Raw genomic sequence first — 54,678 nt, forward strand, 5'->3', positions numbered from 1 at the left:
CCGGCGGCCCCGGCCGTGGATGCGACGAGCAGGATCCCCGCGACGGCGTAGACCAGCGTCGGCACCGCGAAGAAGGCGATCCGCTCCAGCGTGTAGCGCCGGAAACCGGTGCGCACCGCATCCCGCGCGACCGTGATCCCGCAGCGCACGTCGATCACTGCGCACAGCGCCGCCCCGACGAGGACTTGGATGCCGTAGCCCACGGTCTGCTGCCCCGGGATGAGTGCAGCGCACGACAGCGCCACCCCGAGGATGAGGGCGGCGATGGATGCGCCGGCGCGCGCCGCCAGCCCGGCCGACTTCGCGATCGTGGCGATGTTGACGGAGAGCGCCACGATCAGCAGACCGCCCAGCGCCGCTCCGGCGCCCGCGACCGCCACGTTGAACTCGGACCAGGACGCGAACGGCTCCTCCATGCGGCCCAGCGTAGCGGCGCCTCACCGGCAGGGCGTATAACGGGGGCATGGCGGACGCGATCACGAACTGGATCGAGCTCTACCGGCGCGCATGGGAGAGCAACGACCCCGACGACATCCGGGCGCTGTTCACCGAGGATGCGAGCTACCGCACCGAACCGTTCGCCGAGCCGTGGGACGGGCACCTCGAGATCGTGGAGGGGTGGCTCGACGCCCAGGACGACCCCGGTGCCGCGACGTTCGAGTGGCGGCTGCTCGGGCAGGACGGCCCCGTGTACTTCGTCGAGGGCGTGACCGACTACCGCGAGGGCCCGATCTACAGCAACCTGTGGATCGTCCGGCTCGCCCACGACGGGCGCGCCGAGGAGTTCACCGAGTGGTGGATGGAGCAGGAGCCCGACCAGGACTGACCGCCGCACCGGTCACAGCTGGCCCAGCCACAGCCCGAGCCCTGCCGCGGCGAGCGCCAGCACGAGCATCCCGACGCCGTTGAAGGCTGCTGCCCGGTAGCGTCGTTGCTGCGCCAGGCGGACCGTCTCGTAGCTCGCCGTGCTGAACGTGGTGTACCCGCCGAGGAAGCCGGTGCCGAGCACGGCCCGCCACTCGGGCGGCAGGCCGTGGGCGAGCGCGAGTCCGGTCACCAGCCCCAGCAGGAACGAGCCGGTCACGTTGATGATCGTGGTCCCGATCGGGTAACCGGTCCGCAGCCAGGAGCGGAGCGCCCCGTCGAAGAGGAGGCGCGCGACGGCTCCCACGCCGCCCGCGGCAGCGACCGCCAGCACCAGCGGGCTCATCCGTGTCCCCCTCTAGTGCGGCGGCGCGCGATCGCCGACGCGAGGGCGATGCCCGCCACGGAGGCCAGCGCGCCCACGGCGATGGTCGCCACGGCGTACAGGATGCTCAGGCCGACGCTCTGCGCGGCGATCAGTCCGTCGGTGTCCACCGCGAGCGAGCTGTACGTCGTGTACCCGCCCAGGATGCCCGTGCCGGCGAACAGCCGCACGTCACGACGGCCGCCCTCGTCCGGCCCGCGCAGTGCGAGCGACTGCAGCAGCCAGCCGAGCACGAATGCACCGGTGACGTTGATGAGGAAGGTGATCAGCGGCACGCCCGCGACGGGCGGCACCGACAGCGTCAGCAGGTAGCGTGCGGCCGTGCCCAGCGCGCCTCCCACGAACACGAGCAGGACCGAGCGCGGCCGCAGGTGCAGGGGCGCTCGACGGCGGTCGGCCGGCACTAGACCGGCGGGTCTTCCCACGGGAACGACTGCGTGCCCGGGATCGGGTTCAGCGGCACCACGATCACGGGACGGTGCTGCCGGTGGGCCAGATGCACCGCGATGGAGCCGTTGAAGAACTCGCGCACGCTGCCCCGCAGGCCCGCCTCGCGCGTCCCGACCACGATGTAGCGCGCGTTCATGTCGTCGGCGAGCCGCGCCAGGCACCACGCCGGGTCGCCCGCCAGCTGCTGCAACGAGTACGGGATGCCGCGGCCGTCCAGCACGCGCCGGATGTGCGCCTCCAGGTCGGGGTCGAAGCGCTTCTCCTCCGTCTCCGGTAGATCCGGATCGTAGGGAAGGGCCACCACTGTTCCGTCCACGTAGCTCGAGACGACGTAGCGGTCCGGATCGACGTTGGCGCAGACCAGCGGCACATCGAGGTCGTCCGCGAGCCGCGCCGCCTCCTCCAGCACCGCGACCGGCTGCCCGGGGACCACGGCCGCGAGGATGCCACCCCGGCCGGCGATCTCGTTGCCGCTCATGCCCCTAGTGTGCACCATCACGGGTTCACTCGCGTCTGGGCGTGGGGTACGGTCGGCCTACCAGTGTCCGAGAGGAGCCCGAACCGATGGCCGACAAGCCACCGCTGCCGCGGGAGCGCCGACGTACCACCCGTGGACTCCGTCCGCTCCCCGAGCTCACCAAGGACCTCGTCGCCCAGCTGCGCCGGCTGGTCGCGACCGAACTCGCCCTGTTCAAAGCCGAGATGGCCGCCAAGGCGAAGGCGGCGGGGATCGGCGCAGGGCTCCTCGTGGGCGCTCTGCTCTTCCTGTTCTTCGCGTTCGCGGTGCTCATCACTGCGGCCGTGCTGGGCTTCGCGCTCATCCTCCCGGCGTGGCTGGCGGCGATCATCGTCGGCGTCATCCTCATCGTCATCGCCGTCGTGGTCGGCCTCATCGGGCTGCGCAGCCTCAAGAAGGGCGTGCCGCCGGTGCCCGACGACCTGGGCAGCGAGCTGAGCGCCGACGCGAAGGCCCTGAAGGGAGAGCAGCCGTGACCTCCGACACCACTCCGTCGATCGGACGCCAGGGGCAGCGTCCCGCCGGCCGCCCGCCGCTACCCCCGGGTGCCGGCATCAACCAGATGAAGCTCGACCTCGAGGTGACCCGCGACGAGCTCGCGAGCACCCTGGACGACCTGTTCGCGACCTTCAACATCCGGGTGCAGATCCGCTCCCACCCCGTGGTGTTCGTCAGCGTGTTCCTGACCATGGTGGGCGCGGCCGCCGGCATCGCGACCCTGCTCCTCCGGAGGCGCGGGCGTGCCCGTTGACGACGGGGGCGTCGGCAGCGCCCGCGCGAAGGCAGTCCGCCGCATCGAGGACCGCCGCAGTGAGCCCTGGTACCGCCTGCCGTGGGGGTTCATCCTCAAGCGCACGATGCGCAGCTTCTCCACGGACCAGTGCACCGACCTCGCCGCCGGCCTGACCTACTTCGCCGTCCTGTCGCTGTTCCCCGCACTGCTCGCGCTGGTCAGCCTCCTGGGCATCGTCGGCCAGAGCAAGGCCGGGATCGACGCGCTCTTCGGGATGGTGAACGACCTCGCGCCAGGCATGACCGACGTGCTGAAGGGACCGATCGAGACGCTCGCCGCCTCCCCCGCGACCGGATGGGCGCTCGCGATCGGCATCATCGGCGCCGTCTGGTCGGCGTCGGGCTACGTCGGCGCGTTCGGTCGGTCCCTGAACCGCGTGTACGGGGTGCAGGAGGGGCGGACCTTCTTCACGCTCCGCCCGGTGCAGCTCGGCGTGACACTGCTCGCGCTGGTGCTCATGGCGCTCCTCGCGCTGCTGCTGGTCGTCTCCGGTCCGGTCCTCGAGTTCCTGGGCGCGTTCCTCGGGCTGAGTGACGCCTTCCAGGCGATCTGGTCCGTCGTGCGGTGGCCGGTCGTCGTCGTTGTCATCGTGCTGCTGGTCGCGGTGCTTTACGCCGCTACCCCGAACATCAAGCACCCGCGCATCCGCTGGCTCACGCCCGGGTCGATCGTCGCGATCGTCGTGCTCGGCGTGGCCTCCGCCCTGTTCGCGTTCTACGTCGGCAACTTCGGCAACTACGACCGGACGTACGGCGCACTGGCCGGCATCATCGTCTTCCTGCTGTGGATCTGGATCGCGAACAACGCGCTGCTGCTCGGCGCGGAGCTCGACTCCGAGGTGGAACGGGCGCGCGAGCTGGTCGCGGGCATCGAGGCGGACGACGTGCTCCGCCTCCCGCTGAAGTCCGACAAGGCGCTCGCGAAGATGCGGGAGGCGCACGCGGGCGACGTGCTCGCCGCGCGCGAGATCCGTCGCCGCTACCGCTGACCTCCTCCGCCCGGCTCCGGCCCGCTCGCTAGGCTCGGAGCATGAGCGACCCGCGCCCCGGCCACGACGTCCCCGACTCCCGCGGCCGCACCGGCCTGCACCGCACCGGTATGGACCTAGCAGGCAACCCGGACGTCCGGATGCGCGAGGTCGAGGTCACCTCGGACGGTTGGCACGTGCTGCGGCGCACCACCTTCGACTACCGCGGACGCTCCGGCGAGTGGACGACCCAGTCGCGCGAGACGTACGACCGGGGCAACGGCGCGACGGTGCTGCTGTACGACCCGGTCGGGCGCACGCTGCTGCTCTCACGGCAGTTCCGTTTCCCCGTGTACGTGAACGGCCATCCCGACGGCATGCTCATCGAGTCGGCCGCCGGGCTCCTCGACGGCGACGGCCCCGAGGAGGCGATCCGCCGGGAGGCGGCGGAAGAGCTCGGCGTGACGATCGGCGGGCTCACGCACCTCTTCGACCTGTACATGAGTCCGGGCTCGGTCACCGAGCGCGTGCACTTCTACGCGGCGCCCTACACCCCCGCGGACATCACGGGAGGCGGCGGCCTGGAGGACGAGGGCGAGGAGATCGAGCCGGTCGTCGTGCCCTACGACGAGGCGCTCACCATGGTCGCCGACGGCCGTATCGCCGACGGCAAGACCGTCATCCTCGTGCAGTGGGCGGCGCTCAACCTCTTCGGTTGAGGGCCGCGATGCGGCGACGGGTCAGCCGTAGCGGAGGGCGGGGCCGTCCGACTTGAGGAAGTCGATGTGCAGGTGGTTGCACGTGTCGTCGAACGGCTTGAAGTTGCTGAGGTCCATGGAGGCGCGGCAGCCGATCTGGCCGAGGCCCGTGCCGTCCGGGACCAGCGGGTCGAGGATCTTGATCAGCTGAACCGACTTCGCGTCTCCACCCGTCAGCGGCGAGCCGTTGAGGAGGTAGAAGTCGACCGCGTGACCGCCGCCGTCGGCGTAGTGGGCCGAGTCGGTGCCCGCGCCCTCGATCTGGCCGGTGCAGCGACGGTTGATGTCGCTGACGCCGACCTGGTTGAAGTTGTCGAGCGCCACCGAGATGGCCTGCAGCACGCGGTAGTCGATGCCGCAGCCGGGGACCGCATGGCCCTCGGCCAGGTCCGCGATCTCCGGGATGTGGTTGGGGACCGAGCCGACGAGGCGGCCGGATGCGACCGCGCCCATGAGCTGCACGGCGAGCGCCTGCACGGTGGGCGAGACCGTCGTGTTCATGGTCGAGTCGAGAGCCTGCGGGCTCTCCTGGATGTCGAGGCCGTCACGGGCCACCACCTGGGTGACGCCGCCGCCGGTGAGGGTCTGCACGGCGAGCGCGGTGCGCGCGGCTCCGACGGTCGATCCCTCGCCCGTGGTCGCGTAGGCCGGGAGGGCTGCGGTGCCGAAGAAGGCGGCGAGGGCCACCATCACGACAGCGTGGACGCCCCAGCGACGGCGCTCCGGACGCGCGGTGCGCACCCGCGGCGCACGGACAGCCGCGGCGGTGCGTGCGGGACGCTCGGGCTTGGGCCGGCGCTCGGCGCGGGCGGGCTTCACGACGACGCGCTCCCGCGTGCGGGGCCGGCTGCGCTCGGCCTCGAGCCGTGCGCGACGGCTCGGGAACGTCTGGGTCGCGGTCAGCTCCTCCGCGGTGGTGAACGCGCTCACGGGATCGTCGGAGAGCTGCGACTGCTGGTCCACATCCACCACGACGGGTGCCTTGACACTGCGGCGAGGCCGCACGGAAGGAGTGGACTGGGGCAAGCTGCTGGTACTTCCTGGACGAGTCGGTCGGGGCGACGCACCGGGGGAGGCGCGAAAGGCGTACTCCCTTTTCTATCGGATTTCGGCTGGATGTTCCATCAATGCAGATGAATAGATCCCGGCGGGGGGCGCATCCTGCGCGTTCGGGTCATGCAGGGGCCCCCGATCCGGGACCGGACGGCAGCGTCGCCGTCACCCACGAAAGTACGGTCCTCACCTGTGCCCGGCAGGCCGCGGTACGGCTGATACGACGGGGATCGGCGCGGATGCCCGGCGGGGTCTCAGGGGATGGCGACGGCCAGCTCCACTCGGCCGGACGCTTCGCGGAGCGCGACCGTCCCGCGTTCTGCGAGCTGTCTCAGACCGATGCCCGAATCCGCCGCCCCGAGAGTGCCGCCCGACTCGATGACGACCTTCACGCCATCGCAGTCCGCGGCGCGCAGGGCGATCGCGACCGGCGAGCCGTCGCCGTGCCGCACGGCGTTGGCGAGTCCTTCCGAGACCGCATCCACGACGGCGGAGGCGCGTGTCGGATCCACCAGGCGCCCCCAGACGGCCTCGTCGACGGCCACCCGCAACTCGATCGCGGACGACCAGCTGTCGAGCAGGGCGCTGACCTCGTCGGCCGCGTGCCGTTCGTCGTGGGCGCCCCGCAGCGCGTCCCGCGCGCGGCCGAGCACGTCGATGACACGGCGGGCGGCCGCCGCCCGGTCGGCGGGCGGAGCCGCGGTGAGCGCCAGCGCGCCGGCGATCAGCTCGGACTGGACGCCCGCGTGGAGCAGGCGGGCGAGGGTCGCGCGCTCCCGGTCGTAGTCGGCGCGGACCCGGGCGGCCGCCGCGACGTTGGCCTGCAGCGCCGCCTCCAGCTCCGCCTGGTCCTGCCGCACCCGCACCGACAGCGAGGAGACGAGGGCGACCGTCAACGCGATCAGCGGGTAGGTCGCCGTCTCGAACCACGCGGGGGCGGGGTCGCTGCCGGCGAGCGCGAGCCCGACGGCTCCCGTCGCCGACACGAGGAGGCCGACGCCGATGTAGAGGAGCAGGAGCACCGTCAGGCGCGCGGCCGAGTGCGCGGGCAGCGTCACCGATGCCACGAGGGAGCCGCCGATCAGGAGGACGACCAGGCCGGCCGCCACCGGTGCGACGATCACCGGACCGGAGAGGATGGACACGAACGGCAGCACCATCGCGGTGAACAGCAGGGCGGTGGCGAGCGGAGGCGCCGCGCGCATCCCGCCGACGACCGACGTGAACCATTCGCGGGGCGCGACCTGCTCGCCGTCCGGTCCGGGCGCGGCGCCGTCGTCCTGGTAGACCCGGTGGCTGGCGGGACGGACGACGTCCTCGGCGAGCCGCCGCAGCAGGCGCGCCGCCTCGGCCGGTTCGGGCAGGTCCGCCGCCGCGGTGGCTGCCGTCCGTTCGAGAGCCTCCACGACGTCGTCCAGCGCCTCGCTCCGCAGCCGGGCGAGCCGCTCCGTGGCGCAGCCGATGTCGTCACCGGACGCGCGCTGGGCCGCCCGCAGGCGACGGAAGACGCCGAGGTGCTCGCGCACGAGGTCGACGGCAACGGCGATGAGCGCGAACACCGCGACGACGACCACGACGTTGACGGCGATGCGACCCGCCAGGTCGCCCGGCGCGACCGGGATGCCGAGCAGACCGCCGGCCTCGAGGAAGAGCAGGGGGCGGACCGCGCCGATCGCCGCGTAGATCGCGAAGACGGCAACGGGACGCGCGCCACGCGGGACGACCCGGAGCACAGCCGCCCCGAGCAGGAGGAGCCCGCCCAGGATGCCGTGCTGCAGGCCGGCGACGGCCAGCACGGCTCCCGGTCCTCCGGAGACGTACTGGAGGCCGGACATCACGGTGAGCGCGAACGGCAGCGTGAGCAGCCAGGTCCACACGGTGATCGCCGCCGGCCCGTGGACGCGCGCGAGGGAGCGGCGGAGCGCGGTCATCGGATCAGAGTCCCGAAGCGGGGTCGCCGAAGGTCGACGTGTACAGGGTGGCCGCCGCGACGCGCGGTGCGGTGCGCTCCCCGCCCGCGAACCCGAGCGCCTGGAAGACGCGCTCTACGCTCTTCTCGACGGCTCGCACGGTGACGTTGCGCCTGCGGGCGATCTCCGCGTTCGACAGGCCTGCCGCGAGCAGCCGCGTCGTCTCGAGCTGGGCGGCGGTCAGGCGCAGCAGACGCGAGCGCGCATCCGTGCCCGGCTGCTCCCGCCGGACGGGACGGTCGGCCAGGACCGCCTCCGCCGCATCCACCAGCTCCTCCACCGACTCCACCGCAGCCTTGTTGACGAAGGAGGCGTCCGCGACCGTGCTGCGCTCCTGGGCGGCGGCGGCCTCGCGCGACAGGTTGCTGAGGAACATCACAGCGACGTGCGGCGACCGCGCCCGCAGGATGGTGGCGAGCTCCACGCCGTTCGGCCGGCTGCCGAGGTCGATGTCCGTCACCAGGAGGTCCGGGTCGAACGTGCCGGCGAGCGCGAGCGCGTCGGGGGCGGTCGCTGCGCCTGCCGCCTCGAAGCCGCGCTGGCCGAACGCGTCGACGACGAGGGAGCGCATGAGGGCGTGGTCCTCCACCACGAGCACCCGCCGCCGCCATGTGTCCACCGTCACCCGCACAGGATAACGCGGGTGAGGCTCCCGTCCGGACCGTTCGCCGACCCCCGTTGTGGTCGGCCGGGAGCCGCGGAATCCGTTCCGTAGACTGGCTCCGAAGACCCGACGACACGGAGGATGCGCATGGGATCGAGGTGGGCACGCGTCGGACGCGGGATGCTCGCCTCCGGTGCCGCGATCTTCGTCGCCGCGCTGTTCCACGTCGCAGGAGGCGGAGCGGCGCCCGGTCTCGTGCCCGTCGCTCTCAGCCTGGCCTTCGCGACCCTCGCCTCCGTGGCGCTCACCACACGCCGCCTCTCCCTGTGGCGGCTGACCGTCGCCGTCGGGCTCAGCCAGTTCCTGTTCCACGCACTCTTCTCGCTCGGCGGCGGAGGCGTGCGGTTCACCGCGCCGGACGGGATGGCGCACCTCCACCTGGGCGCGCACCTCACGATGTCCGCCGGGACGATGAGTGGCGGTGCCATGCCCGCGGCGCACGGGTCCGAACTCACCCCGTCGATGTGGCTCACGCACGCGAGCGCCGTGCTGGTGACGGTGGTCGCCCTCCGCTTCGGCGAGCAGGCGTTCTGGGGCCTCTTCCGGACGGCGCGCGTGCGCATCGCCCGGACGGCCGAACGACTCGTCGTGGTGCCGGTCCCCGTCTCCGCGGCCGTCGTCGCGCCGACGGTCGTCGCGCCCGCCCGGCTGCGCGATCTCGGCCTCCCGCTCGCCCGGCTGCGCCACCGCGGTCCTCCCGCGATCGCCGGCGCGTTCTGACGGCAGCCCGGGGTCCCCGGCTCGCCGCGTGACGCGCGCACGCGTTCATCGACGATCCGATCGCAAGGAAGACCCCATGAAGAAGTCCACGTTCGCCGCGTCCGCCGCGGCGGCATCCACCGCCCTCCTGCTGCTGGCCTCACCGCTCGCGGCGAGCGCCCACGTCCACGTCGACCCTGACCAGGCGTCGCCCGGCAGCTACACGAACCTGACCTTCAAAGTTCCGACCGAGTCCGCGACAGCGGGGACGGTCAAGCTCGTCGTCGACCTGCCGACGAAGACGCCGTTCACCTCGGTCAGCTACCTGCCGCTCGCCGGCTGGACCACCACGGTCGACACCGAGAAGCTGGCGAAGCCCGTGAAGACGGACGACGGCACGATCACCGAGGCGCCCATCCGGATCACCTGGACGGCCGACAGCGGCGTGCAGATCGCGCCGGGGCAGTTCCAGCAGTTCACCGTGTCGGCGGGCGCCATCCCGAAGACCGGCTCCATCGAGCTGCCGACCCACCAGTACTACTCCGACGGGACGGTCGTGGACTGGGACCAGCCGACGCCCGCGTCGGGTGACGAGCCCGAGCATCCCGCCCCCACCCTCTACATCGAGGACGCGGCGCCGGCCGAGGACGGATCGCCGACGCTGGTCGCGACCCCGGCGCCGGTCCCCGCCGCGGCGACCAGCACCACCGCGACCGTCGTGTCCATCGCGGTGGGAGTGGGCGGCCTGGCGCTCGGCGCGATCGCCCTGGTCGTGGCCGTGTTCGCCCTCACCCGGGTGGGACGCCGGGGCGAGCGTAAGGTGCAGGGATGACGAACAGGCTGCTCGCCGCGACGGCCGGCCTCGTCGCCGCCGTCGCCCTGGCCCTCGCCCCGGTGGCCGCCGCGGACGCGCACGACTACCTCGTGAGCAGCGACCCCGCGGCGGATGCGACGGTCACCGCTCCGCTCTCCGCGGTGACGCTCACGTTCAACGACCGCGTGCTCGACCTCTCGGGGAAGGGCTCGACGAACCTGCTCACCGTGACGGGTCCGGACTCCGGAAACCGGCACTTCGAGACCGGATGCGCGACCGTGGCCGACACGGCCCTGACCGCCCCCGTCGCCCTCGGCGGCGCCGGGCGGTACACGGTCACCTACCAGATCGTGTCTGCGGATGGTCACACGGTCTCGTCGTCGTACGCCTTCACGTACCAGCCGCCGGCGGGGGCCACCGCAGCGGCGGGCTCGGAAGGCAGCCCGTGCGGCGCGACCGGCTCGACGGAGGCGCCGTCGTCGCCGGGTGCAGGCGGCAGCAGCGCCGGCGCCACCCCGCCCGCCACGGCAGCCGCATCCACGGCCCAGCCGACGACCCCGGCCTCCACCGGGACCGACCTGGGCCTCGTCATCGGGATCGCCATCGGCATCGTCGTGCTCGCCGTGATCGGCATGGCGATCGTGCTGCTGACGTCGCGACGCAAGCCGCCGGTGGCGCCGGGCGCGCCGGACGATCCTGCGGGCACCGACTGAGCAGTGCGAGGAGGGGGCTTTCCGGCCCGGGATCGCAGGCGTAGCGTTCGCGCATGGCCAGACAGACCAGCGACCAGCAGACCGACGACTTCCCGGACATCGTGCCCGAGGAGCAGATGGATCCGGACATCGTCCCCTCCCCGCAGCCGACACCCGACTCGGTGGACGACGGCGACGAGGAGGACGGCCGCCTCTAAGCGGTCGGGTCCTCCCCTTCGCCGTGTTCCGGGAGCTGTCCCTCCTCGGCGTCATGCGCCGTGAGATCGGCACTCGTGTACTGACGCTCGCCCGGCGCGAGGTCCTCGCGCTCGTCGTCGCCGTTCGCCCGGGGGTCCGACATGGTGGCTCCTTCCATCGGAATGCTGTGCGGCTTCGGACGATAGTCGCGCCTCTCGCGGTGCGATAGGGGCGGACGGATAGCGGATGCCCACCGCGGGTTGAGGTCCCGTCCAGTCTTCTGGGGCAGGGTGGGGCCGTGGAGATCGTGGTGGACGTCGTGCTCGTGGTGCTCGCCGTCCTCGCGATCGCGGCGGGCTGGACGAAGGGCGCCATCCGCGCCGCCGGGACGCTCGTCGGCCTGGGCCTCGGGCTCTGGCTGGGGCTCACGATCGCGCCGATCGTGGTCGACTGGTTCGCGTCCGCCGGTTTCGGCGGGGTGACCCAGCGCTCGGTTGTCGCCGCCGTGGTCATCCTGGTCTGCGCCGGGGTCGTCTACGCCATCGCCGGTGCGCTCGCCTCCCTCATCGGCAAGTTGCTGCGCCACGGGCCGATCCGCTGGCTCGACTCTCTGGTCGGGGCGGTCCTCGGGCTCGCGACCTGGGCGGTCGTGGTCTGGCTCCTGGCCGGATTCGCGATGGCCACGAGCCTCGCCACCGTGGTCCAGGCGGCCAACTCCTCGAGCGTGGTGGCGACCCTCAACCGGATGGCGCCACTCCCCTCGTCCACCGTGCTGGGAGCCGTGGACGACGCCCTCGCCGGAGCGGGCCTGCCGAAGGTCTTCGAGGGCGGGGAGACGATCCGCGCGGTCCCCGAGCCGGACGGATCCGTCCCCGCCGCCGTGTCGGGCGCCGAGCAGTCGGTCGTCACGGTGCTCGCCTCGAAGCCCGCGTGCGGGCTCGACTCCGAGGGCAGCGGCTGGGTGGTGCAGCGGGGCCGGGTGGTCACCAACGCGCACGTCGTCGCGGGAGCCTCGTCCGTGGTGGTCCGGCAGTCCGGCAGCACCGCCGTCGAGCGGGCGACGCTCGTCGCCTTCGACCCGTCGCGTGACCTCGCGGTGCTCGACGTCACCGACCTCGGCGCGCCCGCGCTCGACATCGGCCCCGACCTGGCCGCGGGGGCGCCGGCGTACGCCCTCGGCTACCCGGGCGACGGTCCGTTCACCGTGTCGCCGCAGCGCGTGCGCGACCGGGTCACCGCCCGGGGAACGGACATCTACCAGAGCGGAAGCGTCGACCGCGACATCTACTCGCTCCGCGGCTCCGTGCGGCCGGGGAACTCGGGCGGACCGCTGCTCGACGCCAACGGCGACGTCGCCGGCGTGGTCTTCGCGCGGAGCGCGACGGACCCCGACACCGGGTACGCGCTCACCCTCGCCGAACTGCGGCCCGTGCTGTCGTCGGTCGGCAGCGCTCCGATCAGCTCCGGCGCCTGCTCCGCCGGCTGAGCGCCTCGCGAGACGCCTCCGGTCATGGTTTGCTGGAGGCCATGAAGGCAGTGACCTACTCCGCCACCGGCGACTCCGACGTCCTCACCCTCGGCGAGCGCGAGGAGCCGCATCCCGGTCCCGGCGAGGTGCGCGTGCGCATCCACGTCTCGGGGGTCAACCCCACCGACTGGAAGGCCCGGCGCGGCAGCGGCCCGGCGGAACTCCCCCGCCCCCAGGTGCCGAACCAGGACGGCGCCGGCGTCGTCGACGCGGTCGGTGAGGGCGTGACCGGGTTCGCGCCCGGCGACCGCGTCTGGGTGTGGGATGCGGCGTACCAGCGCCCCGACGGCACGGCCCAGGAGCTCACGGTCGTGCCGGAGCGGCAGACGGTCGCGCTGCCGGACGACGTGAGCTTCGACGAGGGTGCGTCCTTCGGCATCCCCGCGCTGACGGCGCATCGCGCTCTGACCTCGTACGAGCAGGCGCCGACGGAGCTGGCCCCCGGATCGCTGGAGGGGCGCACGGTCCTCGTCGCGGGCGGCGCCGGCGCTGTGGGGCACGCCGCCATCCAGCTCGCCGTCTGGGCGGGCGCGACCGTGATCGCGACGGTCAGCAGCCACGAGAAGGCCGAGCTCGCGCGGGCCGCGGGAGCCCACCACGTCGTCAACTACACCGACCCGGACACCGCGAAGGCGATCGGCGCGCTGGCGCCGCGCGGCGTCGACATCATCGTCGACGTGAACGTGATCGCCAACGCCGAGCTCGACGTGAAGGTCGCCGGCGCCAACGCCACGATCGCGAGCTACGCGGACGCACCCGGCGCCGACTCCGTCACGATCCCCGTGCGCCCGAGCATGTCGAAGAACCTGCGCTGGCAGTTCGTCCTCACGTACACGGTCGCTCCGGAGGCCAAGGAGGCCGCCGTGCGCGCGGTGGCCGCTGCAGCCGCCGACGGCGCCCTCCGCGTGGGAGAAGAGCACGGCCTCCCGATCACCCGCTACCCGCTCGCCGAGACGGCGGCCGCCCACGACGCGGTCGAGGACGGCGTCGTGGGCAAGGTGCTCATCGACGTGATCTGAGCGCCTGCACCACCAGCGCGACGACCGCGGCGACCGCGATCGCGGCGGAGTACCCGAGCGCCGTCGGCAGCAGCCCGATCGCGACGATGAGCTCCCCGGCGACGAGCGCGGGCACGCCGTAGGCGAGGTAGCTGACCAGGAAGATCCCGGCGAAGAGCTCCGCGCGCTGATCGTTCGGGGCGAGCGGCGCCAGGATGCGCAGCATGGCCGAGAAGCCGGCGCCGAAGCCGCCTCCCGCCACGGTCGCCCCCACGAACAGCAGCGGCAGGATGGCCGCCGCGATCCCTACCGCGGCGATCAGCACGCCGACCAGGATCGCCGCCATCGCCCACACCACCGTCCGCCGCGCCGGCGCACGGGTCAGCAGCAGGCCGGCGGTCGCGCCGACAGCCGGCGGCACCGCGACGATGGCTCCGTTGAGCAGTCCGCTGTCGAGGTGGAACACCCCGTGCAGGATGGACGGCGACAGTCCGATGAAGAGGCCCGCGAGCATCCACGTCGCCAGGAACAGCGGGATGGCTCCCGCGAACTCCGAGCGGGCGGCGCGCGGGATCAGCAGCCGCGGGATCAGCGACCGGACGGCGCCGGGGCGGCGCTGCACCGTCTCGGGCGACGCCGCGATCACCAGGATGCCGGCGGCGAACAGCAGCGCGAGCACGACGAACACGAGGGTCGTCGGCTGCGGGACGAACTGCACTGCGAGGCCGGTCAGGAAGGCGCCGATGGCGATCCCTCCGACGGGCGCGGTGCTGCCGATCGTGGCGCCGAGCTTCTTCTGCCGCTCCGGCGCGAGCTCCACCAGCGCGGCCGTGAACGTGCTCATGGCCGCGCCCGTCGCGACGACCTGCACCGCGCGGGCTCCGATGATCCAGCCGATGTCAGGTGCGAAGAGGAAGACCAGCATCGCGACGACCTGCAGCGCGAGCGCCCCGATCAGCACGGGTCGCCGGCCGATGTGGTCGGAGAGCGACCCGGCGATCAGCAGGGTGATGAGCAGGGTGACCGCGTAGATGGCGAACGCGACCGTGAGGAGCCACGGCTGGAAGCCCCACTCCTGCTGGTAGAGCACGAACAGCGGGCTGGGCGCACCCACCGCGAGAGCCACGGCCACGAAGGCCAGGGCCGCTCCGGCGAACGCGGCGGCCGGGCGGAGCCGGAAGGAGGAGACGCGGCGGGACGGGCGCAGGGGACGCGCGGCCAGGATCCCTCCGGTCGGGCAAGGCTCTTCGGCTGTGGTCATGGTCGGCTCCTTAAAGCAAAATCGATTGCTTTTAGCGACTATAGGGAGGGTTCTGGTAAAAAGCAACAGGGTTTGCTTTAAGCTATTCCCATGGAAAACACGACCACACCGTCGAAGCGGACGGGCGGACGCAGTGCCGCGGTCATCCACAACGTGCGGACCGCTGTCGAAGAGCTCGTCGAAGAGAAGGGCCAGGACAGGGTCACCGTCCCGATGATCGCCGAGCGCGCCGGCGTCAACCCGACCAGCATCTACCGCCGCTGGGGCGACCTCCCGACCCTGATCAACGACATCGCCACCTACCAGCTCGACCCCTCGCGCCCGCTGCCCGAGCGCGGCGACCTGCGCGCCGACCTCACCGAGTGGGCCCGGGAGCTGGTGGAGCACTACCGCAACCCGGTCAACGCGGCCCTGCTGCGGGGCGGAGCCTCCGCGGCCGGCGAGCGCCAGTCCAACTGCCTCCGCAACCGCCGCATCGAGGCCAACCTCCTCCTCGAGCGGTACCCGGATGCCTCGATCACGGACGACGACATCCTCGACACCGTCGTCGCCCCGATCGTCTACCGCGTGATCTTCTTGCCCTGGACGCTGGAGGACACCACCGCCGAACACTTGGTGGCCCGCCTCTTCCACTGACGCGTCTTTCACCGACGCGGCCGGAAGGCGCTAGGGTCGGGAGGCGATGCGCCAGGAACGGACCAGCGAGGAACGCGCCGCGGCCCGCTCCGGCTGGGCCGTCGGAATCGCGACGGCTCTGTACGGGATCTCGTTCGGAGCCCTCGCGACAGCCTCCGGCCTGGACGTTTGGCAGGCCTGCGTTCTGAGCCTGGTCATGTTCAGCGGCGGCTCGCAGTTCGCGCTGATCGGCATCCTCGCCTCCGGCGGCGCTGCGGCCGGCGGGACCGCCATCGCCAGCGCCGCACTGCTGGGCGTGCGCAACTCCTTCTACGCGCTGCGGCTCTCGCGGATCATCGGCCCCGGCTTCTGGCGCCGCACCGCCGCCACCCAGCTGACGATCGACGAGTCCACCGCCGTCGCCACCGCGCAGACGCAGCCGCGCGCCCAGCGGATCGGCTTCTGGGTCACCGGCCTGGTCGTCTACGTCGGCTGGAACATCATGACCCTCGCCGGCGCACTCCTCGGCGACCTCATCGGCGACGTCAAGGCCTACGGGTTGGATGCGGCCGCCGCGGCCGCCTTCCTCGGGCTGCTGTGGCCGCGGCTCAAGGCGCGCCAGACACAGGCGGTCGCGGTGGCGGGCGGTTTCGTCGCCACCCTGCTGACCCCGTTCCTCACGCCCGGGCTTCCGGTGCTCGCGGCCGCCGTGGTGGCGATCGTGCTCGGCGTGCTGAACCTGTTCGGCACCCGAGACGATCCGCCGCATCCCGAGGCCATCCCGATGGAGCGGGAGGTGGAGCCGTGACCACGTGGCACGTCATCCTGCTCGGGTCGATCGCCGTGCTGGCCCTCAAGGCCGTCGGCTGGCTGGTACCCCCCAAGGCCCTGGACCACCCGACGGTCGCGCGCGTCAGCGACCTGCTGACCGCGGCCCTGCTCGCCGCGCTGATCTGCGTGCAGACGCTCGGCGCGGGCCAGTCCCTGCAACTGGATGCGCGCCTCCCCGCCGTCGCGATCGCCGCCGGCCTCTACGCCCTCCGCGTCCCGTTCATCGTGGTGGTCCCCGCGGCCGCCGTCGTCGCCGCGCTCATCCGCCTCTTCACCTGAACGGCGCCTCAGTCGTAGCCCAGGATGATGACGTCGTCGTCCAGGCGATGGTCGGCGTCGGCGGCAGTGCACGGGGTCATGCTCGGGATGCTAGGCGAGCGGCGGTGCCCGGCGGATGTACATGACGTCGATCGGACGGAGCGCTTCCGACGGCCTGTACATCGCCGGGCCGTCCGCGGCGCGGCCGTGTCGGCGGCTCCGCATACCGTGACGCCGTGAGCGCATCCTGGCACCCGGTGGCGAATGCGCAGCCCACCGAGTGGCTGATGCGCCAGAGCTCGACGGGCACGCCGTACGGGGTGATCCGGCGATTCGCCTTCGGCGACCCGAACCGGCCGGACATCTGGTTCCGGGTGGTCACCTGGGCGCCGACCTCCGAGGGCAGGGAGCTGATCGGCTGGTGCCGCACGCTGGAGGCCGCGGCCGCCGCGGCCTGGGATCACCGCTGCGCGGCCGAGTCGTGGCGCCACCACCTCGCCGCACGCCGCACCGATGCCGGGACGATGGCGGCCCGTCGCCCGCCCGCCGCCGAGCTGGTGCGGTTCTACCGGGCGTCGCTGCGAGCGAAGAGAGGAGCGGGCACGGACCGCGAATCCGTGCTGGCCCGGATGCCGCAGCCCGCCGGCCGCCCCTAGCCTGGTGCTGTCTCGGCCAGGGGGAACCGATCCTGTCGGGGGACGGATCGGGAAAGGGCCCGGAGCGCTCAGCGCTCCGGGCCCTTTCATGTGCACAGGATGTGCGGGACCGACTTACTTGGTCAGCGGCTCCAGGGTCGGGTCGTTGGCGTACGCCTCGGCCGCGTTCTCCTTGGTGACGATGACCGGCTTCAGCAGGAAGGCCGGGACGACCTTCTTGCCGTTGTCGTACGACTTGTCGTCGTTGATTTCCGGCTTCTTGCCCTGCTGCAGGTCCTTCACCATGGTGATGGCCTGCTTGACCAGGTTGCGGGTGTCCTTGTTGATGGTCGAGTACTGCTCGCCCGCCATGATGGACTTGACCGACTCGGCCTCCGAGTCCTGACCGGTGACGATCGGGACCGGCTTGCCGGCGCCCTTCACCGAGGTGATGATGGCGCGGGCCAGGGTGTCGTTCGGCGACAGGACGCCGTCGAGCTCGGTCGAGCCGTAGTTCGCGGCCAGCAGGGTGTCCATGCGGGTCTGCGCGTTCGCCGGCAGCCAGCCCTGGGTCGACGTCTGCTTGATCTCGGTCTGACCCGAGACGACCTTCAGCGTGCCGTCCTTGATCTTCGGCTCGAGCACCTTCATGGCGCCGTTGAAGAAGACCGCGGAGTTGGCGTCGTCAGGCGAACCGGAGAAGAGCTCGATGTTGAAGTTCTTCTTGCCCGGGTACTTCTTCGCCATGCCGTCGAGCAGGGCCTGGCCCTGCAGCTCGCCGACCTTCTCGTTGTCGTACGCGACGTAGTAGTCGACGTCGTTCGTGTTGAGGATGAGGCGGTCGTACGCGATGACGGTCGCGCCGGCGTCGTGCGCGGCCTTGGCCTGCGCGGCGAGCTGGCCACCGTCGACGGCGCCGATGATGACGACCTTCGCACCGTTGGTGATCATCGACTGGATCTGCGACTGCTGGTCGGAGACGCCCGAGCCACCGGCGTACTGGACGTCACCCTTGAAGCCGGCCTCCTTCAGGCCGTCCTCGAAGAGGCCACCGGCGAGAACCCAGTTCTCCGACGTCTTGGTCGGGAGGGCGACGCCGATGGTGGCGCCCTTGTCGAAGCCGGACGCGGACGAGCCGTCGCCGGAACCGCTGCGGGCTCCGCCGGAGCAGCCCGTCAGGGCGAGCGCGGCGGCAGCTGCGACGGCCACTGTCGCGAGTGCGATTTTGCGCATTGCTATCTACTTTCTCTGTGTGTTGGGGGTGTTGCAGGGTGGGAAAACGGAAATCGTTACTTGGTGAGAGACCGCGAAGTGTCCTCGGCCTGGTCGCCCGTCGGCACGACGGCCGGCTGCTCCTGGGCCGCGGCGTCGATGCGCTGCGTGCGGTCGCGGTTGAACATCCTGCCGATCAACGACGGGCCGCCGCGACGCTTCGAGTAGACGTCGATGCCGACCGCGATGAGCAGGACCAGGCCCTTGATGATCTGCACCTTGTCGCTGGTGACACCCAGCAGCTGCAGACCGTTGTTCAGGACCGCGATGACCAGACCACCGATGATGGAGCCGGCGACGGTACCGATACCGCCGGAGACCGCGGCGCCACCGATGAAGACTGCGGCGATCGCGTCGAGCTCCCAGCCGAGACCGTCCTGAGGACCGGAGGACACGGAGCGGGCGACGGCGATCATGCCGGCCAGCGCGGCGAGCACCGACATGTTCATCATCACGAAGAAGTTGATGCGACGGATCTTCACACCGGAGAGCTCCGCAGCGTGCCAGTTGCCGCCGACCGCGTAGATGTGACGACCGAAGATCGTGTTCCGGGTGATGAACGAGTACAGGATGATCAGCACGCCGAGGATGACACCGGCGACCGGGAACGAGGTGCCGACACGGCCGCTGCCGAACAGCACCGCCGCGTACACGACGACCGCGTCCAGGATGACGACCTTGAACACGCTCACCCAGAGGGGCGCCTTCTCGGAGCCCATCTTGGTCTGCTTGCGGCGGGTGCGGACCTCGGCCAGCGCGATGACGACGGCGATGATCAGGCCGAGCAGCAGGGTGGAGTTGTTGAAGCCGGTGTTCGGGCCCCACTCGGGGAGGAAGCCGCCGCCGATGTAGGTGAAGCCGTCCGGCACGGGGATGGTGTTCGCGTTTCCGATCAGCTGGTTGAGGCCGCGGAAGATCAGCATGCCGGCGAGGGTCACGATGAAGGCGGGGACGCCGACGTAGGCGACCCACCAGCCCTGCCAGGCGCCGATGACGACGCCGACGAGCAGGCCGAGCACGATCGCGAGCGGCCACGGCACGTTCCAGTCGGTCATCGACTTGGCGACGATGATGCCGACCAGGGCCGCGACCGAGCCCACCGACAGGTCGATGTGACCCGCGATGATGACCATGACCATGCCGATGGCCAGGATCAGGACGTAGACGTTCTGATTGACCAGGTTGATCAGGTTCACCGGCTCGAGGGTCTTGCCCCCGGTGAGGATCTCGAACAGCAGGATGATGACGACGAGCGCGCCCAGGATGCCGAACTGGCGGCCGGTCGACTGCCCCCCACCGAACATCATGCCGAGGTCGCGGATGCCTCCGGACTTCTTCTTCTCAGCGGTCTGTGTGGTCATGGTTATCGGGTCACCCTCTTCTTGGCGGAAGTCATGCTTTTCAGGAGAGTCTCGGGGGTCGCTTCCGCGATGGGGAGCTCGTTGGTGATCTGACCCTCGAAGATCGTGTAGATGCGGTCGGAGATTCCGAGCAGCTCGGGGAGCTCGGAGGAGATGACGATAACGCCCTTCCCCTGCGCGGCGAGCTGCTGGATGATCCCGTAGATCTCGAACTTGGCGCCGACGTCGATGCCTCGGGTCGGCTCGTCGAGGATGAGGATGTCCGGGTCGGTGAACATCCACTTGGCCAGGACGACCTTCTGCTGGTTGCCGCCGGAGAGCGTGGAGACGCCGCGGTCGACGTCGGGCGTCCGGATGCGCAGGAGCTTGCGGTACTCGTCGGCGACCGCGTACTCCTGCAGGTCGTCGACGACGCCGCGCTTGGCGATCTTCTTGAGCTTGGCGGCGACGACGGACTGCTTGATGTCGTCGAGGAGGTTGAGACCGAGCACCTTGCGGTCCTCGCTCACGTAGGCCATGCCGTTGTCGATGGCCTCGGAGACGTTGCGGACCTGGATCTCCTTGCCGTCCTTGTAGATCTCGCCCGAGACCCAGGTGCCGTAGGAGTGGCCGAAGACGCTCATCGCGAGCTCGGTGCGGCCCGCGCCCATGAGGCCGGCGAAGCCGACGATCTCACCGCGGCGGACGTAGAAGCTGGAGTTCTTGACGACCAGACGCTCGGGGACCTGCGGGTGCTGCACGACCCAGTCCTTCACCTCGAAGAACTTCTCGCCGATGTTCGGCGTGCGCTCGGGGAAGCGGCTCTCGAGCGTGCGGCCGACCATCCCGCGGATGATGCGGTCCTCGTCGACACCGTCCGCCTTGACGTCGAGCGTCTCGATGGCGCGGCCGTCGCGGATGATCGTGATCTGGTCGGCCACCTGCTCGATCTCGTTGAGCTTGTGGCTGATGATGATGGAGCTGATCCCGCGGCCCTTCAGCCCGAGGATCAGGTCGAGGAGGTGCTGCGACTCGGCCTCGTTGAGCGCCGCGGTCGGCTCGTCGAGGATGAGGAGCTTGACGTTCTTGTTGAGCGCCTTGGCGATCTCGACCAACTGCTGCTTGCCGACGCCGATGTTCTTGATCTGGGTGTCGGGGTCGTCCGTGAGGCCGACGCGGGCGAGCAGCTCGATGGCGCGGGTCTTGGCCTGCTGCCAGTCGATGATGCCGCCGCGGCCCGGCTCGTTGCCGAGGAAGATGTTCTCGGTGATCGAGAGCTCGGGGATGAGCGCGAGCTCCTGGTGGATGATCACGATCCCTTGCTGCTCGCTGGACTTGATGTCCTTGAAGCGCATGACGTCGCCCTGGTAGACGATGTCGCCGGAGTAGGTGCCGTAGGGGTAGACACCCGAAAGCACCTTCATGAGGGTGGACTTGCCCGCGCCGTTCTCGCCGCAGATCGCGTGGATCTCGTCGGCGTGGACGGTGAGGGAGACATCCTCCAGAGCTTTCACACCAGGGAACTCCTTGGTGATCGAGCGCATCTCGAGGATGACTGCGTTCGACGGCATCGTCGCTCCTTGGCTCTGCGTGGAAATGATGTGCCTAAGTAGTAAACGCTATGTTCACACTTGTCGTCAAATAGTGAAGACAACGATGCGATAACGGCTTCACTCGTTGCCCGCGAGTGCTCCCTGGATCACGATCGCGGCCGCACCGAGGGACTCCGCGCGGTCGCCCAGCGAGGACACCCGGACGCTGGTCGTCCCCGCGATGATCGGCAGCGCGTTGTGCTGGATGCCGTGCCGGATCGGGTCGAGCAGCGCATCCCCCAGCCCCACCAGCGGGCCCCCGATCAGCACGAGCTCCGGGTTGATCACGTTGGCGATGTTGCCGATGGCCCGTCCGATCGCCGTTCCGGCGTCGCTGACCACGCGCAGCACCGCCGGGTCCTTGTCCAGCCCGCGCCGGAGGATGTCCGCGGTCGTGACGGCCGCGCCCGCCCCACGACCCAGGGATTCGAGCATCACGCTGGTGGATGCGACGGACTCCAGGCAGCCGCGGTTGCCGCAGCGGCAGATCACGCCGTGCTCCGCGACCGGGGTGTGGCCGAGCTCGCCGGTGATCCCGAGGAAGCCGTAGTACGGCTGGCCGTTGAGGATGAGGCCGGCGCCGATCCCGGTGCCGATCTTCACGAAGATGATGTTGCGCTCGCCCCGGTTGGCGCCCCACGTCACCTCGGCGAGCGCGCCGAGGTTCGCGTCGTTGTCGACCATGACCGGGAAGCCGAAGACGTCCTCCAGCTCACGCCGCGTGATCCCGACCCACTCGGGGAGGATGGCGCCCTGCAGGACGGTTCCGGTCCGCCGGTCGATGGGTCCCGGGATGCCGACGCCGACGGCCAGCACCGACTCCCGGTCGTGGCCGCCCTCCACGAGCATCCGGTCGAGCAGGCTGGAGGCCTCCCGCACGGCGCCGAGCACGTCGTACCCGGGCTCGAGGGCCACCTGCTCCTCGGCGATCACGTCGTAGCCGAGGGTCGCCAGCACGATGCGCACGTGCCGCCGGCCGAAGTCCACGCCGACGGCGACGTCGCCGGTGTCCGTCAGCTGCACGAGAAGAGCCCTGCGTCCGCTCGAGGTGACCGGACTGGTCGCGACGACGCCCTTCGTCGCCATGTCCCGGACGATGTTGGACACGGTGGCGGTGGACAGGCCGGTCCCGCGCGCCAGCTCAGCCTGGGTGGACGGTCCGTTGGCCAGGAGGAACTCGACGAGTCGTTCCTGGTTCAGATGCCTCAGTGCGCCCTGCGACCCGGGATTGCGTGCGCCACGTGGGATCAGCCCCGGAGTGGCGGTCATGACGATAAGCGTGAATGATCGAGCGGTTGGAGTCAAGCTGTGAACGCAACAGTCCAGCCCACACTCGGGTGACACGAGCGTCGGGGAGGCCGATCTGGCCGCAATACCCCCGGAATCAGTCGATCTCAGTAGCATCGGGCCGGTGACCGAGCGACCGAGCGCGAACGTTTACGTGGATGGCTTCAACCTGTACCGCCAGAAAGTCGAGCACCACCCGGACGCGAAATGGCTGGACCTCCATTCGCTCGCGCAGACGCTGATCCCGACCCACTCGATCAGGCGGATCCGTTACTTCACCGCGCTCGTCCGGCCGGCCCTGGGAACGGATCCGCGCGCTCCCATCCGGCAGCAGACCTACATCCGTGCCCTGCGGACGAATCCTCTGGTCACCGTGCACGAGGGACAGTTCCGCAACGACGCACGGTGGATGCCGGCCCTTCCGATCACCTTCGACGAGGCGGGCGAGATCACCAAGGTGAAGGTCCGCAAGACCGAGGAGAAGGGATCCGACGTGAACCTTGCGTCGTACATGACGTACGACGCGTGCCGCGATGACGCCGACCTTTTCGTGCTGGTCTCGAACGACTCGGACTTCGTGACGATGCTGAGCATCCTGTCCGGCGAATTGGGGAAGAAGTGGGCCTTGCTGAGCCCGGTCGAGCGGCCGAACAGCCGACTCCTGGAACTCGGACCGGTCTTCATCAAGCAGATCCGCCGTGGTGCCTTGCTCGCCAACCAGCTGCCCGCGGAGATCCGGTCTGAGGAGCACGGGCTGCTGCGCCGCCCGGAGGCGTGGTCTGTTAACGAAACAGGGGCCCCGTAGGGCCCCGTACCCGGTAGCCGAAGCATCCGGGGGTGTGACACCACACTACTCGACCATCGTCCGCAGCGGCCAGATGCGGCCACTCGACTTCGCCTCGAACGCAGGGGAGGCCGATTCTGCTGGGATGATGGAGGCATGCCCATCCTGAACAAGGACATGCAGGTCTGCATCTCGCTGGCCGGCCGCCCCAGCAACATCGGCACGCGCTTCCACAACTTCCTGTACGACGAGCTCGGACTGAACTTCGTCTACAAGGCGTTCACGACCGACGACCTGGAGGGCGCCGTGCGCGGCATCCGGGCGCTCGGCATCCGCGGCTGCTCCGTCTCCATGCCGTTCAAGGAGGCGATCATCCCGCTGGTCGACAACCTGGAGCAATCCGCCGTCGCCATCGAGTCGGTGAACACCGTCGTCAACGAGGATGGATTGCTCACGGCATCCAACACCGACTACGAAGCCGTCGCGCAGCTGCTCGCCGAGCACCGGGTCGACCCCGCGCAGCGGGTCCTGGTGCGCGGCTCCGGCGGGATGGCGAAGGCCGTGGTCGCCGCCTTCCGCGGCGCCGGCTTCGACGACCTCACCGTGCTGGCGCGCAACACCGACGCCGGCCCGGCGCTGGCGGAACGGTACGACTACGCCTGGGTCGCGGAGGACCCCGAGCCCGACTTCGACGTCATCGTCAACGTGACACCGCTCGGGATGCGCGGCGACACCGAGTCCGTCCTCTCCTTCGAGCGGCCGTTCATCGAGCGTGCATCCACCGTCTTCGACGTGGTCGCGTTCCCGTCCGAGACGCCGCTGATCGCCGCGGCGCGCGAGGCGGGCACGGCGGTCATCACCGGCGCCGAGGTGATCGCGCTGCAGGCGGCGCGGCAGTTCGAGCGCTACACGGGCGTCGCGCTGACGCCGGAGCAGGTCGCCCGGGCGTCGGAGTTCTCCCGAGCGGAGTGATGCGGAGCGCCGCGTCCGGGGAGTAGCTTGAGCCCACGGACGTGAAGGAGCGTGACGCATGGGCATCGGAAGCGGCATCTTCATCTTCGTCGTCGGGCTCATCCTCGCCTTCGCGCTGCAGGTCGAGGTGAGCTGGATCGACCTGAAGACGACCGGGTACATCCTGATGGGCGCGGGGCTGGTGGTGTTCGTCATCTCCCTGGCGTTCGCGCTGCGGCGCCGGCCCCGCACCGTCATCCGGCGCGAGAGCATCGACCCCGCCACGGGCGAGCGGGTCGAGCGACGCACCGATGAGTACTGAGTCCCCGCCCTACACTGGTCGGGTGCCAGACGACGTCCTCGCCCTCGAGAACCAGGTGTGCTTCGGCCTGGCGGTGGCGGCCCGGAGCGTGATCGCCCTCTACCGGCCGGTGCTCGAACCGCTGTCGCTGACCCATCCGCAGTACCTCGTGATGCTCGCGCTGTGGGAGCAGGAGCCGCGGTCCGTCAAGAACCTGAGCGACACGCTCGCGCTGGAGCCGGCGACCCTCTCGCCGCTGCTCAAGCGGCTGGAGGCGACGGGCTACGTCGAGCGACGCCGCAGCACGGCGGACGAGCGCGCGCTCGAGGTCCGCCTGACCGAACGCGGCCGGGCGCTGCGCGCGGAGGCGGAGCAGATCCCGCCGCGCATCATCGAGCGTCTCGGACTGCCGATCGCCGATCTGGAGAACCTGCGCGAGAGCCTCCAGGCCATCATCGCGGCCGCCGCGCGCACCCCGTAGCGGCTGTACCCTGCCCTGCGGGTCAGGGTCTACGCTGACGGCGGAGGACGACATGCGCATCAGCGAGCTGGCCGAACGGGCCGGAGTGACGGTGAAGGCCGTCCGCTACTACGAGCGACTCGGCCTGGTCGCTCCCACGCGGCTGGGCAACGGCTATCGGGAGTACGGCGACGAGCACCTGCGCGCCGTGCGGGAGATCCGGGAGCTCGCTGCCACGGGCATCCCGCCGGGCAAGGCGCGCCCGTTCATCGAGTGCCTCGGGTCCGGTCACGCGCACAGTGACGAGTGCCCCGCATCCCGGGACGCCTACCGCGACGGCCTCGCCGAGCTCGACAGCGCCATCGCGCAGCTCGAGCGGCGCCGGGAGCTGCTGGCCCGGCGGCTCGCGGGGGCCGAGCACCGCATCCCCGAGCCGGAGCACGGCTGCGGGTGCACCGTCCCCCTGCCCTGACCGCTCGCCCGGATCATCCCCAGGGATGACCCATCCCCCACCTGCGGTCGATGCCCTCCGGCGGCGCTCACGGTTGACTCGGAACGTCGGCTCGCAGCGCAGTGCTCCGGGCCGGACACGAAGGGGGAAACCGATGACGACGCTGGGCCACGGACTGCGAACCGCACCGACGCTCGGAACGCCGTCGGAACCGGTGCGGCGGCGGGCGCGGGGGCTGCTCGCCGCCGTCACCGGCAACGCGTACCTGCAGCTCGCGATCACCCTGCTGCTGATCGCCGCCGGGATGGCGCTCCTCCTCGTCGGGATCGGTTTCGTGCTCGACATCGCGGTGCCCTGGGTCTTCGGCGACGAGCTGCGCGCACTGAAGGTGCTTCTGCCGCAACTGGGCTGAGCCCTGGCCGATCAGGCCCGCCGACCCCTAGAGTCCCGGACATGGGACGCCTCCTCTATTCCGCGATCGCCTCCGTCGACGGCTACACCGTCGACGCCGCCGGCTCGTTCGCCTGGGCCGCGCCGGACGCTGAGGTGCACGCCTTCGCGAACGCTCTGGAATGGGGCGTCGGCACCGTGCTCTACGGGCGCCGGATGTACGAGACGATGCGGGTCTGGCAGGACATGCCGGGGGCGGAGGACGATCCCGTGACGGCCGAGTTCGCGGCCGCCTGGCGGGACTCCGACAAGATCGTCTTCTCGTCGAGCCTCGCCGGGGTGACCACTCCCCGCACGCGGCTGGAGCGGACCTTCGACCCGGATGCGGTGCGCACGCTGGTGCAGGACGCCGAGCACGACGTGTCGATCGGCGGCCCGACCCTCGCGGCCCGCGCGTTCGCCGCCGGCTTGGTCGCCGAGGTGTGGCTCATGCTCGTGCCCGTGGCCGTGGGCGGCGGCACGCCCGCCCTGCCGCTGGGCCAGCGCCTCGGGCTGGAGCTCCGCGACGAGCGCCGCTTCGGCAACGGCACGGTGGCCCTGCACTACGCCGTACAGAACTGAGGAGACCTCGACTTCTACTCCCCTGTGTGCGCCCGGAGCGCTACCCTGAGCGCGAAGGCCCGTGCCGGAGCGGGCCGGGGAGTGCACGCATGACCAAGCACAGGATCCTCGCGGCAGCTGCACTGACGGCCGCCGTCGCCGCTCTCGCTCTCGGCTCTCCACAGGCCGTCCAGGGCATCGCACCAGGCGCGACCAGCGTCCACTTCACGGCCGCCGGCGACTACACGTCCTCCGCCGCCGCAGCCAGCGTCCTCCAAGGGGTCAAGAACATCGCTCCCGACCTCAACCTCGCAGTCGGCGACCTCTCCTACGCCGCGGCGGGTCAGGAGCAGGCGTGGTGCGACTTCGTCACCCAGAATGTCGGCGCCGGTTTCCCGTTCGAGCTGGTCTCGGGCAACCACGAGAGCAGCGGCCAGAACGGCAACATCAACGACTTCTCCGCCTGCCTGCCGAACCAGCTGCCCGGCGTCATCGGAACCTACGGGCGGCAGTACTACGTCGACGTGCCACAGGGTGCGCCGCTCGTGCGCTTCATCATGGTCTCGCCGGGCCTCCCGTTCTCGGACGGCACGTGGACCTACGCGGCGGGCACCTCCCATTACACATGGACGCAGAATGCGATCGACGGAGCGCGTGCGGCAGGCGTCCCCTGGGTCGTGGTGGGGATGCACAAGCCGTGTCTCTCACTCGGCCAGTACACGTGCGAAGCGGGCGCTGACATCCTGAACCTGCTCGTCTCGAAGAAAGTGGACCTGGTGCTCACCGGCCACGAGCACCTGTACCAGCGCACCAAGCAGCTGGCGACCGGTCCGAACTGCTCCTCGATCGCGCCGGGCACCTACTCTGCTGGCTGCGTCGCCGACGCGGACAACACGCTCGTCAAGGGCTCGGGGACGGTCTTCGCGACCGTCGGCACCGGGGGCAACAACAACTACGACATCCAGCCGGGCGACAGCGAGGCCGGCTACTTCGCGTCGTCGTACGGGAACTCCGCGGCCCCCGTGTACGGATCCATGGACGTCACCGCGACGGCGACGCAGCTGAACGCGTCCTTCGCACGCGCCACTGGGGCGAACTTCACGGACAGCTTCGTCATCGGGCCGCCTGTCGCCGGCAACCAGCCGCCGAACGCCAGCTTCGTCTCCTCCTGCACCGACCTCACCTGCTCGTTCGACGGGACCGGATCCTCCGATCCCGACGGCACGATCGCGACCTACGCCTGGGACTACGGCGATGGCGCCTCCGGCACGGGGGGGACCGCGACGCACGCCTACGCGGCGGCCGGAACGTACACGCCTCGGCTCACCGTGACGGACGACGGCGGATCGGCGTCCTCGACCACGCGGACGATCACGGTCACCGCGCCTCCGCCGCCACCGGACACGCTGGCCACCGACTCCTTCGAGCGCTCGGTCACGAACGGCTGGGGCACCGCTCCGACGGGAGGCGCGTGGTCGGTCTCCGGCTCATCCTCGCTGTACTCGGTCGCCAACGGCACCGGCCGCATCCAGCTGCCCGCGGCCGGCGGCGGCACGACCCGGCTCCCCGGAGTCAGCGCGACGGGGATCGACCTCCGGATGGCCGTGACTCTCGACAAGCTCCCCTCGACGGGGAACGTCTACCTGACCGTCCAGGGGCGCCGGATCGCCACCAGCGGAGCGTACGCGTCGAAGGTGATCGTGTCCTCGGCAGGCAAGGTGACGATCCAGATCGTGCGGGTCGACCAGAACGGTGGGAACGAGGTCGTCGTCCAGTCGTCCGTCGCCGTCCCGTTCACATACGTGGCCGGAACCCGGCTCGACATCCGCGTGCGGACCACGGGAACGTCCCCGACCTTGGTCGAGACGAAGACCTGGCTTGACGGGACGCCGGAGCCGAGCACATGGCAGCGGTCCGCCAGCGACAGCACGACTGCGCTGCAAGGCGCGGGTGGGATCGCCATCACGGGCTATCTGTCCGGCGCCGTCGCGAACGCACCGGTGACGATGAGCGTCGACGACCTCGCCGCGGTCAAGCCCTGACGCCGTCCCACCAGCGCAGCACCCGGAGCGCGCGCAGAGTGAGCCACTGGCTCGGGAAGCCCTCCATCTCGAACTCGACGTTGACCGGTCCCTCGTGGTCGTTCTCGAGCACCCAGCGGCCCTCGGCGTCCCGCTTCGACCGGACCAGTTCCACCGCCTCGGACAGGCGCGGATCCCGCCGGTCCTGCAGCCGGAAGTGCTCGAGCCCCCGCAGCGCGTCGTGGTACCAGCGGACCGGGTAGGAGAGCATCGTCATCCGGGGATCCGGGATGCTGCCGTCGGAGCGACGGCGGAACAGCCCGCGCTCGAGGAGGTACTCCTCCCCCGCGGCCGCGGTCTCCTCCACGCGCGGGTCGGAGCCGCCCGCGTGCTGCCAGGCCCGCAGTCCCTCGACGGCGCAGATGGTGGAGTGGAAGGACGAGACCCGCGCGCCGTACTCCGCCCAGCAGTTCCAGCCGCCGTCTCCGAGCCGCGAATCGGCCAGGGTCTCGGCGACTCGATCGCCGCTCTCCCCGAAGTACGTGGCGATGGTGAGCACCACGCCGTTGATGCACGGTTCGGTCTCGCCGTCGAAGTACGGCTCGCCGGCGTGCTCCCAGCGAACATTTTCGCGAACCCGGGCGATGGCGCGTCGCGCCTCCGGACTCGTCGGATCGAGGCCGAAGTCCACCAGCTGCTGCAGGGTGAAGTGCGTCCCGCTCCACGCATCGAAGCCGTCGCGCTCCGGGGGGATCCAGCCGGGCCGGTAAGTCCCGCCGTCCCAGAGGCCGTCCTCCGCCTGCTCGGCCAGCAGTGCCGCACCCCAGCCCTCCGTTGCGATGCGGGCGCGCTCGGCTGCGACCTCCTCATCGGGCGCGTCGGTGAGCGCGTGCAACACCTGCCAGCGGATGGCCGGATCGGAATCGAGAAGCCAGTCGAGGACGTCCATGCGGCACACCGTAGCCCTCGCACGCGCCTGCGCGCACCTGCCTGCAGGGGTACCCCCCATTGGAGGGATATGTCAATGACTGGACCCGCCTCCACCGGGCGTCTTCCGTGGGCGGCACAAACCCATCCGGGACACACCCCATCCGGGCACATCCACCGAAAGGAAACGGCAGTCATGACCATGTCAGACGACCAGTCCGCGGACACCCCGATCTTCGACAGCAGGCGCGAGACGCTGGAGCCCGAGGCCGGCCTCCCCGAGTCGGTGCTGCCCGGCGGCGCAGCAGGCGCCGGCGGCACGACGACCAGCGGCACGACGACCACCAGCGGCAACTCGACCGGCGGCCAGAGCGGCGTACGCGAGGAGGCGGGACGCGTCGCCGGCTCGGCGGCGCAGGCCGGCAAGGACGTCGCAGGCACCGCGAAGGAGCAGGCGAAGAACGTCGCGAGCGAGGCGAAGTCGCAGGCGAGAGACCTGTACCACCAGACCCAGCGCGAGCTGCGGGACCAGGCGGCCCAGCAGCAGGAGCGGGTCGCGAGCGGTCTGCGCTCCGTCGGCGACGAGCTGGACCAGATGGCCTCGTCCTCCGAGCAGGGCGGCGTCGCCAGCGACCTCGTCCGGCAGGCCGCACAGCGCACCCACTCGATCGCCGGCTGGCTCGAGCAGCGCGACCCCGGCTCGCTTCTCAACGAGGTGAAGTCGTACGCACGACGCAACCCGGGCACGTTCATCGCCGCGGCGGCCATCGCCGGCGCGCTCGCGGGACGCCTGACCCGCGCTCTGGCGAGCGGGAACGACTCCGACAGCGGCAGCAGCTCCGGCTCGACCGGCACCACCGCCGCCGGATACACCGGGACGACCGGGTACACCGGCACGACCGGTTACACCGACACCACGGGCTACACCGGCGCGAGCACGACCGGCCTGAGCGGCACGGGGACGGTCGCCGACGGCGACCTGTACGACGACGGCGTCACCGACCAGCCTGAGCTGCCGGGCGCCGGCTACACCGGAGGCCGGGCATGACCGACCAGCCCAGTGCCGCAGAGGATCGCGCAGCGAACAGTTCGCTGGGCGAGCTCCTCGGAGAGGTCAGTCGCGATCTCTCCACGCTGATCCGCCAGGAGATGGAACTCGCCAAAGCCGAGATCCGGCAGACCGCCACGCGCGCCGGAAAGGGCGCCGGGCTGCTGGGAGGCGCCGGCTACGCCGGACTGATGGCGGTGTTCTTCCTGTCGATCGCCCTGTGGTGGGCGCTCGGCTACCTGGTCGGCAACGCCTGGTCCGCGGTGATCGTCGCCGTGATCTGGGCGATCGTCGCGCTCGTCCTGTACCTGGTCGGGCGCAAGCAGCTGGCGACCGTGAAAGGCGCACCGCAGACCGTCGAGACGGTCAAGGAAATCCCCCCGACCCTGAAACCGAACGGAGAGAACCGATGAGTGACGACCCCGACGCCATCCGCGCCGACATCGAGGCCACGCGCCGCAATCTGAGCGGAGACGTGGACGCACTGGCCGACAAGGTCACGCCCAGTAAGATCGTGGACCGCCAGACCCGCAAGGTCAAAGGCGCCTGGCACTCCCTCAGCGACCGGGTGATGGGCACCGCCGACGACGTGGGAGGCACCGTCTCCAACGCCGGCGAGTCCGTCGCCGACGCTGGCCGCACCGTCGTGAACAAGGCACAGGGCAACCCGCTCGCCGTCGGCCTCATCGCCTTCGGCGTCGGCGCCCTCGTCGCCTCGCTGATCCCGGCGAGCAACAAGGAGAAGGAGCTCGCATCCTCGGCGAAGGATGCGGCACAGCCCCTGCTCCAGGAGGCGGCCGACGTCGGCAAGCAGGTCGCGAACGACCTCAAGGAGCCGGCCCAGCAGGCCGTCCAGTCGGTGAAGGAGACCGCGCAGGAGGGGGTGTCCACCGTCAAGGAGGAGGCCACCGACCGCGCGAGCGATGTCGCCGACGACGCCAAGCAGTCGCAGCAGCGGTTGCAGTCCGACCAGTAGAACCCCCTCCCCGCGCGGCGGTCGGCCTCCCCCGGGCCGGCCGCCGCCCCTTTTAAAAGCACTGCACCGAGAGGATCCGACGATGAGCGATGTCGGGGCCAGCAAGCGCCTGGCCGATGCCCCTTCCCCCGAGGACTCCCGCAAGCCGGAGAGTCCGCACCACCTCGACAAGCCGTCCTGGAAGCTGGTGCTGAAGCGCACTATGCGCGAGTTCAGCACCGACAAATGCACGGACATCGCGGCTTCGCTGACCTACTACGGCATCCTGTCGCTGTTCCCGGGGCTGATCGCCCTCGTCTCCTTGCTCGGCGTCGTGGGGCAGGGACGCTCCGCTACGAACGCCCTGATGGGGATCGTGAAGCAGGTGGCGCCCGGTTCCACCGCGCAGCTGCTGGAGGGCCCCATCCGGAACGCGGTGAACTCCCCGGCATCCGGGTTCGCGCTGGTCTTCGGCATCGTCGTCGCCATCTGGTCCGCCTCCGGCTACGTCGGGGCGTTCTCCCGCGCGATGAACCGAATCTACGAGATCGACGAAGGCCGGCCGTTCTGGAAGCTCAAGCCCCAGCAGCTCGTGGTGACCGTCATCACCGTGGTGCTCGTCACCATCGTCACGCTCATCCTCGTGGTCTCAGGTCCCGTCACCAAGGCCATCGGTGACGCGCTGGGCCTGGGCGCCGGTCCGCGCATCGCGTGGGAGATCGCCAAGTGGCCGGTCCTGCTCCTGGTGGTCGTCGTCATCATCGCGGTGCTGTACTACGCCGCCCCCAACGCCAAGCAGCCGAAGTTCCGCTGGATCAGCATGGGCGCCGTGATCGCGATCGTGGTGCTCGCTGTCGCGACATTGCTGTTCGCGTTCTACGTCGCGACGTTCGCCAACTACGAGAAGACGTACGGCCCGCTCGCCGGGGTGATCGTCTTCCTGCTCTGGGTGTGGATCGCCAACCTCGCGCTTCTCTTCGGAGCGGAGTTCGACGCCGAGACCGAGCGCGGCCGGGAACTGCAGGCCGGCATGGCGGCCGAGGAGACCATCCAGCTGCCGCCGCGCGACACCCGTCTCAGCGAGAAGTCGGAGCAGAAGGAGGAGGAGCTCATCGACGAGGCCCGCAAGGTGCGGGAGGACGCCGACTGACCGTCAGTCGATCGAGCTGCCGACCACGCGGTTGCCGCCCGCGTTCTTCGCGGAGTACATCGCGTGGTCGGCCTCGCGGATGAGCCGGTCCGGGTTCCAGCCCGGGTCGCTCGTCCGGGCGATCGACATCCCGATGCTGGCGCTGATCGGGAATCCCTCCGGCAGGTCGGCGAAGGGCAGGCCGATCGCGAGGCGGATGCGGTCGGCGACGTCCTCCGCAGCGGCGACCTCGGGCACTTCGCAGACGACGACGAACTCGTCGCCGCCGTAGCGGGCCACCAGGTCCTCCTGCCGCACCACCTCCTGAAGGCGTCGTCCGACCTCCCGCAGCAGCAGGTCGCCGACGTGATGGCCGAGACCGTCGTTGACACGCTTGAAGCCGTCGAGGTCGATGAAGAGCGTGGCGACGAGGGCCGGAGTGGCCCGGCCGTACTCGAGCAGCTGCGTCTCCAGCCGACGGCGGTTCGGCAGCCCGGTCGTCTCGTCGTGCATGGCCGCGTGCTCCAGCTGCCGCTGCAGGCGGAGGGTGGTGATCGCCTGCGCGGCCTGTCCGGCGAGCGCGTCCGCCAGCGGAGCGGCCTCCGAGTCGAACTGCCGCGGGTGCAGGAAGAAGGCGACGAAGACACCGAACAGCAGATCGTCGTGCTGGATGGGCGCCACGAGCACCGCATGCACTCCGGCGCCGCGCATGGCGGCGCCGAGCACCGGGGTCACCTCGTCGGCGGCAGCGGCGCCGCTCACGGCGAGCACGTTCCGCAGCCCGGAGGCCTGGGCGACGAGAGTCTCGCCGCCGGGCATCCCGTGCAGCGGGTTGTCGCCGGACGCCTGCAGGAATCCGCCGCATTCGTTCCGGAGGAAGACCGCGGACTGCTCGGCCTGGTAGGCCTTCGCGACGGTCGTAGCCAGGATGTCGACCAGCTCCTGCTCGTTGGTCGCCGCCGAGAACGCGATCGAGGAGTCGATGATGAGCTCCAGCCGGTTCCGCGTGCGCTCCTGGAGCGCCTGCGACCGCATCAGCTCCCGCTCGCGCTCGGCGCGGTCGGTGGCGTCGACCAGCACGAGGACCGCCCCGTCGCCGGAGTCCTCGCGGCCGACGATCACCGGGCGGTACGACCCGTCGCGGTGCGCCAGGCGCACCATGCCCTCCGACCGTCCGCCCACGCCGGCGAACCGCTGACGGACGGACTCGAACGGCCGTCCCGTGAGCTCGGCCACAGGCAGACCGGTCCACTTGGCGAACAGATCGTTCGCTTCGACGATCCGGCCCTCCGCATCCAGCCGCACGATGGCGCAGGGCAGGTCGTCCGCAGCAATGGGGCGCACCGCTCGTCTCCTTCGTCTGGCTGAGCCGCCGTCCGAGGGCTCACCTAATGAATTTAGCCTACGAATGTTTGCAACCAGTCGGCGAAACGATCCGGATCGGTCGGACGCGCGATGAAATAGCCCTGGCCGCGATCGCACCCCGCCGAGCGCACGGCGGCCAGCTGCTCAGCGGTCTCGATGCCCTCCGCCACGACGCGCATACCGCCCGTCTTCGCTTGAGCGACCGCGTCGGCGACCGCCTCCCAGTCGGCGCCGGCGATGAGGCTGCGGTCGAGCTTGAGCTCCTGGGCGTGGACGGCGAGCGCACGCTCGATGGACGAGTGCCCGGATCCGAAGTCGTCGATGGATACGGTGACGCCCCACTTCTGGATGATGTCCAGCCGGCCGGTGACGGCGCTGTAGTCGGCGATCCGCTCAGCCTCGGTGACCTCGACGATGAGGTCCGCCGGAGCCAGTCCGGAGTCCGCGAGCTGACGTTCGAGCTCGTCGAAGAAGCGGTCCGTCTCGAGCTGCAGCGGGGAGACGTTCACGGCGACCGCCAGGTCGTAGCCGCGCTCCCGCCACTCGCGGCCGATGCGGCAGCACTCACGCAGGGCGAACAGGCCGAGGTCGTGGATGACGCCGGTCGCCTCGGCCAGCGCGACGAACTCGGTGGGCGGTACGGGACCCCGTGTGGGATGCGTCCACCGGCACAGGCCCTCGACCGCCACGACGGCGCCGGAGGCGAGGTCGATCTGCGGCTGAACGTGCACCTGGAGCTGATGGGCGGCGATCGCGCGGGCGAGCTCCCGCGCATCCAGCTCAGTCGTCGCCACCCGCACCTCCTCTTCGGCCGTCCACGCCACAGTGCCCGCACCGGGGGCGCCTGTCAACGGGAGGGGCGGTCAGGCCTCGCTGCTGGAAGGCCCGAAACCGGGCTGCGGGAACTCCGCGCTCACGTCGCCCGTCGGTTCCTCCTGCCGCAGAGTCGCGGCGATGCTCGGCCCGGCCCCGACCCGCGAGAAGGCCACGAGACCGCCGCGCACACTCGACTGGTACGTCGTCATGACTCCGTCGACGGGGAGGTCGATCTCCGCCGGCGGCCGTCCATCCGCGAAGGGCACCGCCCGCTGCGTCGTCGAGCCGTCCTCCTCGACGAACTCCGCCAGGCCGAAGGTGAGCCCGCCGCGGTCGAACGACACCCGGACGAGCAGGAAGGTGCGGAGCGCCTCGTCGTCGAGCTCGTCCAGCTCGTCGACCAGCGAACGCAGCTCGGCCGTCGTGCCGAGCCGCGGTCCCGCATCCCGGACATCGCCGGCCCACGCCCGCACGTGCGCGGCCAACGCGTCGAGTGCCGCTTCGTACGACGCGGGAGACGTGCCCTGGATGCCGAACTCGCCCCACTCGGCGACGTACCGGTCGTTCTCGTCGTCGTGCTCCACCGGCACCGTGATCCGCGGTTCCGACGCCTTGTACGACTCCCAGGCGGCCAGCTCTTCCGGTGTCAACAGCTCGCGCAGCTGCCGCACCGCATCCTCGTCGTCCGGCTCGGCCGCCGACGCGAGGATGGCCCGCTCGAAGAACGCGTTGTCGTCCACGGCCGTCTCCTTCCGACTCCCCCCAGCATCGCAGGTGCGGCGCGAGGGGTGAAGGGCGTGCGCGCGTCAGGGCAAGCACATAACAAGCCATCAGCGTCCGCACAGCGCACGTAAGAATCCCGAAAGAATGCGCCGCCATCCTGGGAGACATGGATCACACGTCGACCGCCGCGGCACCCTTCCCGCAGGCGCCCTCCCGCCCCCGGCCCCGGTCGCGCGGAGGGTCGTCGCAGGCCGGCGCACGCACCGTCCGCGCGGCTCTCGTGCTCGGCGTCGTGGTCGTGCTTGGGATGTGGTGGCTCACCGTCCCCGCGGGCTTCTCCGCTACTCCCGCGAACGCCCTCACGTCGATCGGCGAACTGGCGGGCATGGTCGGCGGGTTCCTGGTCTGCGCGCAGGTGCTGCTGATCGCCCGGGTGCCGTGGTTCGAGCGGGCGGTCGGCCTCGACAAGCTCGTCTCCTGGCACCGCTCCCTCGGCGCATCCGTGCTGTTCCTGATCGTCGTGCACGTGCTGTTCCTAGTGTTCGGCGGCGAACTCGTCGACACGAACCCGCCGTGGACGGAGTTCGTCAGCATCCTGCAGAACTACCCCGACATGCTGACGGCGCTGATCGGCACCATCGCCTTCCTTGTGGTCGGCCTGAGCAGCGCCCGGCTGATCCGCACGAAGCTGTCGTACGAGGTCTGGTACTGGCTGCACGTCACGACCTACGTCTCGATCTTCCTCACGTTCTTCCACCAGTTGAGCGGCGGCGCCCACTTCGTCGCGCAGCCGATCAACCGCATCCTGTGGATCGCGCTCTACCTCGGCACGGCCGCCGCGGTGCTGACGTGGCGGTTCATCCTGCCGACGATGGATGCGTGGAAGGGCCGGATGCGGGTGGTCGCGGTCGTCCTCGAGAGCGAGGGCGTGAACAGCGTCTGGCTCACCGGACCGCGCGTGGAGCAGCTGGGCGTCCGCGCCGGCAACTTCCTCCTCTTCCGCTTCCTCAGCCGCGGCCACCTCGGGTCCGCGCACCCGTACTCCGTGTCGGCCGTCCCGGCCGACGGCTACCTGCGCATCACGGTCGGGGCGATCGGAGACCACTCCACGCGTCTGCCGGCTCTCAAGCCCGGCTCGCTGGTATTCGCCGAGGGACCCTTCGGCCGGTTCACCGCCGACCGTGCCAGCCGTGCGCGCATCCTGCTCATCGCCGGCGGCGCCGGAATCGGGCCGATCCGCGCCCTCGCCGAGGAGCTCGTCCGGCGCGGCGCGCAACCGGTCGTCCTCTACCGCGCCCGCTCGGCGCGGCACCTGGCCCTCCTCGGCGAACTGCAGGCCATGCCGGGCGTCACCGTCATCCCGTTGGTCGGGCGGCGCTCCGAGCTCGGCTACGACCCGCTCGACGTCGAGCCCCTCCGCCACCTCATCCCGGATGCCCACGACTGGGAGGCCTTCATCTGCGGCCCCGAGGGGATGGGCGAACGGGCCGAGTCGTCCCTCCGCGCGCTCCGGATGCCGAAGCGCTTCATCCACCGAGAAGAACTGAGCATGTCATGAGCAGCACATCCTGGCGGGGAACCGTCCTCTTCACCACCATCCTCGTCGTGATGGGCGCGACCGTCGGCCTGAAGCTCTACGGGATCGGCGAAGACGCGACGACGCCGACGGCGGCGTCCACCACCACGTCGAGCGCCACCGGCTCCAGCGGGAGCGCGGGCGGCGGCTCGAGCACCACGTCCGGGTCGTCGGACGCCGCGTCCAGCACCCCGTCGGCGACGCCGAGCCCGACGCAGTCCTCCTCGACCACGGTCATCACCGGTTCCGCAGTAGAGACGCGCTACGGCGCCGTGCAGGTGAAGGTCACCTTCTCCGGCAGCACGATCACCGCCGTCGACACCATCCAGTCCCCCGACCGCGACGGGCGGGACGTCGAGATCAACTCGCAGGCGCTGCCGATCCTCGAGCAGGAGGTGCTGTCGTCGCAGTCGGCGAACATCGACACCGTCTCGGGAGCGACCTACACCTCCGAGGGCTACATCCAGTCCGTCCAGTCGGCGATCGACCAGCGGTGAGGTTCCGGGAGACGGTGATGGGCATCCCGATGTCCATCGACATCCGGGACGACAGGGATGCGGCGCCCGCGGCCGAGCGGGCGTTCGCCGTGCTGCGGGCGGCCGACCGCCGCTTCAGCCCCTACCTGCCGAGCAGCGAGCTGAGCCGTGCCAACGCCGGCGAGCACGTCGCGCAGAGCGACGACTTCCGCGAAGTGGTCGCGGTCGGCGAGGCGGCCGCGCACGCATCCGGGGGCGCCTTCCGCATCCGCCGGCCCGACGGCACGTGGGATCTCGACGGCGTCGTGAAGGGCTGGGCGGCGGCACGCGCGGCACGGGAACTGGCGGCGGACGACCTCCGCGACTACTGCCTCAACGCGGGCGGCGACGTCGTGGTCGCCGGAAGCCCGGGCGACGGCGCACTGTGGAACGTCGGCATCCGGTCGCCCCACGATCCGGCGGCGATGCTCGCCGTGCTCGCCCTCACCGACGGCGCCGTGGCGACGTCCGGCGCCTACGAGCGCGGATCCCACATCGTCGACGGCCGCGACGACTCCCCCGCCGGCGGTCTGCTGAGCGCCACCGTGATCGCCGACGACCTGACCACGGCCGACGTGCTCGCGACCGCCGTCTTCGCCCTCGGTGCCGACGGCCTCCACTGGGCCATCGAGCAGGGAGCGCGGGGCGTGCTGGCGATGGATGCGGCAGGCCGCATCCTGGGCGTCGGCGAGCTCCCTTTCGCCCGTCCCGCGGCCGCCGGATGAACGGCTCCGCACCCCCGGCCGCGCCCGGCCTCGGCTCCTATACTGCGGACATGACGGACACGGCGCGCGTGCTCATCGCCGAGGACGACAGCCGCCTGGCCGGGATGCTGGACACGCTGCTCCGCTCGGAGGGGTTCGACGTCGAGGTCGCGCGCGACGGGCAGCGCGCCCTGCACCTCGGGCTGACCGGCGACTTCGCCGTGATCGTCCTCGACCGCGGGTTGCCGGCGATCGAGGGCCTGGATGTGCTGCGACGGCTGCGCGAGAACGGCGTCACCACGCCCATCCTCGTCCTCTCCGCTCTCGGCACGGCGCCCGACCGGGTCGACGGACTCAACGCCGGCGCCGAGGACTATCTGGCAAAGCCCTTCGACATCGACGAGCTCGTCGCCCGCGTCCGCGCGCTGAACCGGCGCGCATCCTCGGTGGTGCCGACCGTCCGCTTCCCCGGTGGACGGCTCGACACCGACAGCAGGACGGTCACGGTCGACGACGGACGACGCACGGTGCTCTCCGAGCGCGAGTCCGCCCTGCTGGAGCGGCTCGCCCGCCGCCCTGGGCAGGTCTTCTCGCGCGCGGTCCTGCTCGACGAGGTCTTCGCCGACGCCGACGATCCCGGAGTGGTGGACACGTACGTCCACCACCTGCGCCGCAAGTTCGGCCGCACGCTCATCGAGACGGTGCGCGGCGTCGGCTACCGGATGGGGTCGCTGTGAGGACCGCCGACGAACAGGAGCTGCGCTCCGCCTCTCTCCGGCTCGCCGCCCAGTTCGCGCTGATCATCCTCGGCCTCTTCATCGCGCTCGGCGCCGTCGTGTACACGGTGGTGTCGGCCGGGCAGGCGGAGTCCGCACAGAAGACGTTGTCGGACGCGTCGATGGTCGACTCGGTGCACGACGCCCCGCGCAGCCTCCTCGTCACCGTGGTGATGCCCGGTGGACGCGACAGCTCGCCCGACATGCCGGAGGGGCTGCCCGACGAGAAGGCGATCCAGGAGGTCATCGCCCACGGCGGATCGCAGTCCGGCGTCGTGGAGGCGGGCGGCCAGCGCTATCTCACCGAGACGGATGTGCGGCATGGCAAGGTCGTGCAGATCGCGTACAGCCTCGCCGAGCAGGAGGAGGAGCTCAACCGGCTGGTCGTGGCGCTCGTCGCCTCCGGTCTGATCGCCACCGTCGCGGCGGCGGCCATCGGACTCGTGATCGCCCGCCGCTCGATGCGACCGCTGGCCGAGGCGCTCGCGCTGCAGCGGCGCTTCGTGGCGGATGCCGGGCACGAGCTGCGAACGCCGCTCACCCTGCTGAGCACCCGCGCACAGCTGCTGCGGCGGCACGTCGCCGCGGGAACCGCGGGATCCTCGGACACCGGCGACGACGAGGTGCGGACGGGACTGGACGAGATCGTCGACGACAGCCGGGCGCTCACCGAGATCGTGCAGGACCTGCTCACGGCGGCCGACCCGCGCCAGACGGCGGAGAGCGAGGGCGTCGACCTCCGCGAGCTCGCAGCCGCCGTCGCCCGCTCGGCCGACGGCCGGGCGGAGGAGCGCGGCCTGACCATCTCGGTCGATGCGGCGCCGGACGCGATGGTGACCGGCGCCCCCGTCTCCCTGCGGCGGATGATCGTGGCGCTGGTCGACAATGCACTGGACCACGCGCGATCGGAGGTCCGCGTCTCGGTCGCCGTCGCCCGCGACCGCGTCGTGCTGACGGTCGAGGACGACGGACCGGGCTTCTCGGCGGGCGTCGAGGACCGCGCGTTCGAACGGTTCGCGACCGCCCGGGACGCGCAGCCCGGCGACGATCGTGCCCGGCACTACGGTCTCGGGCTCGCGCTGGTGGCCGAGGTGGTGACCCGTCATCACGGCACGGTGGATGCGTCCAACCGTGCGGGCGGAGGTGCGGTCGTCACCGTGCGGCTGCCGCGGCGCTCGTGAGAACCGCTCCGCCCCCGGCTCAGGGCGTGACCGCGTCTCGCAGCGTCTGCACCGGGGCGACGATCACCGTCTCGAGGCGGCTCACCACCTCCAGGTAGTCCGCCGTCCAGATGAGGCGGACCGCCGTTGCGCTGTCGTGCATGTCCGCCGAGTGGGCCTGGCTCTCGAGCACGGCTCCCGCAAGACGCGCCACCATGGTCGGGTCGCTGGGGACCGGTTCCGGCAACGGTCCGCGTGCGAGAAGTCGCGCCGCCAGCTCGCGGTACCAGCTCTCCAGGCGGTCGAGGGCGTCGTTGAGCGCTTCGCGCGCCTCCGCCGTGTGCGGGTCGACGGGAGGCTGTCCGCGCCACAGTTCCAGGATGGCGTCGCTCGCCAGCCGGACGCCCGCCACCCCGGTGACGGAGGCGGACACCTCCGCCAGAGGGAGGCGCTTCGTGCCCCGCTCGGCGAGGTAGGTGCGGAAGGCGTCGTCCAGCCGACGTGACGCCGCCGCCGCGCGGAGCGACTGAGCGTGTGCATCGACCGGTATGGTCGCACCGCCGCGTGGTCCCGCGCCCGCCGCGACGGCGGCGCTCAGATAGCCGATGCCCTCCGAGTACGCGTCGGACAGCGCACGTCGCAAGGACGCCGCGGCGCCCCTCGGCCAGAACAGCACACCGACGAGGAGGCTGACCGCACACCCGAGCGCGATGTCCTCGATGCGGATCAGGCCGACCGTCCACCCGGTCGGAGCGATGATGTTGAAGAGGAGCACGAGCACGACCGTGAACGCCGCCTGACCCGCCGCGAACGAGATCGCCGCCGGGGCGACGCCGGCGACGAGGATGCCGAGCGGCAGCACGATCCACAGCGCGACCGGGTTGCCGCCGATCACGAAGAGCGCCGCAGCGCCCAGCACGACCCCGAGCACGGTGCCGAGCACCCCGCGCAGGACGGTCTGGCCGGTGCTCAGGGCGTTGGACCGCAGCACGGACAGGGTGCCGAGCACCACCCAGAACGAGTGCTCGACCCCCGTCAGCTTCGCGAGCAGCACCGCCAGCCCCAGGGCGATGGCCCCGCGGATGCTGTTCCGCAGCCAGACCGAGTTCCAGCCGATGTACCCGCTGGCGCGTTCGGCGGCCGCGGCGACCGGGCCGCTGAGGTCGCCGGGCTGACGCCCGAGCAGCCGCTGCCACCAGGTGCGGCGCTCGGCGCGCGCGGTGAGAGCGATGTTGCCGCCGACCGTCGCGACCGCATAGGCGAGCTCCTGTGCCCGGAAGCCCGGGTCGAGTGTGGTGACCACCTCATCCACCGCGCCGCCCGGTGTGGGTGCCGGGGCCGGCTGGGCGAGCATCGCGGCCTCCACCGCCCGCCGCGCGTCGGAGAGGCGACGGAGCGCGTCCTCCAGGTCGGACGGGTCGGCGCCGTGTTGCGCCAGCGCGAACGCACCCTCGTCGAGCACGTCCGCCGCTGCTGCCTTCAGCGCCCCCGCCGCGTCATGCGTGGGGTCGGAGGCGGCCAGCGGGCGGGCGTACCGGTCGTACTGGGCCATGACGGTGTCGAGCCAGTTCAGTTCGTCGACGAGCCGGACGATCGTCCGCGCCGGGGTGCTGAGGCTGGTCGGCCGATACGGAGTGGCGAGGAACGACTCGTGCAGCGCTCCGACCGCGGCACCGGCCGCGACGACCGCGCGATCCCGCTCGGCGAGGAGGGAACCGTCCTCCGTCTCGTCCCGCCCCGCCAATGCCTCGCGCATCCCGAGCATGTAGGCGGACTCCGCCCGCAGCCGTGCGCTCAGCGCCCGGAGCGCCTCCACCGCCGGTCCTCGCAGCGGTTCGCGGGACGGTGCCGGCCAGAGGACCGTGACCGCGACGATGCAGACGACCGCCGCCATCCCCCAGCCGAGCAGGCGCGGCCCGAGGGACGCCACAGTGCCCGGCAGGGTCACCGGAAGCACGAACGCGAGCAGCAGCGCGGTGCTCGCCGACGCCGTCACCGAGCTCACGGCCCCCGCGAAGAGCACGGCCAGCGCGACCACCGCCATCGCGAGCGCGGACAGCCACGCCGGCTGGGAGGTCAGCGTCCCGAGGCACACGAGCACCGCACCGGCCACGGCGAGCGCCGCCAGCGCTTGAGCCCGCTCGCGGAGCGGCCCACCGAAGTCGACGAACAGCAGCATCGCGAACGACCCGAACGCCGAGAAGATGGCGACGTCCGGATTGCGGATCACCCCGCTGGCGAAGGCGAACAGCAGCGGCATGACGATCGCGGCGCGTCCGGCGCGTCGCAGCGCGCTGTAGCCCGGATCGTGCCGAGCCAGCCACTGCCACACGCGCACACGGCCTCCCGCATCCCGTGCGGCGCCCGACGATGCGGGGCGCCGTCCAGGCACAGGATAGTGGCCCGTCCGCCGCGGCGGTCAGGGGTCCCGAGCGCATCCCGTCAGCCGCCGCGTCGACGCCCGCTCCGTCGAGTCCGCTCGCCGGCCGCATGGTGTGCGACGACCGGTGCCGCGAGTCCGGCCCACCGCCCGTACAACCCGATCAGGATCAGGGCGCCGCCGTACATAACGGCCCACCACGGGAATCCCAGGGCGGCCCCGCTCCCCTTCGCCGTCCGGACGTCCTCGGCAGGCGTGGGCAGGACACGGCGACCCGTGACCAGGATGCGATGGCTGTTGATCCCGAGCGGCGTACAGGTGACGAGCGTGACCAGATCCTCCCCCGTCCTCTGCCGCAGGGTCGTGGTGTCTTCCGGCGCGACCACCCGGGTGCTGATCACCCGGTAGGCGAGCACGCGCCCGAAGGTCGTGAGGATGATTCTGTCGCCGAGTCGGAGCTTGTCCAGCTCGGTGAACATGGTCGCCTCCGCCAGCCCGCGGTGGGCGGTGATGACGGCGTGCGTGCTCGTCCCGCCGACCGGCAGCGAGGTGCCCTGCAGGTGACCGGCCCCTCTCAGCAGGCTGGCGTCGCTCGTGCCGTGGTAGATCGGCAGGTCGACCCCGATCTTCGGGATCTGGATGCGCGACATCGTGCCGTTCGGCGTGTTCAGCAGCCTCCAGTAGTCGTAGACCTTCCCTGCGTTGCTCCCGCTGCCCGTGGGGACCCTGGTGTTGCGCCCCAGCACCGCTCCGGCCGACAGGTCGGAGTTGTAGCGCCGGGCCTCCGCGAGCTGCTCTGACGCGCGCGGCTTCACCTTCGCGATGGACTGGTTGTACCTGCTCACCACCAGCGACTGGTTGTAGGAGGCCAGCCAGCTCGCCGCGGGAGAGTAGGCCAGGATCGTCGCTCCGATGGCGGCGACGACGATCGTCAGGATGAGCAGCCAGCCCGGTCGCCATTGCCGTCGCGGTCCGGCGTACCGCCCCACTGTCGGCCGCATCCTCGTGCGTCCTCGCGACGCCGATCACGCGCCCTCGCGGCGGGTGTTGCGACGGCGGACGACGAGCACACCACCGAGTGCCACCACGAGCAGCGCGATCCCGCCGATGGTCATGGCGAGCTGGATGCTCGATCCCGTGAACGGCAGCTGCGGCACTCCCTGCTGCGTGTTCTGGATCTTGACCAGCGGCACGGTGCCGTTGGCGCCCGCCTTCACCATCACGGGCGTAAGCGCGGCGGCGCCCGAGGGCAGCACGAACCCGTTCGGCGCGGCGATCTCCTCGAGCACATAGCAGCGCTGCTGCAGGTCGTGCCCGGCGACGGTCGTGTCACTCACCGTGCCGTCGGCCGCGACGGTCTTCTCCGTGTCTCCGACCCAGAGTCCGGGGATCACGATCGTCCCTGAGCCGTCGGAGGTCGCGACGTACGGCGTGTTCGTACCTGCCGTCGTGACCTGCTGAAGTCCCGTGATGTCCGCCGTGCACGACGACTGCTGGTCGGTGGTGCCCATGTAGACGCGGAACTTCGCGCCGCTCAGGCCGTCGCTGTTCTTCGCCTGATTCACCTTCTGGACGGTCAGATCGCCCCAGCGGGTGACGACCGTGGAGGACGGCGAGCCGTCCGTCCCGTTCGGCGTCCCGGGGGTCAGGCTCAGGTCGTTGAGGTCGACGAACGCCTGGTTCTCGATCGCCCCGGGGGCGGTGACGGTCGCCTCGAAGGTAAGCACCACGTTCATGCCGGCTCGGAGCTTCGCCCGTCCCGCGGCGGTGAAGGTCACCGTCAGCTTCTGACCCGTCCATGCGGCGTCGTAGTCCGTGCCCACCACGAAGGTCGTCGTCCCCGCCACGACGGTGACCGGGACGGCGGCCGCTGGGCTCAGCTTCGGATCGAGCGTGTCCGACAGCACGAAGCTGTCGTACGTCTGCCCGGGCGCCAGAGCCGGGATCAGCTGGGTCACCTGATAGGTGACCGGCGCACCGAGGATCACACCGTTGCCCGGCTGATCGACGACGTTCTTCGCCGGTCCCTGGGCGACCGTGTTCTTCGGGTACAGGTTGACGTCGTACACCCAGTCGCCGTCGAGCTTCTCGTGGTCGGCCGGCGTCGGGAGCGTCACGATGAACGGCGCCGCGGGCGCGACGACGTTGCTGGGCGTCGACACCTCCCGGACGAAGTACACGCCGAGCGGAAGCTTGGCCGATGTCGCGAGGCCCGACGCATCCGTGGCGGGCAGCAGGGTGCAGTTGCTCAGCGCGTACGAGCCGAGCTGGGTCACGCCTTGCGCGGCCGCGGCCTGCTTAGCCGTCGCGGTGATGGCGTTGACCGCGTCCCAGCCCCGGTTGGTGCCGTCGAACAGGTCGATCCCGCCCACCGTGCAGTACTCGAACACCACGCCGGCGACGGGCGCAGTGGTCGGGTCGGTGCCCGTGCCCGCCGGGTTCTGGTCGCCGTTGCCCGGGTTCTCGTACTTGTGGATGATGATCCGCCCCTGCTGGGACGTGTCGATCGATGCGGCGTTCGCTGCGACGCTGGTCGACAGGGCGCCCAGCGCTCCCAACGACAACGCCGTGCCGACTGCGAGGGCCGAGAGCCCCCGGTGTCGCGTGTGTGCGCTCATGTGCTGTGTGCTTCCTTTCCGTCCGCGCGGTGCGGCGCGAGGTCTCACACATGAAGACGGATCGGCGGCGGCCTGAGGACGTTCCGGGTCCCGGCATGCATTTCATTCGGTGATCTACGCCCTATCGCGGCCGTTCGTCACCACCAGGAGTCGTCCTCCAGGCGCACGGCGAACACCGGTGGCGAGACCCGCGTTCGCCGCACCCGCGGCGGCTTGGGATCGGGAACCCGGTGGTCCGCCTCCGCGAAGTGCGCCGCGAACGCCTCCGACCAGCGCTCCATGCGCTCGGCGGTGGGCCGCACGCCGGCGGCGGAAACCCGGGCGGCCATCTCGAGAGCGGCGGCATGGGCCTTGCGCCGGATGCCCAGGTACGCGGCCGCCGACAGTGCGGAAGAGGAACTCACATCCTGTTAAGAATGCATATCGCCCGTTTCGTGACGCCGAGTGGATATCCCGCTCGCATCCGTCGCGGTTCCCAGCTGCGAACAAGCCTCCGGAAATGCGAAAGGCCCCCGGTCTCCCGGGGGCCTTCACGTCCGTGCGCGAGGGGGGACTTGAACCCCCACGCCCTTGCGGGCACTGGCACCTGAAGCCAGCGCGTCTGCCAATTCCGCCACTCGCGCGAACCCAGGAACTCTAACACGACGCGCGGATCGTTCACGAATCCGGGCATCCTCCGGTCGGCTGATCTTCACCCGATAGCCAGTGGCTTTCCCAGGGTTCCGACTAACATGCATGTAGTCATCGAGCCGGGAGCGGGAGACTGTGGGCATTCTGGACAACTTCGAGCGGGGGCTCGAGCGCGCCGTCAACGGCGCGTTCGCGAAGACCTTCCGCTCCGGGCTGCAGCCGGTCGAGCTCACCAGCGCTCTCCGCAAGGAGCTCGACACCAAAGCAGCTGTGGTCGCGCGCGACCGCGTGCTCGCTCCCAATCGCTTCGTGCTGCGGATGTCGGACGCCGACTTCACGCGGATGCGTTCGATGGGCGCCGCGCTTACCGACGAGCTGATCGACTTCGTGCAGAAGCACGCGGCCGCCCAGCACTACCAGTTCGCCGGGGGCATCTCGATCGAGCTGGAGCAGGACGCCGAGTTGTCGGTGGGGATGCTCCAGGTGGAGTCGGAGAACGTGAAGGGCGACGTCGCCTGGACGCCCGTGCTCGACATCGACGGCGTGCACCACCCGCTCGCGCACTCGCGCACCGTGATCGGCCGGGGCACCGACGCCGACATCACCGTGAACGACACCGGCATCTCCCGCCGCCACGTCATGATCGCCTGGGACGGCCACCGGGCGCAGGTCGAGGATCTCGGCTCGACCAACGGAACGAAGCTCGACGGCGAGCCGCTCCGCAAGGCGATCCTCGAGCCGGAGTCCGTCATCACGCTGGGCCGCACGCGGATCGTCTTCCGCGTGCTCCCCCAGGCCGCTCCCACTCAGCGCGGCCGCGCCGACGACGCGACGCGGCGCCACGATGTCGGCAACTTCTGGAGTCCTTCGTGAACCCCAGTGAGCTGACCCTGCTGGTGCTGCGGTTCGGCTTCCTCCTGCTGCTGTGGCTGTTCGTCTTCGGGATCGTCTACGCCCTGCGGACCGACCTGTTCGGCCAGCGCGTCCGCAAGCTGCCCGAGTCCCGTGCGGCCGCGGCTCCCGCCTCCCCGTTCCCGGCGGCGTCTTCCGCGCCCGCACCCGCCGCCGTGCCGGTCCCGGCCGGTCCGACCGAACCGGTCATGAAGGCCGCACCGGTCTCCACTCTGCCGTCGGGCGCCAACCGCGCCGGCGGCCAGACGAACGCCAGCGTTCAGACCACGCGCCGGCTGGTGATCACCTCGGGTCCGCGCGCCGGCACCGAGCTGCCGCTCGGCCGCGACCCCATCACGATCGGTCGCTCCAGCGACTCCAACCTCGTCATCCGTGACGACTACACCTCCACCCACCACGCCCGCCTGCTCCTCTGGAACGACGAGTGGATGATCCAGGATCTCGATTCCACGAACGGCACGTTCCTCGACGGCCGCCGCGTGACGGTCCCGACCCAGGTCCCGCTCGACACGCCGATCAAGATCGGTACGACCACGTTCGAGCTGCGGCGGTAATCGTGGCGGCGAACAAGGCGGCGGCGATCTCCCACGTCGGGAAGATCCGCTCGAACAACCAGGACTCCGGATACGCCGGACGCCAGCTGTTCGTCGTCGCCGACGGCATGGGCGGACACGCGGGCGGCGACGTCGCATCCGCCATCGCCGTCACCCGGATCCGTGAGGCCGACCGCGAGTACGAGACGCCCGCCGAGGCGGAGTTCGCTCTGCAGTCGTCGCTGATCGCCGCCAACTCGCTGCTCGCGGAGACCGTTTTCGAGCATCCCGAACTGACCGGGATGGGCACCACGGTGAGCGCGATGGTGCGCGTCGGCGACCAGATCGCCTTCGCCCACATCGGCGACTCCCGCATTTACCTCCTCCGCGACGGCGAGCTCAAGCAGGTCTCCACCGACCACACGTTCGTGCAGCGGCTGGTGGACAGCGGCCGCATCACCGAGGAGGAGGCGATGGTCCACCCCCGCCGCTCGGTGCTGATGCGGGTGCTGGGGGATGTGGACGCGTCCCCCGAGATCGACACGTGGACGCTGGACACCCGTCCGGGCGACCGCTGGCTCATCTGCTCCGACGGCCTGAGCGGTGTGGTCAAGCACGACGACATGCTGGCCGCCCTCTCGTCGAAGGACGGGCCCAAGCAGGTGGCGGAGCGGCTGCTCAAGCAGAGCCTCGACGCCGGAGCGCCCGACAACGTCACCGCGATCGTCCTCGACATCGGCGACACCGCCCGCGGTGACGTCGTCAAGGAGCCCGTCACCGTCGGCTCGGCCGCGTCTCCCCTGCAGTTCGGCGCCGAGCCGAAGCCGACCACCCGCGCCGCGCGCCTTCCGGGCCTCCGCTTGCACCCCATCCGCCCGGCCACCGGGCCGACGCACTTCGAGCCGCAGTCCGAGGACTACCTCGACGAGCTGATCGAGGAGGATGCGCGCCGCGCCCGGCGTCGCCGGATCACCTGGATGGTCGGTCTGATCATGCTTGTGGTGGCGATCGTGCTCGCCATCGTGCTCGGCTACCAGTGGACCCAGTCCCGCTACTACATAGGAGCGGCGCCCGACGGCAAGGTGGCCATCTACCAGGGCGTGCAGCAGGGCATCGGACCGATCAGCCTCTCGCACCTCTACCAGGAGTCGGACGTCGTCGTCGACGACCTCCCCGAGTACGACAAGCAGCAGGTCGAGCAGACCATCAACGCCGACGACCTGCGTGCGGCCCAGACGATCGTGGAGCAGCTGAGCGATGCCGGCAGACAGTAGCACCGCCGCGCGCGAGCAGGCCCGTCCGCCCCGGAACCTCACCGGGCCGGTGAAACGGCTGCGCCTCCCGGCGAAGCTTCGCAACCGCGAGCTGTTCCTCCTCCTGATCGCCTGCGCCATCAATGCGGCAGCCGTCGTCCTGGTGCAGCTGGGCGCCCTCGGGCACGTCGACCTGACGCTCGTCTACCTGGGAGCGGGACTTTCGGCGCTGGTGCTCGGCATGCATATCGCGCTCCGGTTCGTGGCGCCCCAGGCGGACCCGTTCCTGCTGCCGATCGCGACGCTTCTGACCGGTATCGGGATCGCCGAGATCTACCGCATCGACATCCACTACAAGGACGCCGGCTGGGACAGCGCCGGGGTCAAGCAGATCGTGTGGAGCGCCATCGCGATCATCTGCGCGATCCTGGTGGTGGTGCTCATCCGCAACCACCGCATCCTGCAGCGCTACACCTATCTCTTCGGGTTCGCCGCGCTCGTGCTGCTGCTCCTCCCGATGCTCCCCGGCATCGGGCGCGAGATCTACGGCGCTCGGGTCTGGATCGGCATCGGACCGTTCAGCTTCCAGCCCGGCGAGATCGCCAAGATCTGCCTCGCGATCTTCTTCGCCGGCTACCTGGTGCAGGCGCGCGACTCGCTGTCGACGGTCGGCAAGAAGTTCTTGGGGATCCGCTTCCCGCGCGCCCGCGACCTCGGCCCGCTCCTCGTGGTCTGGCTGATGGCCATGGCCGTGATCGTCTTCCAGCGCGACCTCGGCACCGGTCTGCTCATCTTCGGTCTGTTCCTCGTGATGCTCTACGTGGCCACCGCGCGCATCAGCTGGGTCATCCTCGGACTGCTCCTCATCGTCGGGGGCGCGATCGCCGCGAGCCAGCTGCTCCCGTACGTGCACGACCGCTTCGCCAACTGGCTGACCCCGTTCTCGCAGAACGTCTACGACGCGCAGGGCGGCAGCTTCCAGCTCGTGCAGGGGCTGTTCGGGCTCGCCCACGGCGGCCTCATCGGAACCGGCCTCGGGCAGGGTCAGCCGTGGGTCACCCCGGTCTCGCAGAGCGACTACATCATCGCGAGTCTCGGAGAAGAGCTCGGTCTCGCGGGCCTCTTCGCGCTGTTCGCGCTCTACCTGGTCTTCGTCGCGCGCGGGCTCCGCATCGGCTTCGCCGGACAGGACGACTTCGGCAAGCTGCTCGCCGTCGGACTCTCGTTCACGGTCGCCCTGCAGTGCTTCATCGTGATCGGCGGCGTGACGCGCGTCATCCCGCTGACCGGGCTCACCACGCCGTTCCTCGCGTCGGGCGGTTCGTCCCTCGTCGCCAACTGGATCATCGTGGCGCTGCTGCTGCGGCTGTCCGACACCGTCCGCAATCAACCCCGGCTGGTGGTGAGCTGACATGAACCGTGAGATCAAGCGCGTGAGCACGATCGTGCTCGGGATGTTCCTGGCCCTGCTGGTCTCGACGTCCATCCTGCAGGTGTTCCAGGCGGACACGCTGAACACGGATGCCCGCAACACCCGCGCCCTCAACGACAGCTACTCCGCGCAGCGCGGCGCCATCCTCGTCCAGGGCCAGCCCATCGCCCAGTCGGTGCCGTCGAACGACGTCTACAAGTGGCAGCGCGTCTACAGCAACGGTCCGCTCTACTCCGCCGTCACCGGCTTCTTCCCGATCAACGGGGAGCCGACCGGCCTCGAGGGCGCGCTCAACGCCAAGCTGAGCGGCTCCGCCAACTCGCAGTTCTTCGACCGGGTGAACGCCATCCTGACCGGCAAGAACCCGCAGGGCGCAGCCGTCGAGACGACGATCGACCCGGTGGCGCAGCAGGCGGCGTGGGATGCGCTGGGCGACAAGCAGGGGGCCGTGGTCCTCCTGCAGCCCAAGACCGGCAAGATCCTCGCCATGGTGTCCAAGCCCACCTACGACCCGAACGTGCTCGCCTCCCACGACGGCAAGGCGGTCGACGCGGCCTATCAGCAGTTGCTCGCGGCCCCTGGGGATCCGCTGATCAACCGCACGATCGGCGGCAACCTGAACCCGCCCGGGTCCACTTTCAAGCCCGTGATGAGCGCCTCCGCCTTCGGAACCGGCCAGTACACCAAGGACAGCCAGCTCCCGAACCCCGCGTCCCTGCCGCTCCCCGGCTCCGGCACCGTCGTCAAGAACGACTCGCTCACCACCTGCGGACCCGGCGCCACCGTGTCGATCGCCACCGCGCAGATCCTCTCCTGCAACATCCCGTTCGCCGAGCTCGGCATGGAGCTGAAGCCCGAGGTGATCAAGGACCAGGCGGACAAGTTCGGATTCAACCAGTCGCTGAGCATCCCGATCCCGGTCGAGAAGAGCATCTACCCCCTCTACACCGACCCGGCGGAGCGGGCCCTCGGGTCGTTCGGGCAGATGGACGACCGCGCCACGCCGCTGCAGATGGCGATGGTGTCGGCGGCGATCGCCAACGGCGGCACGCTGATGACGCCCAACCTGGTGGACTCCATACGGTCGGCCGATCTGCAGACCGAGGAGAGCTTCCAGCCGAAGGAGTTCTCGCGTCCGCTGACCCAGCAGAATGCGGACACCATCAAGCAGATGATGGTGGACGGCGTCGATCACGGCGTGGCGAGCAATGCAAGAATAGACGGGGTCCAGGTCGGCGGTAAGACGGGCACGGCGCAGAACGGGGAGAACGATCCCTACACGCTGTGGTTCACCGGTTTCGCGCCGGCGAACGACCCCGAGTTCGCTGTGGCTGTAGTTGTCGAAAATGGCGGTGGACAGGGTCAGAACGGCACGGGGAACTCCCTTGCCGCTCCGATCGCGAGGAAAGTACTAGAGGCGGTGCTGAATAAATGAGACCCACAGCAGGGCTCACCTTCGGGGGACGTTACGAGCTGCAGTCGCGGATCGCGATCGGCGGCATGGGCGAAGTGTGGCAGGCCACGGACCTCGTCATCGGTCGCACCGTCGCCATCAAGATCCTGAAGGACGAGTACCTCGGCGATCCCGGCTTCCTCGAGCGCTTCCGCGCGGAGGCCCGCCACGCCGCTCTCGTCAACCACGAGGGCATCGCCAACGTCTACGACTACGGCGAGGAGGACGGCAGCGCCTACCTCGTCATGGAGCTCGTCCCCGGCGAGGCCCTGTCGAGCATCCTGGAGCGCGAGCACGTCCTCAGCACCGACCGGACGCTCGACATCGTGGCGCAGACCGCCGCCGCGCTCCACGCCGCGCACGCGGCCGGCCTGGTGCACCGCGACATCAAGCCCGGCAACCTGCTGATCACCCCGGACGGCCGGGTGAAGATCACCGACTTCGGCATCGCCCGCATCGCGGACCAGGTGCCGCTGACCGCCACCGGTCAGGTCATGGGTACGGTGCAGTACCTGTCGCCCGAACAGGCGTCCGGTCACCCGGCGTCCCCGACGACGGACATCTACTCGCTCGGCATCGTCGCGTACGAGTGCCTCGCAGGCCGCCGTCCATTCACCGGTGAGTCGCAGGTGGCCATCGCGATGGCGCAGATCAACGAGGCGCCGCCGGAGCTCCCCGCCACGGTGGCGGAGCCTGTCCGCAATCTCGTCTTCGCCTGCATCGCCAAGAACCCCGCGGACCGTCCCTCCTCCGCCGCACACCTCGCGCGCGCCGCCCAGGCTCTGCGCCGCGGTGACGTGCGTGCCGCTGCGGCCGCGGTCCCGGCCATCCTCGGAGCAGCCGCCGCGACGGATGCCGCCACCGTGCTCATGCAGCCGCCCGTGGCGCCGACCCAGGCCACGACCGTCCTACCCGCCACCGCGGTCGCGCCGGTCGTCGAGGAGGAGACCACCGAGCCTGTCGAGGAGCGCAAGCGCAGTCGCTGGACCTGGCCGCTGATCGCCCTCATCGCCCTGCTCGCGCTCGTGCTGATCGGCACGATCATCACGCTGGTCGCCCAGCCCAAGGTCGCGCCCACATCGTCCCCGGTCGTGACGCCCACCAGCCAGCCCACCACGCCGTCCCCGAAGCCCACCCCGACGAGCAACACCGTCCAGATCACCGAGAGCGACTTCCTCGGCCTGACCGCCGACCAGGCGCGCGACAAGCTCCAGCAGCTCGGGATGGTCGCCGACGTCTCGCAGGGCAACGCCGCGACGACCCAGGACCAGGCGAACAAGGTCTACTCGGTCAACCCGACCGGCCCGGTGCCGAAGGGCTCGACGATCTCGGTGAAGGTCTACGGCCCCGTCGCGCCGGTCCCGACGCCGACCGACACCGTCTCGGCCACCCCGCCCTCGGGCCAGGGGACGCCGAACTCGCAGATCACGGTGAACTTCGGTTCCGCCACCTGCCCGGCCGGGCAGAACCTGATCGGCCGACGCCTCTACGTGAACGGCCAGCCGCAGACGCCGGTCAACGACACCAAGATGGTGTGGTCGCCGAGCGCGGCCGGAACCTACCAGCTCACTTACACCATCTTCTGCGGGGAGTCCGTGGAGTCCGGCCAGTCGCCTGCACTGCCGTACGAGGTCACCTCTTCGACCTCCACGCCGGCGCCGGGTGCCGGGGGCACCGGGGGCAACGGCAACAAGTGACCCCGGCCCGGGGCCTCGGGCGGATATCCAGCCGGGCCCCGCTACACTAACCGGAGTCAGCACCCAGAAGGAGTCCGCATTGAGCCCAGATAGCCGCCTGCTCGCAGGCCGATATCAGGTGGGCGAACTCATCGGCCGGGGCGGTATGTCGGACGTCCACCGCGGCACCGACACCCGACTGGGCCGCACGGTGGCGATCAAGCTGCTGAAGCCCTCCCTCGCGACCGACCCCGCGTTCCGCACCCGTTTCCGCCAGGAGGCACAGGCCGCGGCCCGCATGACGCACCCGACGATCGTCCGCGTCTTCGACGCCGGCGAGGAGACCGTGCGCGAGCCGAACGGTCACGAGGCCCAGCTCCCGTTCATCGTCATGGAGTTCGTCGACGGCGTCCTTCTGAAAGACCTCATCAAGAAGGGCCCGCTCGAGCTCTCGGAGGCCGTCCGCATCACGGAGGGCATCCTCACCGCGCTGGAGTACTCGCACCGCGCCGGCGTCGTGCACCGCGACATCAAGCCCGGCAACGTGATGATCACCAAGTCCGGCCAGGTGAAGGTCATGGACTTCGGCATCGCCCGCGCCATCAGCGACTCGTCGGCGACCGTCGCGCAGACCACCGCCGTGCTCGGCACGGCCAGCTACTTCTCGCCCGAGCAGGCGAAGGGCGAGTCCGTCGACGCCCGCACCGACCTCTACTCCACCGGCGTCGTGCTCTTCGAGATGCTCACGGGACGTCCGCCCTTCCGCGGCGACACCCCGGTCGCCGTCGCCTACCAGCACGTGAGCGAGACCGCGGTCGCGCCGAGCACCGTCAATCCCAAGATCTCCCCCGCGATGGATGTCGTGGTCGCCCGCGCCCTCACCAAGGACCGCTTCGAGCGCTACCAGACCGTCGCGGAGTTCCGCGCCGACCTCGAGGAGGCGGCCGCGGGCCGCGTCCCGAAGCGCAAGCACGAGGACGAGCTCGCGGAGACACTGTTCGGCGCGCCCCCGAGCTCGGTGTCCGGCCCGGAGGCCGCCTTCCGGCAGCTGGCCGAGGACCAGACGATGACGCGCACGCAGCGCCGCCCACCGGTCATCTGGATCTGGGCCGGCATCGCCATCATGGCGGTCGTCATCGTGGCCGTCCTCGCCTGGGTGCTCCGGCTCGCGCCGAGCACGACCATGCCGGAGACGTCGCGCAAGGTGCCCAACCTGTCCGGGCAGACCCTCGACAAGGCTTCGGCTGAGCTCGAGAACATGAAGCTCAAGTGGGTGCAGACGAGCGAATCCAGCCCGACCTACTCGCAGGGCGAGGTCATCCGCACCGACCCCGGCGCGGGGATCGTCGTCGCGACCGGTGACACCATCACCGTCTACGTCTCTACCGGCAAGAAGACCGTGTCGGTTCCGGACGTGCACAACATGACGGTGGATGCGGCGACACAAGCGCTGCAACAGGCCGGGCTCACCGTCGGTCCGACGACGTCGGAGAACTCACCCACGGTGCCGGCCAACGTCGTGATCTCCACGGATCCCGCGGCCAACGCCTCCGCGCACGAAGGGGACGCGATCGGCCTGCACGTATCGAGCGGCAAGGTGACGCTGACCGACCTCACCGGGCAGACCATCCAGGCCGCCACGGGCATCCTCTCTCAGCTCGGACTGACCGCCAACCCGAAGCCGGACCCCACGTGCCC

At 70.6% G+C, this 54,678-nt stretch carries 60 protein-coding genes and 1 tRNA gene (2 of these 61 only partly in view); 39 read left to right on the forward strand and 22 right to left on the reverse strand.

The window, feature by feature from the left end:
• Positions 1–416, reverse strand: the 5' portion of a protein-coding gene (locus tag ACTJI1_RS13110) for a hypothetical protein (protein WP_440742993.1). The gene continues 88 nt to the left of window position 1, outside the view; only the first 416 of its 504 coding nucleotides appear in the window; its start codon is at positions 414–416; its stop codon lies off the left edge, out of view.
• 47 nt (positions 417–463) lie between these two features.
• Between ACTJI1_RS13110 and ACTJI1_RS13115 the strand changes: the two genes are divergently transcribed.
• Positions 464–826 carry a nuclear transport factor 2 family protein gene (locus ACTJI1_RS13115; RefSeq protein ID WP_310132833.1) on the forward strand — a complete coding sequence of 121 codons (363 nt, stop codon included), beginning with the start codon at positions 464–466 and terminating at the stop codon, positions 824–826.
• A gap of 12 nt (positions 827–838) precedes the next feature.
• On the opposite strand, the gene crcB is transcribed toward ACTJI1_RS13115, so the two are convergent.
• The 3 genes from crcB to ACTJI1_RS13130 are packed head-to-tail and all read right to left on the reverse strand — an operon-like array spanning position 839 to position 2,177.
• A complete protein-coding gene (gene crcB, locus ACTJI1_RS13120) occupies positions 839–1,210 on the reverse strand; it encodes a fluoride efflux transporter CrcB (RefSeq protein ID WP_440742994.1) in 372 nt (123 codons plus the stop codon).
• On the reverse strand, positions 1,207–1,653 hold the full coding sequence (locus tag ACTJI1_RS13125; protein ID WP_440742995.1) for a fluoride efflux transporter FluC: 447 nt from the start codon (positions 1,651–1,653) through the stop codon (positions 1,207–1,209). Before ACTJI1_RS13125 ends, crcB begins: the two co-directional genes overlap by 4 nt.
• On the reverse strand, positions 1,653–2,177 hold the full coding sequence (locus ACTJI1_RS13130) for a universal stress protein (protein WP_310132828.1): 525 nt from the start codon (positions 2,175–2,177) through the stop codon (positions 1,653–1,655). Before ACTJI1_RS13130 ends, ACTJI1_RS13125 begins: the two co-directional genes overlap by 1 nt.
• Positions 2,178–2,263: 86 nt before the next feature.
• On the opposite strand from ACTJI1_RS13130, the gene ACTJI1_RS13135 reads away from it, so the two are divergent.
• The 4 genes from ACTJI1_RS13135 to ACTJI1_RS13150 are packed head-to-tail and all read left to right on the forward strand — an operon-like array spanning position 2,264 to position 4,695.
• Positions 2,264–2,692, forward strand: a complete 429-nt coding sequence (locus tag ACTJI1_RS13135; RefSeq protein ID WP_440742996.1) for a phage holin family protein — start codon at positions 2,264–2,266, stop codon at positions 2,690–2,692.
• Complete coding sequence (locus tag ACTJI1_RS13140; protein ID WP_440742997.1) at positions 2,689–2,967, forward strand: hypothetical protein; 279 nt, start codon at positions 2,689–2,691, stop codon at positions 2,965–2,967. Before ACTJI1_RS13135 ends, ACTJI1_RS13140 begins: the two co-directional genes overlap by 4 nt.
• Positions 2,957–3,997, forward strand: a complete 1,041-nt coding sequence (locus tag ACTJI1_RS13145; RefSeq protein ID WP_440742998.1) for a YihY/virulence factor BrkB family protein — start codon at positions 2,957–2,959, stop codon at positions 3,995–3,997. The genes ACTJI1_RS13140 and ACTJI1_RS13145 overlap by 11 nt, the downstream gene beginning before the upstream one ends.
• Before the next feature lie 41 nt (positions 3,998–4,038).
• The gene (locus tag ACTJI1_RS13150; protein ID WP_440742999.1) at positions 4,039–4,695 is read left to right on the forward strand and encodes an NUDIX domain-containing protein; all 657 of its coding nucleotides are present in this window, start codon (positions 4,039–4,041) and stop codon (positions 4,693–4,695) included.
• A gap of 21 nt (positions 4,696–4,716) precedes the next feature.
• Here ACTJI1_RS13150 and ACTJI1_RS13155 read toward each other — a convergent pair whose 3' ends face one another.
• From ACTJI1_RS13155 to ACTJI1_RS13165, 3 genes are all read right to left on the reverse strand, one after another.
• Positions 4,717–5,706, reverse strand: coding sequence for a hypothetical protein (locus ACTJI1_RS13155; protein WP_310132819.1), 990 nt, complete (start codon positions 5,704–5,706; stop codon positions 4,717–4,719).
• A gap of 335 nt (positions 5,707–6,041) precedes the next feature.
• Complete coding sequence (locus tag ACTJI1_RS13160) at positions 6,042–7,718, reverse strand: hypothetical protein (RefSeq protein WP_440743000.1); 1,677 nt, start codon at positions 7,716–7,718, stop codon at positions 6,042–6,044.
• Positions 7,719–7,722: 4 nt separating this feature from the next.
• Positions 7,723–8,382 (reverse strand): response regulator transcription factor, encoded by a 660-nt coding sequence (locus ACTJI1_RS13165; RefSeq protein WP_310132815.1) that lies wholly within the window; start codon positions 8,380–8,382, stop codon positions 7,723–7,725.
• Positions 8,383–8,508: 126 nt separating this feature from the next.
• Between ACTJI1_RS13165 and ACTJI1_RS13170 the strand changes: the two genes are divergently transcribed.
• The 4 genes from ACTJI1_RS13170 to ACTJI1_RS13185 all read left to right on the forward strand — a co-directional run bounded on the left by ACTJI1_RS13170 (position 8,509) and on the right by ACTJI1_RS13185 (position 10,844).
• Positions 8,509–9,141 carry a hypothetical protein gene (locus ACTJI1_RS13170; protein WP_440743001.1) on the forward strand — a complete coding sequence of 211 codons (633 nt, stop codon included), beginning with the start codon at positions 8,509–8,511 and terminating at the stop codon, positions 9,139–9,141.
• A gap of 76 nt (positions 9,142–9,217) precedes the next feature.
• Complete coding sequence (locus tag ACTJI1_RS13175) at positions 9,218–9,952, forward strand: YcnI family copper-binding membrane protein (RefSeq protein WP_440743002.1); 735 nt, start codon at positions 9,218–9,220, stop codon at positions 9,950–9,952.
• Positions 9,949–10,647, forward strand: a complete 699-nt coding sequence (locus ACTJI1_RS13180) for a copper resistance CopC family protein (protein ID WP_440743003.1) — start codon at positions 9,949–9,951, stop codon at positions 10,645–10,647. The genes ACTJI1_RS13175 and ACTJI1_RS13180 overlap by 4 nt, the downstream gene beginning before the upstream one ends.
• A 53-nt stretch (positions 10,648–10,700) precedes the next feature.
• Complete coding sequence (locus ACTJI1_RS13185; RefSeq protein ID WP_310132808.1) at positions 10,701–10,844, forward strand: hypothetical protein; 144 nt, start codon at positions 10,701–10,703, stop codon at positions 10,842–10,844.
• On the opposite strand, the gene ACTJI1_RS13190 is transcribed toward ACTJI1_RS13185, so the two are convergent.
• On the reverse strand, positions 10,841–10,987 hold the full coding sequence (locus tag ACTJI1_RS13190; RefSeq protein ID WP_310132806.1) for a hypothetical protein: 147 nt from the start codon (positions 10,985–10,987) through the stop codon (positions 10,841–10,843). The two genes, ACTJI1_RS13185 and ACTJI1_RS13190, sit on opposite strands and share 4 nt — an antisense overlap.
• A gap of 135 nt (positions 10,988–11,122) precedes the next feature.
• Between ACTJI1_RS13190 and ACTJI1_RS13195 the strand changes: the two genes are divergently transcribed.
• Both ACTJI1_RS13195 and ACTJI1_RS13200 read left to right on the forward strand, forming a co-directional pair.
• Positions 11,123–12,310, forward strand: coding sequence for a MarP family serine protease (locus tag ACTJI1_RS13195; RefSeq protein ID WP_440743004.1), 1,188 nt, complete (start codon positions 11,123–11,125; stop codon positions 12,308–12,310).
• Between the two features lie 41 nt (positions 12,311–12,351).
• Complete coding sequence (locus ACTJI1_RS13200) at positions 12,352–13,371, forward strand: NADPH:quinone reductase (protein ID WP_440743005.1); 1,020 nt, start codon at positions 12,352–12,354, stop codon at positions 13,369–13,371.
• On the opposite strand, the gene ACTJI1_RS13205 is transcribed toward ACTJI1_RS13200, so the two are convergent.
• On the reverse strand, positions 13,355–14,611 hold the full coding sequence (locus ACTJI1_RS13205) for an MFS transporter (RefSeq protein WP_440743006.1): 1,257 nt from the start codon (positions 14,609–14,611) through the stop codon (positions 13,355–13,357). The two genes, ACTJI1_RS13200 and ACTJI1_RS13205, sit on opposite strands and share 17 nt — an antisense overlap.
• A 90-nt stretch (positions 14,612–14,701) precedes the next feature.
• Here ACTJI1_RS13205 and ACTJI1_RS13210 point away from each other — a divergent pair, with 90 nt between their 5' ends.
• From ACTJI1_RS13210 to ACTJI1_RS13225, 4 genes are all read left to right on the forward strand, one after another.
• Complete coding sequence (locus ACTJI1_RS13210) at positions 14,702–15,247, forward strand: TetR/AcrR family transcriptional regulator (protein WP_440743007.1); 546 nt, start codon at positions 14,702–14,704, stop codon at positions 15,245–15,247.
• 46 nt (positions 15,248–15,293) lie between these two features.
• On the forward strand, positions 15,294–16,034 hold the full coding sequence (locus ACTJI1_RS13215) for an AzlC family ABC transporter permease (RefSeq protein WP_310132795.1): 741 nt from the start codon (positions 15,294–15,296) through the stop codon (positions 16,032–16,034).
• Positions 16,031–16,336, forward strand: a complete 306-nt coding sequence (locus ACTJI1_RS13220; RefSeq protein ID WP_310132792.1) for an AzlD domain-containing protein — start codon at positions 16,031–16,033, stop codon at positions 16,334–16,336. The genes ACTJI1_RS13215 and ACTJI1_RS13220 overlap by 4 nt, the downstream gene beginning before the upstream one ends.
• Before the next feature lie 215 nt (positions 16,337–16,551).
• Positions 16,552–16,971: a hypothetical protein gene (locus tag ACTJI1_RS13225; RefSeq protein WP_310132788.1), complete on the forward strand. Its 420-nt coding sequence runs from the start codon at positions 16,552–16,554 to the stop codon at positions 16,969–16,971.
• 114 nt (positions 16,972–17,085) lie between these two features.
• Here ACTJI1_RS13225 and ACTJI1_RS13230 read toward each other — a convergent pair whose 3' ends face one another.
• The 4 genes from ACTJI1_RS13230 to ACTJI1_RS13245 form a co-directional block, all read right to left on the reverse strand.
• Positions 17,086–18,183 carry a substrate-binding domain-containing protein gene (locus ACTJI1_RS13230; protein WP_310132786.1) on the reverse strand — a complete coding sequence of 366 codons (1,098 nt, stop codon included), beginning with the start codon at positions 18,181–18,183 and terminating at the stop codon, positions 17,086–17,088.
• A 56-nt stretch (positions 18,184–18,239) separates the two neighbouring features.
• Entirely contained in the window at positions 18,240–19,583 is a 1,344-nt protein-coding gene (gene mmsB, locus ACTJI1_RS13235) for a multiple monosaccharide ABC transporter permease (RefSeq protein ID WP_310132782.1), read from the reverse strand.
• 2 nt (positions 19,584–19,585) lie between these two features.
• Positions 19,586–21,133 carry a multiple monosaccharide ABC transporter ATP-binding protein gene (gene mmsA, locus ACTJI1_RS13240; protein WP_440743008.1) on the reverse strand — a complete coding sequence of 516 codons (1,548 nt, stop codon included), beginning with the start codon at positions 21,131–21,133 and terminating at the stop codon, positions 19,586–19,588.
• Between the two features lie 99 nt (positions 21,134–21,232).
• Positions 21,233–22,423: an ROK family protein gene (locus tag ACTJI1_RS13245; RefSeq protein ID WP_440743009.1), complete on the reverse strand. Its 1,191-nt coding sequence runs from the start codon at positions 22,421–22,423 to the stop codon at positions 21,233–21,235.
• Positions 22,424–22,565: 142 nt separating this feature from the next.
• Here ACTJI1_RS13245 and ACTJI1_RS13250 point away from each other — a divergent pair, with 142 nt between their 5' ends.
• From ACTJI1_RS13250 to ACTJI1_RS13285, 8 genes are all read left to right on the forward strand, one after another.
• A complete protein-coding gene (locus ACTJI1_RS13250) occupies positions 22,566–23,246 on the forward strand; it encodes an NYN domain-containing protein (RefSeq protein WP_440743010.1) in 681 nt (226 codons plus the stop codon).
• 135 nt (positions 23,247–23,381) lie between these two features.
• Positions 23,382–24,197, forward strand: coding sequence for a shikimate 5-dehydrogenase (locus ACTJI1_RS13255; RefSeq protein ID WP_440743011.1), 816 nt, complete (start codon positions 23,382–23,384; stop codon positions 24,195–24,197).
• A gap of 58 nt (positions 24,198–24,255) precedes the next feature.
• The gene (locus tag ACTJI1_RS13260; RefSeq protein WP_440743012.1) at positions 24,256–24,498 is read left to right on the forward strand and encodes a DUF6458 family protein; all 243 of its coding nucleotides are present in this window, start codon (positions 24,256–24,258) and stop codon (positions 24,496–24,498) included.
• Between the two features lie 22 nt (positions 24,499–24,520).
• Positions 24,521–24,958 carry a MarR family winged helix-turn-helix transcriptional regulator gene (locus ACTJI1_RS13265; RefSeq protein WP_440743013.1) on the forward strand — a complete coding sequence of 146 codons (438 nt, stop codon included), beginning with the start codon at positions 24,521–24,523 and terminating at the stop codon, positions 24,956–24,958.
• A 52-nt stretch (positions 24,959–25,010) separates the two neighbouring features.
• Positions 25,011–25,409: a MerR family transcriptional regulator gene (locus ACTJI1_RS13270; RefSeq protein WP_310132770.1), complete on the forward strand. Its 399-nt coding sequence runs from the start codon at positions 25,011–25,013 to the stop codon at positions 25,407–25,409.
• A gap of 133 nt (positions 25,410–25,542) precedes the next feature.
• On the forward strand, positions 25,543–25,800 hold the full coding sequence (locus tag ACTJI1_RS13275) for a hypothetical protein (protein WP_310132767.1): 258 nt from the start codon (positions 25,543–25,545) through the stop codon (positions 25,798–25,800).
• Between the two features lie 41 nt (positions 25,801–25,841).
• On the forward strand, positions 25,842–26,399 hold the full coding sequence (locus ACTJI1_RS13280) for a dihydrofolate reductase family protein (RefSeq protein WP_440743014.1): 558 nt from the start codon (positions 25,842–25,844) through the stop codon (positions 26,397–26,399).
• Positions 26,400–26,488: 89 nt separating this feature from the next.
• Positions 26,489–28,420, forward strand: coding sequence for a PKD domain-containing protein (locus tag ACTJI1_RS13285; protein ID WP_440743015.1), 1,932 nt, complete (start codon positions 26,489–26,491; stop codon positions 28,418–28,420).
• Here ACTJI1_RS13285 and ACTJI1_RS13290 read toward each other — a convergent pair.
• Entirely contained in the window at positions 28,410–29,348 is a 939-nt protein-coding gene (locus tag ACTJI1_RS13290) for a hypothetical protein (RefSeq protein ID WP_440743016.1), read from the reverse strand. The genes ACTJI1_RS13285 and ACTJI1_RS13290 overlap by 11 nt on opposite strands.
• A gap of 174 nt (positions 29,349–29,522) precedes the next feature.
• Here ACTJI1_RS13290 and ACTJI1_RS13295 point away from each other — a divergent pair, with 174 nt between their 5' ends.
• The 4 genes from ACTJI1_RS13295 (at position 29,523) to ACTJI1_RS13310 (ending at position 32,479) form a co-directional block, all read left to right on the forward strand.
• On the forward strand, positions 29,523–30,374 hold the full coding sequence (locus ACTJI1_RS13295) for a hypothetical protein (protein ID WP_440743017.1): 852 nt from the start codon (positions 29,523–29,525) through the stop codon (positions 30,372–30,374).
• A complete protein-coding gene (locus ACTJI1_RS13300) occupies positions 30,371–30,787 on the forward strand; it encodes a phage holin family protein (protein WP_310132758.1) in 417 nt (138 codons plus the stop codon). Before ACTJI1_RS13295 ends, ACTJI1_RS13300 begins: the two co-directional genes overlap by 4 nt.
• Positions 30,784–31,350: a DUF3618 domain-containing protein gene (locus ACTJI1_RS13305; RefSeq protein WP_310132756.1), complete on the forward strand. Its 567-nt coding sequence runs from the start codon at positions 30,784–30,786 to the stop codon at positions 31,348–31,350. The genes ACTJI1_RS13300 and ACTJI1_RS13305 overlap by 4 nt, the downstream gene beginning before the upstream one ends.
• A gap of 82 nt (positions 31,351–31,432) precedes the next feature.
• Positions 31,433–32,479, forward strand: a complete 1,047-nt coding sequence (locus ACTJI1_RS13310; RefSeq protein ID WP_310132754.1) for a YihY/virulence factor BrkB family protein — start codon at positions 31,433–31,435, stop codon at positions 32,477–32,479.
• Between the two features lie 3 nt (positions 32,480–32,482).
• Here the strand turns inward: ACTJI1_RS13310 and ACTJI1_RS13315 are convergent, their stop codons facing one another.
• From ACTJI1_RS13315 to ACTJI1_RS13325, 3 genes are all read right to left on the reverse strand, one after another.
• Positions 32,483–33,802, reverse strand: coding sequence for a diguanylate cyclase domain-containing protein (locus tag ACTJI1_RS13315; RefSeq protein ID WP_440743018.1), 1,320 nt, complete (start codon positions 33,800–33,802; stop codon positions 32,483–32,485).
• Positions 33,803–33,855: 53 nt separating this feature from the next.
• The gene (locus ACTJI1_RS13320) at positions 33,856–34,617 is read right to left on the reverse strand and encodes an EAL domain-containing protein (protein WP_440743019.1); all 762 of its coding nucleotides are present in this window, start codon (positions 34,615–34,617) and stop codon (positions 33,856–33,858) included.
• Between the two features lie 69 nt (positions 34,618–34,686).
• The gene (locus ACTJI1_RS13325; RefSeq protein WP_440743020.1) at positions 34,687–35,379 is read right to left on the reverse strand and encodes a hypothetical protein; all 693 of its coding nucleotides are present in this window, start codon (positions 35,377–35,379) and stop codon (positions 34,687–34,689) included.
• Positions 35,380–35,528: 149 nt separating this feature from the next.
• Here ACTJI1_RS13325 and ACTJI1_RS13330 point away from each other — a divergent pair, with 149 nt between their 5' ends.
• From ACTJI1_RS13330 to ACTJI1_RS13350, 5 genes are read left to right on the forward strand one after another with little or no spacing between them, the layout of a single operon-like run.
• Positions 35,529–36,920: a ferredoxin reductase family protein gene (locus ACTJI1_RS13330; protein WP_440743021.1), complete on the forward strand. Its 1,392-nt coding sequence runs from the start codon at positions 35,529–35,531 to the stop codon at positions 36,918–36,920.
• Positions 36,917–37,435, forward strand: coding sequence for an FMN-binding protein (locus ACTJI1_RS13335; RefSeq protein WP_440743022.1), 519 nt, complete (start codon positions 36,917–36,919; stop codon positions 37,433–37,435). The genes ACTJI1_RS13330 and ACTJI1_RS13335 overlap by 4 nt, the downstream gene beginning before the upstream one ends.
• On the forward strand, positions 37,432–38,178 hold the full coding sequence (locus tag ACTJI1_RS13340; protein ID WP_440743023.1) for an FAD:protein FMN transferase: 747 nt from the start codon (positions 37,432–37,434) through the stop codon (positions 38,176–38,178). Before ACTJI1_RS13335 ends, ACTJI1_RS13340 begins: the two co-directional genes overlap by 4 nt.
• Before the next feature lie 50 nt (positions 38,179–38,228).
• Entirely contained in the window at positions 38,229–38,894 is a 666-nt protein-coding gene (locus ACTJI1_RS13345) for a response regulator transcription factor (RefSeq protein WP_440743024.1), read from the forward strand.
• Positions 38,891–40,114 carry a sensor histidine kinase gene (locus ACTJI1_RS13350; RefSeq protein WP_440743025.1) on the forward strand — a complete coding sequence of 408 codons (1,224 nt, stop codon included), beginning with the start codon at positions 38,891–38,893 and terminating at the stop codon, positions 40,112–40,114. Before ACTJI1_RS13345 ends, ACTJI1_RS13350 begins: the two co-directional genes overlap by 4 nt.
• Before the next feature lie 19 nt (positions 40,115–40,133).
• Here ACTJI1_RS13350 and ACTJI1_RS13355 read toward each other — a convergent pair whose 3' ends face one another.
• From ACTJI1_RS13355 to ACTJI1_RS13375, 5 genes are all read right to left on the reverse strand, one after another.
• The gene (locus tag ACTJI1_RS13355; RefSeq protein WP_440743026.1) at positions 40,134–42,431 is read right to left on the reverse strand and encodes an FUSC family protein; all 2,298 of its coding nucleotides are present in this window, start codon (positions 42,429–42,431) and stop codon (positions 40,134–40,136) included.
• Between the two features lie 104 nt (positions 42,432–42,535).
• Positions 42,536–43,474: a class C sortase gene (locus ACTJI1_RS13360; RefSeq protein ID WP_440743027.1), complete on the reverse strand. Its 939-nt coding sequence runs from the start codon at positions 43,472–43,474 to the stop codon at positions 42,536–42,538.
• Between the two features lie 24 nt (positions 43,475–43,498).
• A complete protein-coding gene (locus tag ACTJI1_RS13365; RefSeq protein WP_440743028.1) occupies positions 43,499–45,091 on the reverse strand; it encodes a SpaH/EbpB family LPXTG-anchored major pilin in 1,593 nt (530 codons plus the stop codon).
• A 137-nt stretch (positions 45,092–45,228) separates the two neighbouring features.
• Positions 45,229–45,495 carry a hypothetical protein gene (locus ACTJI1_RS13370; RefSeq protein WP_440743029.1) on the reverse strand — a complete coding sequence of 89 codons (267 nt, stop codon included), beginning with the start codon at positions 45,493–45,495 and terminating at the stop codon, positions 45,229–45,231.
• A gap of 135 nt (positions 45,496–45,630) precedes the next feature.
• A tRNA-Leu gene (locus tag ACTJI1_RS13375) sits at positions 45,631–45,714 on the reverse strand.
• A 142-nt stretch (positions 45,715–45,856) separates the two neighbouring features.
• Between ACTJI1_RS13375 and ACTJI1_RS13380 the strand changes: the two genes are divergently transcribed.
• The 7 genes from ACTJI1_RS13380 to pknB form a co-directional block, all read left to right on the forward strand.
• Positions 45,857–46,594 (forward strand): FhaA domain-containing protein, encoded by a 738-nt coding sequence (locus ACTJI1_RS13380; protein WP_440743030.1) that lies wholly within the window; start codon positions 45,857–45,859, stop codon positions 46,592–46,594.
• A complete protein-coding gene (locus ACTJI1_RS13385) occupies positions 46,591–47,187 on the forward strand; it encodes an FHA domain-containing protein FhaB/FipA (RefSeq protein ID WP_440743031.1) in 597 nt (198 codons plus the stop codon). The genes ACTJI1_RS13380 and ACTJI1_RS13385 overlap by 4 nt, the downstream gene beginning before the upstream one ends.
• Before the next feature lie 2 nt (positions 47,188–47,189).
• A complete protein-coding gene (locus tag ACTJI1_RS13390; RefSeq protein WP_440743032.1) occupies positions 47,190–48,440 on the forward strand; it encodes a PP2C family protein-serine/threonine phosphatase in 1,251 nt (416 codons plus the stop codon).
• Positions 48,424–49,830, forward strand: a complete 1,407-nt coding sequence (locus ACTJI1_RS13395) for an FtsW/RodA/SpoVE family cell cycle protein (protein ID WP_310132718.1) — start codon at positions 48,424–48,426, stop codon at positions 49,828–49,830. The genes ACTJI1_RS13390 and ACTJI1_RS13395 overlap by 17 nt, the downstream gene beginning before the upstream one ends.
• A 1-nt stretch (position 49,831) precedes the next feature.
• Entirely contained in the window at positions 49,832–51,286 is a 1,455-nt protein-coding gene (locus tag ACTJI1_RS13400; protein WP_310132715.1) for a peptidoglycan D,D-transpeptidase FtsI family protein, read from the forward strand.
• Positions 51,283–53,001, forward strand: a complete 1,719-nt coding sequence (locus ACTJI1_RS13405) for a serine/threonine-protein kinase (RefSeq protein ID WP_310132714.1) — start codon at positions 51,283–51,285, stop codon at positions 52,999–53,001. The genes ACTJI1_RS13400 and ACTJI1_RS13405 overlap by 4 nt, the downstream gene beginning before the upstream one ends.
• A gap of 79 nt (positions 53,002–53,080) precedes the next feature.
• Positions 53,081–54,678: the 5' portion of a Stk1 family PASTA domain-containing Ser/Thr kinase gene (gene pknB, locus ACTJI1_RS13410; RefSeq protein ID WP_310132711.1), read on the forward strand. 97 nt of this gene lie beyond the right edge of the window; 1,598 of the gene's 1,695 nt are visible here — the first part of the coding sequence; its start codon is at positions 53,081–53,083; the stop codon falls past the right edge of the window.

This window comes from Leifsonia sp. 22587, assembly GCF_052044215.1.
Lineage (GTDB): Bacteria > Actinomycetota > Actinomycetes > Actinomycetales > Microbacteriaceae > Leifsonia > Leifsonia shinshuensis_C.

Coding starts and splice junctions, on each gene's coding strand:
- ACTJI1_RS13395 (WP_310132718.1), top strand. CDS start 48,424: ATGCCGGCAGACAGTAGCACCGCCGCGCGCGAGCAGGCCCGTCCGCCC.
- ACTJI1_RS13295 (WP_440743017.1), top strand. CDS start 29,523: ATGACCATGTCAGACGACCAGTCCGCGGACACCCCGATCTTCGACAGC.
- ACTJI1_RS13405 (WP_310132714.1), top strand. CDS start 51,283: ATGAGACCCACAGCAGGGCTCACCTTCGGGGGACGTTACGAGCTGCAG.
- ACTJI1_RS13115 (WP_310132833.1), top strand. CDS start 464: ATGGCGGACGCGATCACGAACTGGATCGAGCTCTACCGGCGCGCATGG.
- ACTJI1_RS13275 (WP_310132767.1), top strand. CDS start 25,543: ATGACGACGCTGGGCCACGGACTGCGAACCGCACCGACGCTCGGAACG.
- ACTJI1_RS13160 (WP_440743000.1), bottom strand. CDS start 7,718: ATGACCGCGCTCCGCCGCTCCCTCGCGCGCGTCCACGGGCCGGCGGCG.
- ACTJI1_RS13150 (WP_440742999.1), top strand. CDS start 4,039: ATGAGCGACCCGCGCCCCGGCCACGACGTCCCCGACTCCCGCGGCCGC.
- ACTJI1_RS13260 (WP_440743012.1), top strand. CDS start 24,256: ATGGGCATCGGAAGCGGCATCTTCATCTTCGTCGTCGGGCTCATCCTC.
- mmsA (WP_440743008.1), bottom strand. CDS start 21,133: ATGCCGTCGAACGCAGTCATCCTCGAGATGCGCTCGATCACCAAGGAG.
- ACTJI1_RS13365 (WP_440743028.1), bottom strand. CDS start 45,091: ATGAGCGCACACACGCGACACCGGGGGCTCTCGGCCCTCGCAGTCGGC.
- ACTJI1_RS13290 (WP_440743016.1), bottom strand. CDS start 29,348: ATGGACGTCCTCGACTGGCTTCTCGATTCCGATCCGGCCATCCGCTGG.
- ACTJI1_RS13175 (WP_440743002.1), top strand. CDS start 9,218: ATGAAGAAGTCCACGTTCGCCGCGTCCGCCGCGGCGGCATCCACCGCC.
- ACTJI1_RS13310 (WP_310132754.1), top strand. CDS start 31,433: ATGAGCGATGTCGGGGCCAGCAAGCGCCTGGCCGATGCCCCTTCCCCC.
- ACTJI1_RS13190 (WP_310132806.1), bottom strand. CDS start 10,987: ATGTCGGACCCCCGGGCGAACGGCGACGACGAGCGCGAGGACCTCGCG.
- mmsB (WP_310132782.1), bottom strand. CDS start 19,583: ATGACCACACAGACCGCTGAGAAGAAGAAGTCCGGAGGCATCCGCGAC.
- ACTJI1_RS13300 (WP_310132758.1), top strand. CDS start 30,371: ATGACCGACCAGCCCAGTGCCGCAGAGGATCGCGCAGCGAACAGTTCG.
- ACTJI1_RS13170 (WP_440743001.1), top strand. CDS start 8,509: ATGGGATCGAGGTGGGCACGCGTCGGACGCGGGATGCTCGCCTCCGGT.
- ACTJI1_RS13130 (WP_310132828.1), bottom strand. CDS start 2,177: ATGAGCGGCAACGAGATCGCCGGCCGGGGTGGCATCCTCGCGGCCGTG.
- ACTJI1_RS13280 (WP_440743014.1), top strand. CDS start 25,842: ATGGGACGCCTCCTCTATTCCGCGATCGCCTCCGTCGACGGCTACACC.
- ACTJI1_RS13345 (WP_440743024.1), top strand. CDS start 38,229: ATGACGGACACGGCGCGCGTGCTCATCGCCGAGGACGACAGCCGCCTG.
- ACTJI1_RS13335 (WP_440743022.1), top strand. CDS start 36,917: ATGAGCAGCACATCCTGGCGGGGAACCGTCCTCTTCACCACCATCCTC.
- ACTJI1_RS13200 (WP_440743005.1), top strand. CDS start 12,352: ATGAAGGCAGTGACCTACTCCGCCACCGGCGACTCCGACGTCCTCACC.
- ACTJI1_RS13245 (WP_440743009.1), bottom strand. CDS start 22,423: ATGACCGCCACTCCGGGGCTGATCCCACGTGGCGCACGCAATCCCGGG.
- ACTJI1_RS13330 (WP_440743021.1), top strand. CDS start 35,529: ATGGATCACACGTCGACCGCCGCGGCACCCTTCCCGCAGGCGCCCTCC.
- crcB (WP_440742994.1), bottom strand. CDS start 1,210: ATGAGCCCGCTGGTGCTGGCGGTCGCTGCCGCGGGCGGCGTGGGAGCC.
- ACTJI1_RS13205 (WP_440743006.1), bottom strand. CDS start 14,611: ATGACCACAGCCGAAGAGCCTTGCCCGACCGGAGGGATCCTGGCCGCG.
- ACTJI1_RS13255 (WP_440743011.1), top strand. CDS start 23,382: ATGCCCATCCTGAACAAGGACATGCAGGTCTGCATCTCGCTGGCCGGC.
- ACTJI1_RS13185 (WP_310132808.1), top strand. CDS start 10,701: ATGGCCAGACAGACCAGCGACCAGCAGACCGACGACTTCCCGGACATC.
- ACTJI1_RS13230 (WP_310132786.1), bottom strand. CDS start 18,183: ATGCGCAAAATCGCACTCGCGACAGTGGCCGTCGCAGCTGCCGCCGCG.
- ACTJI1_RS13210 (WP_440743007.1), top strand. CDS start 14,702: ATGGAAAACACGACCACACCGTCGAAGCGGACGGGCGGACGCAGTGCC.
- ACTJI1_RS13215 (WP_310132795.1), top strand. CDS start 15,294: ATGCGCCAGGAACGGACCAGCGAGGAACGCGCCGCGGCCCGCTCCGGC.
- ACTJI1_RS13305 (WP_310132756.1), top strand. CDS start 30,784: ATGAGTGACGACCCCGACGCCATCCGCGCCGACATCGAGGCCACGCGC.
- ACTJI1_RS13400 (WP_310132715.1), top strand. CDS start 49,832: ATGAACCGTGAGATCAAGCGCGTGAGCACGATCGTGCTCGGGATGTTC.
- ACTJI1_RS13180 (WP_440743003.1), top strand. CDS start 9,949: ATGACGAACAGGCTGCTCGCCGCGACGGCCGGCCTCGTCGCCGCCGTC.
- ACTJI1_RS13135 (WP_440742996.1), top strand. CDS start 2,264: ATGGCCGACAAGCCACCGCTGCCGCGGGAGCGCCGACGTACCACCCGT.
- ACTJI1_RS13285 (WP_440743015.1), top strand. CDS start 26,489: ATGACCAAGCACAGGATCCTCGCGGCAGCTGCACTGACGGCCGCCGTC.
- ACTJI1_RS13360 (WP_440743027.1), bottom strand. CDS start 43,474: ATGCGGCCGACAGTGGGGCGGTACGCCGGACCGCGACGGCAATGGCGA.
- ACTJI1_RS13270 (WP_310132770.1), top strand. CDS start 25,011: ATGCGCATCAGCGAGCTGGCCGAACGGGCCGGAGTGACGGTGAAGGCC.